The organism is Herbidospora sp. NBRC 101105 (genome assembly GCF_030269205.1).
GTDB lineage: Bacteria > Actinomycetota > Actinomycetes > Streptosporangiales > Streptosporangiaceae > Herbidospora > Herbidospora solisilvae.
In genome coordinates this window covers 770597-825417 of record NZ_BSSX01000002.1, presented here as the reverse complement: position 1 = coordinate 825417, position 54821 = coordinate 770597, and the positions used below count along the sequence as shown (strand labels likewise).

59 protein-coding genes, 1 tRNA gene and 1 pseudogene (1 of these 61 cut by a window edge) are annotated in these 54821 nt (G+C 70.7%); 24 read left to right on the top strand and 37 right to left on the bottom strand.

The window, feature by feature from the left end:
* A protein-coding gene (locus QSK34_RS12625) for a sensor histidine kinase (RefSeq protein ID WP_285583454.1) crosses the window boundary here: on the top strand, positions 1-49 show its 3' end. It extends 1022 nt beyond the left edge of the window; 49 of the gene's 1071 nt are visible here — the last part of the coding sequence; the start codon falls outside the window, past its left edge; it ends in the stop codon at positions 47-49.
* Positions 46-684, top strand: a complete 639-nt coding sequence (locus tag QSK34_RS12620; RefSeq protein ID WP_285583452.1) for a response regulator — start codon at positions 46-48, stop codon at positions 682-684. Before QSK34_RS12625 ends, QSK34_RS12620 begins: the two co-directional genes overlap by 4 nt.
* Here the strand turns inward: QSK34_RS12620 and QSK34_RS12615 are convergent.
* Both QSK34_RS12615 and QSK34_RS12610 read right to left on the bottom strand, forming a co-directional pair.
* On the bottom strand, positions 668-1279 hold the full coding sequence (locus QSK34_RS12615) for a DUF2306 domain-containing protein (RefSeq protein WP_285583450.1): 612 nt from the start codon (positions 1277-1279) through the stop codon (positions 668-670). The genes QSK34_RS12620 and QSK34_RS12615 overlap by 17 nt on opposite strands.
* Positions 1280-1373: 94 nt before the next feature.
* Positions 1374-2267 carry a carbohydrate kinase family protein gene (locus QSK34_RS12610; protein ID WP_285583447.1) on the bottom strand — a complete coding sequence of 298 codons (894 nt, stop codon included), beginning with the start codon at positions 2265-2267 and terminating at the stop codon, positions 1374-1376.
* 151 nt (positions 2268-2418) lie between these two features.
* On the opposite strand from QSK34_RS12610, the gene QSK34_RS12605 reads away from it, so the two are divergent.
* Genes QSK34_RS12605 through QSK34_RS12585 form a run of 5 tightly spaced genes read left to right on the top strand, consistent with a single transcriptional unit; the run spans position 2419 to position 8486 of the window.
* Complete coding sequence (locus QSK34_RS12605; protein WP_285583446.1) at positions 2419-4989, top strand: bifunctional acetate--CoA ligase family protein/GNAT family N-acetyltransferase; 2571 nt, start codon at positions 2419-2421, stop codon at positions 4987-4989.
* A 44-nt stretch (positions 4990-5033) separates the two neighbouring features.
* Positions 5034-5618 carry a DUF5998 family protein gene (locus QSK34_RS12600; RefSeq protein ID WP_030454595.1) on the top strand — a complete coding sequence of 195 codons (585 nt, stop codon included), beginning with the start codon at positions 5034-5036 and terminating at the stop codon, positions 5616-5618.
* On the top strand, positions 5618-6703 hold the full coding sequence (locus tag QSK34_RS12595; RefSeq protein WP_285583997.1) for an alkaline phosphatase family protein: 1086 nt from the start codon (positions 5618-5620) through the stop codon (positions 6701-6703). The genes QSK34_RS12600 and QSK34_RS12595 overlap by 1 nt, the downstream gene beginning before the upstream one ends.
* Positions 6700-7506, top strand: a complete 807-nt coding sequence (locus QSK34_RS12590) for a sulfurtransferase (RefSeq protein ID WP_285583444.1) — start codon at positions 6700-6702, stop codon at positions 7504-7506. The genes QSK34_RS12595 and QSK34_RS12590 overlap by 4 nt, the downstream gene beginning before the upstream one ends.
* Positions 7467-8486, top strand: coding sequence for an endonuclease/exonuclease/phosphatase family protein (locus tag QSK34_RS12585; protein WP_285583442.1), 1020 nt, complete (start codon positions 7467-7469; stop codon positions 8484-8486). The genes QSK34_RS12590 and QSK34_RS12585 overlap by 40 nt, the downstream gene beginning before the upstream one ends.
* Before the next feature lie 45 nt (positions 8487-8531).
* Here QSK34_RS12585 and QSK34_RS12580 read toward each other — a convergent pair whose 3' ends face one another.
* A complete protein-coding gene (locus QSK34_RS12580; protein WP_285583440.1) occupies positions 8532-9599 on the bottom strand; it encodes a CHAT domain-containing protein in 1068 nt (355 codons plus the stop codon).
* Positions 9600-10547: 948 nt separating this feature from the next.
* Here QSK34_RS12580 and QSK34_RS12575 point away from each other — a divergent pair.
* Positions 10548-10973 (top strand): hypothetical protein, encoded by a 426-nt coding sequence (locus QSK34_RS12575; protein WP_285583438.1) that lies wholly within the window; start codon positions 10548-10550, stop codon positions 10971-10973.
* Here the strand turns inward: QSK34_RS12575 and QSK34_RS12570 are convergent.
* Together QSK34_RS12570 and QSK34_RS12565 are read right to left on the bottom strand one after the other, a co-directional pair.
* The gene (locus QSK34_RS12570; protein ID WP_202609738.1) at positions 10945-11406 is read right to left on the bottom strand and encodes a hypothetical protein; all 462 of its coding nucleotides are present in this window, start codon (positions 11404-11406) and stop codon (positions 10945-10947) included. The two genes, QSK34_RS12575 and QSK34_RS12570, sit on opposite strands and share 29 nt — an antisense overlap.
* On the bottom strand, positions 11396-11953 hold the full coding sequence (locus tag QSK34_RS12565; RefSeq protein ID WP_051760487.1) for an RNA polymerase sigma factor: 558 nt from the start codon (positions 11951-11953) through the stop codon (positions 11396-11398). The genes QSK34_RS12570 and QSK34_RS12565 overlap by 11 nt, the downstream gene beginning before the upstream one ends.
* 310 nt (positions 11954-12263) lie before the next feature.
* Here QSK34_RS12565 and QSK34_RS12560 point away from each other — a divergent pair, with 310 nt between their 5' ends.
* Positions 12264-12761 (top strand): DUF3145 domain-containing protein, encoded by a 498-nt coding sequence (locus QSK34_RS12560; protein ID WP_161478879.1) that lies wholly within the window; start codon positions 12264-12266, stop codon positions 12759-12761.
* A 507-nt stretch (positions 12762-13268) separates the two neighbouring features.
* Here QSK34_RS12560 and QSK34_RS12555 read toward each other — a convergent pair.
* Positions 13269-14201, bottom strand: a complete 933-nt coding sequence (locus tag QSK34_RS12555) for an NADP-dependent oxidoreductase (RefSeq protein ID WP_285583434.1) — start codon at positions 14199-14201, stop codon at positions 13269-13271.
* Between the two features lie 113 nt (positions 14202-14314).
* Between QSK34_RS12555 and QSK34_RS12550 the strand changes: the two genes are divergently transcribed.
* Positions 14315-14797, top strand: coding sequence for a MarR family winged helix-turn-helix transcriptional regulator (locus QSK34_RS12550; protein WP_285583433.1), 483 nt, complete (start codon positions 14315-14317; stop codon positions 14795-14797).
* 272 nt (positions 14798-15069) lie between these two features.
* Here the strand turns inward: QSK34_RS12550 and QSK34_RS12545 are convergent, their stop codons facing one another.
* The 6 genes from QSK34_RS12545 to QSK34_RS12520 form a co-directional block, all read right to left on the bottom strand.
* Positions 15070-16494 carry an acyl-CoA carboxylase subunit beta gene (locus QSK34_RS12545; RefSeq protein WP_285583431.1) on the bottom strand — a complete coding sequence of 475 codons (1425 nt, stop codon included), beginning with the start codon at positions 16492-16494 and terminating at the stop codon, positions 15070-15072.
* A gap of 22 nt (positions 16495-16516) precedes the next feature.
* Entirely contained in the window at positions 16517-17749 is a 1233-nt protein-coding gene (gene fabF / locus QSK34_RS12540) for a beta-ketoacyl-ACP synthase II (protein WP_285583429.1), read from the bottom strand.
* Positions 17750-17792: 43 nt separating this feature from the next.
* Positions 17793-18032, bottom strand: a complete 240-nt coding sequence (locus QSK34_RS12535; protein WP_062334723.1) for an acyl carrier protein — start codon at positions 18030-18032, stop codon at positions 17793-17795.
* Between the two features lie 55 nt (positions 18033-18087).
* On the bottom strand, positions 18088-19044 hold the full coding sequence (locus QSK34_RS12530) for a beta-ketoacyl-ACP synthase III (protein ID WP_161478883.1): 957 nt from the start codon (positions 19042-19044) through the stop codon (positions 18088-18090).
* Complete coding sequence (locus QSK34_RS12525; RefSeq protein WP_285583424.1) at positions 19041-19952, bottom strand: ACP S-malonyltransferase; 912 nt, start codon at positions 19950-19952, stop codon at positions 19041-19043. The genes QSK34_RS12530 and QSK34_RS12525 overlap by 4 nt, the downstream gene beginning before the upstream one ends.
* Before the next feature lie 116 nt (positions 19953-20068).
* A complete protein-coding gene (locus tag QSK34_RS12520) occupies positions 20069-21169 on the bottom strand; it encodes a PucR family transcriptional regulator (protein WP_285583993.1) in 1101 nt (366 codons plus the stop codon).
* Positions 21170-21281: 112 nt separating this feature from the next.
* Here QSK34_RS12520 and QSK34_RS12515 point away from each other — a divergent pair, with 112 nt between their 5' ends.
* A complete protein-coding gene (locus tag QSK34_RS12515) occupies positions 21282-21956 on the top strand; it encodes a helix-turn-helix domain-containing protein (RefSeq protein ID WP_285583421.1) in 675 nt (224 codons plus the stop codon).
* On the opposite strand, the gene QSK34_RS12510 is transcribed toward QSK34_RS12515, so the two are convergent.
* From QSK34_RS12510 to QSK34_RS12495, 4 genes are read right to left on the bottom strand one after another with little or no spacing between them, the layout of a single operon-like run.
* The gene (locus tag QSK34_RS12510) at positions 21916-22302 is read right to left on the bottom strand and encodes a VOC family protein (protein WP_285583419.1); all 387 of its coding nucleotides are present in this window, start codon (positions 22300-22302) and stop codon (positions 21916-21918) included. The genes QSK34_RS12515 and QSK34_RS12510 overlap by 41 nt on opposite strands.
* A gap of 55 nt (positions 22303-22357) precedes the next feature.
* Positions 22358-22798, bottom strand: a complete 441-nt coding sequence (locus tag QSK34_RS12505) for a DUF350 domain-containing protein (RefSeq protein ID WP_285583417.1) — start codon at positions 22796-22798, stop codon at positions 22358-22360.
* 24 nt (positions 22799-22822) lie between these two features.
* A complete protein-coding gene (locus QSK34_RS12500) occupies positions 22823-23983 on the bottom strand; it encodes a glutathionylspermidine synthase family protein (protein ID WP_285583415.1) in 1161 nt (386 codons plus the stop codon).
* Positions 23984-23986: 3 nt separating this feature from the next.
* Positions 23987-24373 (bottom strand): hypothetical protein, encoded by a 387-nt coding sequence (locus QSK34_RS12495; RefSeq protein ID WP_285583413.1) that lies wholly within the window; start codon positions 24371-24373, stop codon positions 23987-23989.
* A 135-nt stretch (positions 24374-24508) separates the two neighbouring features.
* On the opposite strand from QSK34_RS12495, the gene QSK34_RS12490 reads away from it, so the two are divergent.
* The 5 genes from QSK34_RS12490 (at position 24509) to QSK34_RS12470 (ending at position 28155) form a co-directional block, all read left to right on the top strand.
* Complete coding sequence (locus tag QSK34_RS12490) at positions 24509-25513, top strand: PHP domain-containing protein (RefSeq protein WP_285583411.1); 1005 nt, start codon at positions 24509-24511, stop codon at positions 25511-25513.
* A gap of 47 nt (positions 25514-25560) precedes the next feature.
* Positions 25561-26019: a helix-turn-helix transcriptional regulator gene (locus QSK34_RS12485; RefSeq protein ID WP_161478891.1), complete on the top strand. Its 459-nt coding sequence runs from the start codon at positions 25561-25563 to the stop codon at positions 26017-26019.
* A 22-nt stretch (positions 26020-26041) separates the two neighbouring features.
* Entirely contained in the window at positions 26042-26779 is a 738-nt protein-coding gene (locus tag QSK34_RS12480; RefSeq protein ID WP_285583407.1) for an alanyl-tRNA editing protein, read from the top strand.
* Positions 26780-26839: 60 nt separating this feature from the next.
* Positions 26840-27376: a PDDEXK family nuclease gene (locus tag QSK34_RS12475; RefSeq protein WP_285583405.1), complete on the top strand. Its 537-nt coding sequence runs from the start codon at positions 26840-26842 to the stop codon at positions 27374-27376.
* Positions 27377-27660: 284 nt separating this feature from the next.
* Positions 27661-28155 (top strand): MarR family winged helix-turn-helix transcriptional regulator, encoded by a 495-nt coding sequence (locus tag QSK34_RS12470; protein ID WP_285583403.1) that lies wholly within the window; start codon positions 27661-27663, stop codon positions 28153-28155.
* Here the strand turns inward: QSK34_RS12470 and QSK34_RS12465 are convergent.
* The 7 genes from QSK34_RS12465 to QSK34_RS12435 form a co-directional block, all read right to left on the bottom strand.
* Complete coding sequence (locus QSK34_RS12465) at positions 28133-28459, bottom strand: hypothetical protein (protein WP_285583401.1); 327 nt, start codon at positions 28457-28459, stop codon at positions 28133-28135. The two genes, QSK34_RS12470 and QSK34_RS12465, sit on opposite strands and share 23 nt — an antisense overlap.
* A gap of 86 nt (positions 28460-28545) precedes the next feature.
* The gene (locus QSK34_RS12460; RefSeq protein WP_285583399.1) at positions 28546-29184 is read right to left on the bottom strand and encodes a PASTA domain-containing protein; all 639 of its coding nucleotides are present in this window, start codon (positions 29182-29184) and stop codon (positions 28546-28548) included.
* A 191-nt stretch (positions 29185-29375) separates the two neighbouring features.
* On the bottom strand, positions 29376-30488 hold the full coding sequence (locus QSK34_RS12455; RefSeq protein ID WP_285583397.1) for an alpha/beta hydrolase family protein: 1113 nt from the start codon (positions 30486-30488) through the stop codon (positions 29376-29378).
* Positions 30485-31786, bottom strand: a complete 1302-nt coding sequence (locus QSK34_RS12450) for a S41 family peptidase (protein ID WP_285583395.1) — start codon at positions 31784-31786, stop codon at positions 30485-30487. The genes QSK34_RS12455 and QSK34_RS12450 overlap by 4 nt, the downstream gene beginning before the upstream one ends.
* Complete coding sequence (locus QSK34_RS12445; protein WP_285583393.1) at positions 31783-32832, bottom strand: ABC-2 membrane transporter-related protein; 1050 nt, start codon at positions 32830-32832, stop codon at positions 31783-31785. Before QSK34_RS12445 ends, QSK34_RS12450 begins: the two co-directional genes overlap by 4 nt.
* Positions 32829-33710 (bottom strand): ABC transporter ATP-binding protein, encoded by an 882-nt coding sequence (locus QSK34_RS12440; protein ID WP_285583391.1) that lies wholly within the window; start codon positions 33708-33710, stop codon positions 32829-32831. Before QSK34_RS12440 ends, QSK34_RS12445 begins: the two co-directional genes overlap by 4 nt.
* Positions 33707-34114 carry a GntR family transcriptional regulator gene (locus QSK34_RS12435; RefSeq protein WP_285583388.1) on the bottom strand — a complete coding sequence of 136 codons (408 nt, stop codon included), beginning with the start codon at positions 34112-34114 and terminating at the stop codon, positions 33707-33709. The genes QSK34_RS12440 and QSK34_RS12435 overlap by 4 nt, the downstream gene beginning before the upstream one ends.
* Positions 34115-34242: 128 nt before the next feature.
* Here QSK34_RS12435 and QSK34_RS12430 point away from each other — a divergent pair.
* Together QSK34_RS12430 and QSK34_RS12425 are read left to right on the top strand one after the other, a co-directional pair.
* A pseudogene (locus QSK34_RS12430) lies at positions 34243-34380 on the top strand (DUF6247 family protein); the annotation flags it as partial.
* A gap of 78 nt (positions 34381-34458) precedes the next feature.
* The gene (locus QSK34_RS12425) at positions 34459-35043 is read left to right on the top strand and encodes a hypothetical protein (protein WP_285584014.1); all 585 of its coding nucleotides are present in this window, start codon (positions 34459-34461) and stop codon (positions 35041-35043) included.
* Here QSK34_RS12425 and QSK34_RS12420 read toward each other — a convergent pair.
* Complete coding sequence (locus QSK34_RS12420) at positions 35031-36527, bottom strand: alkaline phosphatase PhoX (RefSeq protein WP_285583386.1); 1497 nt, start codon at positions 36525-36527, stop codon at positions 35031-35033. The two genes, QSK34_RS12425 and QSK34_RS12420, sit on opposite strands and share 13 nt — an antisense overlap.
* A 335-nt stretch (positions 36528-36862) precedes the next feature.
* On the opposite strand from QSK34_RS12420, the gene QSK34_RS12415 reads away from it, so the two are divergent.
* From QSK34_RS12415 to QSK34_RS12405, 3 genes are all read left to right on the top strand, one after another.
* Positions 36863-37024, top strand: a complete 162-nt coding sequence (locus tag QSK34_RS12415) for a hypothetical protein (protein WP_285583384.1) — start codon at positions 36863-36865, stop codon at positions 37022-37024.
* Between the two features lie 209 nt (positions 37025-37233).
* A complete protein-coding gene (locus QSK34_RS12410; protein ID WP_285583382.1) occupies positions 37234-39321 on the top strand; it encodes a cellulose binding domain-containing protein in 2088 nt (695 codons plus the stop codon).
* Between the two features lie 42 nt (positions 39322-39363).
* Entirely contained in the window at positions 39364-40986 is a 1623-nt protein-coding gene (locus QSK34_RS12405) for an alpha/beta fold hydrolase (RefSeq protein WP_285583380.1), read from the top strand.
* Here QSK34_RS12405 and QSK34_RS12400 read toward each other — a convergent pair whose 3' ends face one another.
* On the bottom strand, positions 40987-41358 hold the full coding sequence (locus QSK34_RS12400) for a DUF5997 family protein (RefSeq protein ID WP_285583378.1): 372 nt from the start codon (positions 41356-41358) through the stop codon (positions 40987-40989).
* A 55-nt stretch (positions 41359-41413) separates the two neighbouring features.
* Here QSK34_RS12400 and QSK34_RS12395 point away from each other — a divergent pair, with 55 nt between their 5' ends.
* Entirely contained in the window at positions 41414-42142 is a 729-nt protein-coding gene (locus QSK34_RS12395) for a LysR family substrate-binding domain-containing protein (protein ID WP_285583376.1), read from the top strand.
* A gap of 714 nt (positions 42143-42856) precedes the next feature.
* Here QSK34_RS12395 and QSK34_RS12390 read toward each other — a convergent pair.
* Complete coding sequence (locus tag QSK34_RS12390) at positions 42857-43579, bottom strand: DUF305 domain-containing protein (protein WP_285583374.1); 723 nt, start codon at positions 43577-43579, stop codon at positions 42857-42859.
* 226 nt (positions 43580-43805) lie between these two features.
* Between QSK34_RS12390 and QSK34_RS12385 the strand changes: the two genes are divergently transcribed.
* Positions 43806-45197 carry an LVIVD repeat-containing protein gene (locus QSK34_RS12385; protein WP_285583372.1) on the top strand — a complete coding sequence of 464 codons (1392 nt, stop codon included), beginning with the start codon at positions 43806-43808 and terminating at the stop codon, positions 45195-45197.
* Positions 45198-46000: 803 nt separating this feature from the next.
* Here the strand turns inward: QSK34_RS12385 and QSK34_RS12380 are convergent.
* From QSK34_RS12380 to QSK34_RS12370, 3 genes are all read right to left on the bottom strand, one after another.
* Positions 46001-46153: a hypothetical protein gene (locus QSK34_RS12380; RefSeq protein ID WP_285583370.1), complete on the bottom strand. Its 153-nt coding sequence runs from the start codon at positions 46151-46153 to the stop codon at positions 46001-46003.
* Between the two features lie 408 nt (positions 46154-46561).
* Positions 46562-47665 (bottom strand): lipase family protein, encoded by a 1104-nt coding sequence (locus QSK34_RS12375; RefSeq protein ID WP_285583368.1) that lies wholly within the window; start codon positions 47663-47665, stop codon positions 46562-46564.
* A gap of 478 nt (positions 47666-48143) precedes the next feature.
* A complete protein-coding gene (locus QSK34_RS12370; RefSeq protein ID WP_285583366.1) occupies positions 48144-48632 on the bottom strand; it encodes a hypothetical protein in 489 nt (162 codons plus the stop codon).
* Positions 48633-49070: 438 nt separating this feature from the next.
* Between QSK34_RS12370 and QSK34_RS12365 the strand changes: the two genes are divergently transcribed.
* On the top strand, positions 49071-49349 hold the full coding sequence (locus QSK34_RS12365; protein WP_285583364.1) for a hypothetical protein: 279 nt from the start codon (positions 49071-49073) through the stop codon (positions 49347-49349).
* Positions 49350-49362: 13 nt separating this feature from the next.
* On the opposite strand, the gene QSK34_RS12360 is transcribed toward QSK34_RS12365, so the two are convergent.
* The 8 genes from QSK34_RS12360 to QSK34_RS12325 all read right to left on the bottom strand — a co-directional run bounded on the left by QSK34_RS12360 (position 49363) and on the right by QSK34_RS12325 (position 54816).
* Positions 49363-49767, bottom strand: coding sequence for an ABC transporter permease (locus QSK34_RS12360; protein ID WP_285583362.1), 405 nt, complete (start codon positions 49765-49767; stop codon positions 49363-49365).
* 825 nt (positions 49768-50592) lie between these two features.
* The gene (locus QSK34_RS12355) at positions 50593-51192 is read right to left on the bottom strand and encodes a DUF4352 domain-containing protein (protein WP_285583358.1); all 600 of its coding nucleotides are present in this window, start codon (positions 51190-51192) and stop codon (positions 50593-50595) included.
* Between the two features lie 327 nt (positions 51193-51519).
* Positions 51520-51837 carry a site-specific integrase gene (locus QSK34_RS12350; RefSeq protein WP_353051388.1) on the bottom strand — a complete coding sequence of 106 codons (318 nt, stop codon included), beginning with the start codon at positions 51835-51837 and terminating at the stop codon, positions 51520-51522.
* Positions 51834-52403 carry a tyrosine-type recombinase/integrase gene (locus QSK34_RS12345; RefSeq protein ID WP_285583354.1) on the bottom strand — a complete coding sequence of 190 codons (570 nt, stop codon included), beginning with the start codon at positions 52401-52403 and terminating at the stop codon, positions 51834-51836. The genes QSK34_RS12350 and QSK34_RS12345 overlap by 4 nt, the downstream gene beginning before the upstream one ends.
* Positions 52404-52562: 159 nt before the next feature.
* Positions 52563-52634: transfer RNA gene (locus QSK34_RS12340), tRNA-Val, on the bottom strand.
* A 33-nt stretch (positions 52635-52667) separates the two neighbouring features.
* Entirely contained in the window at positions 52668-53498 is an 831-nt protein-coding gene (locus QSK34_RS12335) for a quinone oxidoreductase family protein (RefSeq protein WP_285583351.1), read from the bottom strand.
* A 95-nt stretch (positions 53499-53593) separates the two neighbouring features.
* On the bottom strand, positions 53594-53956 hold the full coding sequence (locus tag QSK34_RS12330) for a hypothetical protein (protein ID WP_161478921.1): 363 nt from the start codon (positions 53954-53956) through the stop codon (positions 53594-53596).
* A complete protein-coding gene (locus QSK34_RS12325; RefSeq protein ID WP_062353650.1) occupies positions 53953-54816 on the bottom strand; it encodes a DODA-type extradiol aromatic ring-opening family dioxygenase in 864 nt (287 codons plus the stop codon). Before QSK34_RS12325 ends, QSK34_RS12330 begins: the two co-directional genes overlap by 4 nt.
* Between the last annotated feature and the right edge of the window lie 5 nt (positions 54817-54821).

Below are 54821 nucleotides of genomic sequence, written 5' to 3'. Positions count from 1 at the left end.
CCCCGGCCGTGGCTGGACCGTCACCGCCGTGCTCCCGAGGACCGCATGACCATTCGCGTGATCGTGGCCGACGACCAGGAGATCGTCCGGACCGGCCTGGTGATGATCCTGGAGGCCCACGACGACATCGAGGTCGTCGGCCAGGCCGCCGACGGCCGCCGCGCGGTCGAGCTGGCCCGCCGGCTCAGGCCCGACGTGTGCCTGCTCGACATCCGGATGCCCGGCATGAACGGCATCGAGGCCACCCGCGAGCTGTCCCAGGAGGTCGCCGTGGTCGTCATCACCACCTTCGACCTCGACGAGTACGTCTACGCCGCGCTGCGCGCCGGGGCCCGGGGCTTCCTGCTGAAGGACGCCGGGTCGGCGCTGCTCGCGCAGGCCATCAGGGCCGCCGCCGACGGCGACGCCCTGATCGCGCCCAGCGTCACCGCCCGCCTGCTGCGCGCCTTCGCCGGCACGGCCGACCCGGTCCAGCCGTTCGAGCCGCTGACCGACCGGGAGGAGCAGATCATCACGACCGTGGCCCGGGGCCGCACCAACCACGAGATCGCCGACGAACTGCACATCTCGGTCAGCACGGTGAAGACCCACGTCGCCAGCCTCATGGCCAAGCTCGGCGCCCGCAACCGGGTCGAGATCGCGATGTGGGCCTACGAGACCGGCCGGATCAGGAACGCCGGATGACCCACTCGGCGACCGCGACGTTGATCGCCCATCCGGCGGCCATCGCGACGAACCGCCCGGTGTCGCCGGGGGTGATCCCGGCGACGGCGAACGGCACATGGGTGAACGCCTGGGTGCCGGCGCCCATCGCCAGCGCGTAGGCGCGGATCATCCAGGCCCGGTGGGTGGTGAAATCCCGCCGGCGGACCGCCAGGACGGCGTACCCGACGGCGAAGGCCATCACCCCGCCGACGGCCACCCGCATGATCGTCATCGGCAGTCCGTCGTCGGTCTCCGGCAGGTCGTACCAGAGGGCCATCCAGATCCCGCTGAGGGCCACCGTGAGCCCAGCCACCGCCAGCACCCGCCCGGCCCGCCGGTGCCAGGGGCCTCGCCGTAGCGACGGGACGAACTGGAACGCCCCCAGCGGGGCGTAGATCACCGCGCCGACGATGTGGGCCACGACGGGCAGCGGCATGTCGAAGAAGCGGACGTTGTCCGGCGTGACGGGCCCGCCGCCGGACAGTTCGGCCAGGCGGAGCCCACCGGCCAGTGAGGGGACGAGGGCGAGCAGCACGAGCCCGGTGGGCATCATCCACAGACGTCTGACGGTCATGCCGCAGATCATCGCGATCAGGGGCACCCGTTCACATCGCGCCAACGGCTCCGGCCTGATCGTTCCAACGGCCGGCGGTCGGGCGTACTTTCGGCTAGAGGCGGGGGCGGGCGCCCAGGTTGGCCAGGCACTTGGCGGCCAGCGTGTTGCCCGCCGCCAGGGCGTCGGACGGCTGCTTGCCGTCGAGCCAGCTCGGCAGGAACCCGGCGGCGAACGCGTCGCCCGCGCCGGTGCCGTCGACGACCCGCTCGACCTGCTCGGCCGGGACCTTGACGGCCTCGGACCGGTTGTTGCTGTACCAGAGCGCGCCGTCGGCGTTGCACTTGATCACGACCTGAGGGAACCAGGCGGTCAGCACCTTGGCCGCCGCCTCGGGCTCGTCGCGGCCGGTCAGCACCTTGGCCTGGTCGACGTTGGCGAACAGCAGCTTCGCGCCGTGGGTCCACTCAAGGAACGGCTCGGCGCCGGTGCGCTCGACCGGCGCGGAGGAGGCGCAGTCGACCGAGATCGACATGCCCGCCCGGCGGGCCAGGTCGAGGGCGGCCAGACCGGCGTCGCGGGAGCCCTCGCAGATCAGCGTGTAACCCGACATGTGCAGGTGGCTGCCCTGCGTGAACAGGTCGCGGGGCAGGTCTTCGGGCGACAGCGCGGCGTTGGCGCCGGGGTCGGAGAGCATCGTGCGCTCACCCTTGTGGGTGACCAGGACGACGCAGGTGCCGGTGGGGCGCTCGGGATCCATGACGAGCCGGGCGTCGACGCCGTAGCCCATCAGCTCCATGTCGCGGTTTCGGCCGGTGATGTCGGCGCCGCGGCGGCCGATGAAGGCGACCTCGGAACCCTCGACGGCGAGCCACGACGCGATGTTGGCTCCGGAGCCGCCACCGTGCATGGTCACCACGGCCGGAGTGTCGCTTGCCCGGGCGAGCGGATACCTGGCGCGGGCGACCGCGTCGGTCATGAGATCGCCCACCACGACGACCCGCGTCATGATGTCACCACCTTGCTTACTGCAATTCGACGCTGACCCCGGAAACTTAACAGCTTCCGCAAGCTTCGTGGGGGGTGAGGCGGACACTCGTACACAGTCGATGCACATCCGTTGCCCAACCACCGCGTTTGTGCACAGATACCCTCGAAAGGTGGAACTCGCGTATCCGCCGCACTGGGAGGCCGACGTCGTCCTTTCCGACGGCGGCACCGCTCACCTGCGGCCCATCCGCCCCGATGACGCCGAACTGTTGCGTTCCTTCTACTCCCGCCTCTCCGCCCAGTCGATCTACTTCCGTTTCTTCGGCCCCCGTCCGCGCCTCTCGGACCGCGAGGTGACCCGCTTCACGACGGTCGACTACAACGACCGGCTCGCCCTCATCGCCACCATCGGAACGGAGATGGTGGCGGTCGTCCGTTACGACCGGGTCAAGCCCGCCGACCACGCGGAGGTGGCCTTCCTCGTCGAAGACGCCCACCAGGGGCGCGGGCTCGCCGCGGTGCTGCTCGAACACCTGCGCGCCGCCGCCCGCGAGCGCGGCATCCGGACGTTCATCGCCGACGTGCTGCCCGCCAACCACCGGATGACCCAGATGTTCCGGCAGGCCGGATACACCGCGCAGAGCACGTTCGAGGACGGCGTCGTCCGGATGACCCTCGACCTCGCGAGCACCCCCGACTCCGTCGAGGTGGTGACCGGGCGGGAGCACCGGGCCGAGGCGCGGTCGATCGCCCGGCTGCTCAAGCCCGAGTCGGTCGCCGTCATCGGGGCCAGCCGGGAGCCGGGCGGGATCGGGCAGACCGTGCTGCGCAACCTGCTCCGGGCCGAGTTCACCGGGCCGGTCTACCCGGTGCACAGGGAGGTGCGGGCGGTCGCGGGGGTGCGGGCGTACAAGAACATGGCCGCGATCGACGGGGAGGTCGACCTCGCGGTCGTGGCCGTCCCGGCCGAGAGTGTGCTGGACGTGGTCGAGGAGTGCGCCCAGAAAGGGGTGAAGGGCCTGGTCGTGGTCTCCAGCGGCTTCGCCGAGACGGGCGAGGAGGGGCTGGCGCGCGAGCAGGAGCTGGTGCGCATCTCCCGCGCCTACGGCATGCGGGTCGTCGGGCCCAACTGCCTCGGCATCGCCAACACCGACCGGTCGATCAGGCTCAACGCCACCCTGGCCGAACGGCTGCCCGCACGCGGGCGCATCGGCTTCTTCAGCCAGTCGGGCGCCCTCGGCACCGCCCTGCTGCACCGCGTCGACCAGCGCGGCCTCGGCATCTCCATCTTCGTCTCCGCCGGCAACCGGGCCGACGTGTCCGGCAACGACCTGCTCCAGTACTGGGAGGAGGACCCCGCGACCGAGGTCGTCCTCCTCTATCTGGAGTCGATGGGCAACCCGCGCAAGTTCACCCGGCTGGCCCGGCGAATCTCCCGCACCAAGCCGATCGTGGCGGTGAAGTCGCAGGCCGCCGAGTTCGGGCTGCCCGACGGCGCGGTGTCGACGCTGTTCGAGCAGGCCGGGGTGATCCGGGTCGACGACCTCACCCAGCTCTTCGACGTCGCCCAGCTGCTCGCCTGCCAGCCCCTCCCCGAGGGGCCGCGCGTCGGGATCGTCAGCAACTCCGACGCCCTGGCCCGGCTGGCCGCCCACGCCTGCGTCAGCGCGGGCCTGGCCCCCTCGACCGCCGACCTCGGCGCCCGCGCCGGGGCCGCGGAGTTCGGCGCGGCCCTGTCCTCGGTCCTCCCGGACGTCGACGCCGCCGTGGTCGTCTACATGCCGCCCGGCCCCGGCCCCGACGCCGAGGTCGCCGCCGAGCTGGTCCGGGTCGCGGGGGAGGGCGGCAAGCCGGTGCTGGCCACCTTCCGGGGCGAGGCCGGGGTCCCGGCCGCGCTGCGCGCGCCGGGAGAGGGTCCCGCACGGGGTTCGATCCCGTCCTATCCGGCGCCCGAGGAGGCGGTGCGGGCCCTGGCCCTGGCGGTACGCCATGCGCAGTGGCGCCGCGGCGTCGAGGGCGCCGTCCCCGAACTCGGCGGGATCGACGTGGCCGCCGCCCGGGAGATCGTCTGCCGGGCCGCCGAGGAACCGGTCGAGATCGACGCAGCCGATCTCCTGCGGGCCTACGGCGTCGAGGTCTGGCCGTCGGAGACGGTGACCTCGCCCGAGGAGGCCGTCGCGGCGGCCGGGCGGCTCGGCTATCCCGTGGTGGTCAAGTGGGACGGCACCGGCCGCGCCGGGACGGTCCGCCTGGCCCTGCCCGACGGGGGCGCGGTGGCGCGGGCGTACACGGACCTGGAAGAGGTGTTCGGGCCCCGGCTGGCGGTCCAGCGCATGGCGCCGCAACCGGCCGTGCCGACGGTGATCACCTCGGTGCAGGACCGCGACTTCGGGGCCGTCGTGTCGTTCGGGCTGGGCGAGATCGCCGCCCGGCTGCTCGGCGACGACGCCCACCGGCTCGCTCCGCTGACAGCTGAAGACGCCGCCGCGCTGGTCCGGGCGCCCAAGGCCGCCCCGCTGCTGTTCGGCGCGCACGGTTATCCGCCCGTGGCGGTGGCCGATCTGGAGGAGCTGCTGTGCCGGATCGGACGGCTGGCCGACGCGCATCCGCAGGTCGCGGCGCTGCGCCTGGACCCGGTCTTGGTGGGTGAGAACGGTGTCCACGTATTGGGCGCACGGGCGGTGCTGAAGGCCGTCACCGGGCCCCGGCCGGACGTGGGTCCGCGACGATTGCCATCCTGACAGCCCCGGTGAAATCAGGGTGCTTGACAGGGCAGGATGGTCCCATGAGGGATACCCGAGTCTCGGCTGCAGGTCTGCGCGAGGCCATCGACCGAAGTGGCTACTACCCCGACCTGGTCGCCGACGCCGTCGATTCCGCCCTGGGCAAGGAGAGCGTCAGCGCCTACGTCGTCCACCACGAGGCCACGTTCGACCCGGCCATGGAAGTGCGCCGGCATGTCACGGTCCTGGTGCTGTCGCCCACCCGGTTGCTCGTCTGCCACACCGACGAACACCCGCCCGCCGAGGGAAACCCCGCCTCCCACGCGTCGACGACCACCGAGGCGGTCCGGCTGAGCCGGGTCCAGTCCGTCGCGCTCACCCGGCTCGTCCCCGACCCCGCGTCCTACTCGCCCGGCGTCGCCCCCAGCGAGGTCACGCTGACCATCGGCTGGGGCGCCATCTCCCACGTCGACCTCGAACCCGCCACCTGCGGCGACGAGAACTGCGAGGCCGACCACGGCTACACCGGCTCGATCACCGCCGACGACCTCCAGCTCCGCGTCAGCGAGGCCGCCGACGGTCCCGAGGCCGTGCGCCACGTCCTGGCCTTCGCCCGCGCCCTGTCGGAGGCGACGGCGCGCACGTGATGGCCACCCTCGCCGACATCGCCGGTTCCGTCCACGCCACCTTCGACGGAGCCGGCGGCGGCACTCTGGGGCTCGACCCGGCCGAGAAGGTGTGCCTGCTCATCGTCGACGGCATGGGCGCCGACCTGCTCGCCGCCCACCCGTCCCGGGCGCCGTTCCTGTCTGCGGCGCTCTCCCGGGTGCTCACGGCCGGCCTGCCGTCGTCGACCCCGACCAGCCTGGCGACCATCGGGACCGGCGTCCTGTCGGGCAACCACGGCATGCTCGGCATCACCGTCGCGGTGCCCGGCGAGAACCGGCTGCTCAACTGCCTGCGCTGGAAGACCGACGGCCCGCCCGTCGACCCGCTGACCTGGCAGCCCGTCGACACCGTGTTCCAGCGGCTGGCCCGCCTCGACGTCGCCTCCTCCTACGTCGCCCCGGCCGCCTTCGACGGCGCCGGCCTCACCGAGGCGGTCTACCGGGGCGTTCGCTACGTCCCGGCCGACACCCTCGACGAGCGGGTCGCGGGCGTGCACGCCGCCCTGCGCGCGACCCCCAGGGCCTACGTGACCTGCTATTACGGCGAGCTCGACGCGATGGGCCACATGACCGGCTGGGGCTCGCCCGAATGGCTCGACCAGCTCACGATCGTCGACGGCCTGGCCGAACGCCTGGCCGCGGCGCTGCCGCCCGGCGGGGTCCTCTACGTCACCGCCGACCACGGCATGATCAACGCCACCGACAAGGTCGACCTCGACCACCACCCCGAGCTCACCGAGGGCGTCGCCCTGGTCGGCGGCGAGGCCCGGCTGCGCCACCTCTACACGGTCCCCGGCGCCGCCGGCGCGGTCCTCCAGACGTGGCGTTCGGTGCTCGGCGACCGCGCCAGGGTCGCCACCCGCGAAGAGGCGGTCGACGCCGGCTGGTTCGGCCCGGTCGACCCCGCCCTGCTCGGCCGGGTCGGCGACGTCGTCGCCGTGGCCGACGGGGAGTGTGTGATCGCGTCGTCCGGAAAAGAACCGCTGGAGTGGTCGATGACCGGTTATCACGGGTCGCTCACTCCCGCCGAACAGAACGTGCCCTTCCTGGAGATCCGCCGATGAGCCCACTGATCACCGCCGCCGACCTCGCCGACGCGCTGGGCGGGGTCACCGTCCTCGACGTGCGCTGGCGCCTCGGCGGCCCGCCCGGCCCGGCCGATTACGCCCTCGGCCACATCCCCGGCGCGGTCTACTGCGACCTCGACACCGTCCTGGCCGCCCCCGCCGGCAAGGGCGGGCGTCACCCGCTGCCCTCCGCCGCCGCGTTCGAGGCGTCCATGCGGTCGCTCGGCGTCTCCGACGGCCGCCCGGTCGTCGTGTACGACGACTGGAACGCCCTGGCCGCCGCCCGCGCGTGGTGGTGCCTGCGCTACTTCGGGCACCGCGACGTCCGGGTGCTCGACGGCGGCCTGAAGGCGTGGACCGGAGAGTTGTCCAAGGACGCCCCCGACGTGGTCCCCGGCGACTTCACCGCCCGCCCCGGCGGCATGCCCCTGATCACCGCCGACCAGGCCGCGATCCTCGCCGACGACGGCGTCCTCCTCGACGCCCGCGCGCCCGAGCGCTACCGGGGCGAGGTCGAGCCCGTCGACCCCGTGGCCGGGCACATCCCCGGCGCGGTGAACGCCCCCACGACCGAGAACCTGGAACCCGGTGGCCGCTTCCACCGTCCCGAGTTCCTGCGCGAGCGCTTCAACACCCTCGGCGTCGTCGAGGGCGTGCCGGTGGGCGCCTACTGCGGGAGCGGCGTGACGGCCGCTCACGAGGTGCTGGCCCTGGAGTCGGCCGGCATCACGGCCTCCCTGTACGCCGGATCGTGGTCCGAGTGGATCACCGACCCGGGCCGTCCGGTGGAAAGGCCCTGAGCGGCGTCCCCGACCCTGCTCGACGGCGCGGCTGGCTGACGGCGGCGATCTGGCTGATCGTCGCCGTGTTCGCCGTCTGGGCGGGGTTATGGCTATTTCCCGGTGACGTGGCGTTCGGGTGGGTGCAACTGGTGGCGTTCACGCCTTACGTGGCGTTGTCGTCGCCGGTGGCGCTCGTGCTGGCGTTGCTGGCCCGCCGGTGGGTGGCGGGCGGGGCGGCGCTGGTCGTGTGCCTGGTCTTCGCGGTGATCGTGGTGCCGCGGATGGTGGGGGAGAGCCCTTCCGGTGGGGGAGGGCCGCGCCTGCGGGTGCTGGCGGTGAACCTGCTGGCGGGCGGGGCGCCCGCCGAGGAGGTCGGGCGGCTGGTGCGGGAGCTCCGGGTCGACGTGGTGGCCTTCCAGGAACTCACGCCTTCGGCCGTGGAGGAGATGAGGCGCGCGGGCATCGACACCCTGCTGCCGCACCGGGTGACGGAGGCCCGGCCGGGGACACGCGGGTCGGGGATCTACTCCCGCTTTCCCGCTACGCGGGTGGGGCTGCTCGACTTCGGCGGATTCGGGCAGCTCATGGGGCTTCTTGACGTCGACGGCGTGAAGGTCGAGCTGGTGTCGGTGCATCCGTGCGCGCCCTACACGGGACGGCTGCACCGGTGCTGGGGCGAAGGCCTCGACGCGCTTCCACGGCCCGGCGGGGCGGCCAAGATCCTGATCGGCGATTTCAACGCGACGGTCGACCATGCCAGAGTTCGCGACCTGCTCGACTCGGGCTACCGTGACGCGGCCGAAGCGACCGGCGAGGGCCTTCTCACGACGTGGCCGGTGCTGCCTCGTGACTTCCACGGGCTGCCCATCCCGCCGGTGACCATCGACCACGTCATAGCCGATGACCGGACGGCTTTCCACGCCTTCTCGGTCCACCTTCTCTCCGACACCGACCACAAGGCCGTCTTCGCAGACCTGGAGCTTCCCGGCCCGCAGTAGGGGGCGATTCCCCTTGATTCGTGGGGCGGTTCGTCGCCTTGGTGATCAACCGGTGCCGAAGCAGGCGAATCCCGGCACGTCGGTGGTCGTGGCCGCCGCCGCGAGGGCCTGAGCCGGGGGCTCTCCTTGGGCGAGCAGCCGGTGGAACTCCACCATCAGGCGGGCCGCCTCGTCGTCACGGACCGGGACGATGCCCGCGATCACCGTGCTCGCCCCTCGGTCGAGGAAGGCTCCCGCCAGCCCGAACGCCGCTCCGTCGGCGGGGGCCGAGGCCATGCCGGCGTCACACGAGGACAGCACCACGAGGGGCGGCACCCGCGTCAGGCGGAAGAACTCGTGCACCAGCAGCGGGCCGTCGTCCAGGAGGATGCTCGACATCATCGGCCGCCGCCCGGAGAAGATGCCGTGGGCGGCGATGTGCACGATGCCCGCCCGCCCGAGAGCCTCCAGCAGCGCGCCCCGCGTGGCGGGCACCCGCTCGCCTTTCTCGTGTACGCCCACCACCGCCGTCACCTCCTCTTCTGCATGGGCCAGATCGGGCCCCGCGAGCGCAACCACCGGGCCGCCGGCCTCTTGGCGCGCGACGGCCAGCGCGGCCGACGGCGCGACCGACACGGCCCGGCCGCGCAACGAGGGCAGCAGTGACCAGGGCAGGGAGTGCAACGCGACGGTGGGGACCACGCTGACCGCTCCCGGCGGCAGCCCGAGCGGCCGGATCAGGGCTTCGTCGAGGGCGGACAGCTCCCGCAGGAGCCCGGATGACAGCCCTTCCTCGCCTTCCGGACGGGTGTCGCGGAGGTTCCTCCTGCGCAGGTTGTAGCGGATCCGCACCATCGCCTCGGTGACCGCCGACAACGACCCCAGGCCATGCAACGAGATCCGGTCGTGGTGGGCGACGACGGCGTGGAGGGCGTCCTGGTCGCGTACCAGCTCGACCAGGACCTCTGGTCGCTCGGCCACCGGCTCGGCGCCGCTGACGAGAGCCCGCCACCGCTCCGACCAGAGCAGCACCTTGTCGGCGCTCTGCTGCCTGATGGCCAGCTCCAGCCCGAGCGTCGCGATGTCCTCGGCCACCCGGGAGGCGCGCCAGCGTTCATCGGCGAGCCGTTTCACGTGAGGGACGGCACCGAGCGTCGATGTCCCGAAATTTCGGGACATGCGGATGGCTTGGCCCGGCTCCGGGATCGGTGGCGGCGTCGTGCGGCGGAACCCCGCAGGATCCGTCCCCGTGCCATATCGCTTGGAAATCTCGTCTGATGTCCGGATGAAGTCGCCGCAAGCGGGAGTGGCTTCTCCATCGGGATCTCCAGCCCTCGGGTCACGATGCCGGCTCATCGGCAGAGGCGTCGAACCCGGCGTCTCAGTGACATTTTCGGCAGCCGTGTCCGAAGCCAGCCGTGCCATCTCCCGGAGCGATTCGGTGAACCCTCGTTGGGCCAGTTCGAGCGCCTCGCCGAGAGCGCCGCCTGCCCATCGCCGCAACGCTTCGGCGTGGAACCGCATGGCCGCACAACCCGACCCGTCCCAAACCTGGTCCAGCATCCGCTGCGCCACCACCAGCCCGCCGAGCCCACGACCGCATCGGCGCACGAACGCCGACACCGCGAACAGCCGCAGCTCGTCGGCCTCCGACCGCCATCCCGCAGCCTCCAACTCGTCGGCCCCGGCCGCGCACTCGCCGAGGAGCCCGTCATCGGGCCCGGTTTCGCCCGCCCGAGCACCCAACCCGGGCGACAGCCCGTCGTGGAACCCTGCCGCGGCCTGTCGCAACACGTCATCGAGCCTGGTCCCGTCCTCCTGGGCTGGTCGCTCCGGCGGCCGTCCATCGTGGAGCGGCGTGTCGGGTGGCAGCTCCCATCCAGGTACGTCACTGAATCCGGTCTCGCCCGTCTGTGCTTGCCAACCCGACGGCCGCCCATGGTGAAGCCCTGTCTCGGCTGACTGATCCAGCCTCAACACGTCTTCGGGCCTGGTCCCGTGAGTCGGCAGCCCAGCCGACACCGCTCCTCCGAGCCCGCTCCCGCCCGCCTGAGCCGGCCGCCTCTGCGGAAGCCCGTCTTCATGCCCGCTCTCCGCCCGCTGCGCGAGCCGTGCCCGCAGCAGCACGTCCCGTGCTCGCGGTTCCCACGTCGCCCGGCCCAGCCGCCGGAACTCCGTCAGCGCCGTCGAGGCCGTGTCCTCGGCTCGCCGGACGTCGCCCGTCAGCAACTCCACCGTCGCCAGCAGCAGCCGGGCATGGGCGGTCGCCGGGCGGGTCGAGGTCAGGTCGGGCAGGGCGAGTTCCAGGAGCATCCGGGCCTCGCCGGGCAGGCGTGCTCCGACGAGGGCCGCGGCGAACTCGGCGCGGGTGAGGGCCAGGCGCTCCGGGGACTCGTACAGGCGATCCTCGGCGGTGAGATGGACGTCGAACGCCGCCAGGATGTCGGCGCGCCGGGCCGCCGCGAACGGGCCGTAGGACTCAGGCGCGGACACGCAGCCAGCGGGTGACCACCGGGGCGTCGCTCGGGCGGTGGTAGGCCACGCTCACCCAGCCGGGCGGGAGGCCGGCCACGGCGAACTGGCCGTCGGCCGAGGGCACCCGGACCTTCGTCAGGTGGGGGGTGCGGACCTCCACGTAGGCGCTGGGCGCGGGCGGCGGGCTCACCTGGCCGGCGATCTCCAGGCGGCCCTCGGTGATGGTCGTCTCGACGTCGAGGGTCGTGTCGCCGGCCGCGAACCGGTGCATCTGGGGCTTGCCGCCCGCCCGCGCGCCGGAGGCGGCCGTCAGGTCGGCCGGGGTGGCGACGACGCAGCCGGGCAGGCGCATCGCGAGCGCGGCCATGGCGTCGGCGGCCAGGCGCCCGGGTGCGGGGTCGGCCTGGGCCGCCAGGCGCATCGCCGCCAGCATGTACGTCTCCAGCGCGGCCTCGTCAGCACTCAAGGGGATCCTCCGCGAGTAATGTCCGGAGTTTGGCCGAACACCGCGCCCGGGTCGGCCCCACGCTCCCGACCGGGAGGTGCATTCGGGCTGCGACCTGCGCATACCGTACATCTGGATTGAGGGCGAAGAGCCGGAGCATGGTCCGGCACGGCTCGCTGAGCCGGGACACGCGTGACCAGAGGGTGCGCCCGTAGTCGGCCTCGACGATCTCCGTCGTCGGGTCGGGCGCCGCCAGGGTGGGATGTTCGTAGAGGTCCGGCGGGTCGGCCGGGAACTCCTGCCCGGCCTTGCGGCCGAGCCGCAGCGCCTCGCGCCGCGTCGTCGTCATCAGCCACGCGCCGACCGCCCGCGGGTCGCGGATGCGGTCGACGCTCTCGACCAGCCGGAGCCACGCTCCCTGTACGGCGTCGGCCGCGTCGGCCGCCCCCAGGCCCGCCGCCCGCGCCACGGCCCACATCTGACCGTTGAAGCTGGCGACCAGCTCGGACCATGCGTGGTCGTCGAGCAGATCGAGAGGGATCGATTCGTCGTGGACCTCGAAAAGCACGCGTCACTGACCCTTTCCGCACCAGCCTCACCGACTGTGCTGACAGAGGAGCGTTGCGTGAGCAACTCTAACCATGGTGTCCGGCGCGGCCCGGTGAGATCGCGGAATTCCGGAAGGATGGCCAACTTCCACGATCGCGCCGATTTACGCCTTCAGGAGAGACCGATTCGCCGGGCGGCCAAGCGGGAATCGGTATGACCCTCCTCTGGTGCCTCGCCGCGACGGACGGTAGTCTCTCCTAGAGTCACTTGTGATCATCCCAGTATGAGGCCGTTGGGGAAGGCGCACCTCGTACGAATCGGGAGGTCCGGTGGCTGCTGCTCGTGGCGTCCTGTACGTCCACTCGGCTCAGCCTGCGCTGTGCCCACACATCGAGTGGGCCGTCGCAGGCATTCTTGGCGTTCCCGTCGACCTGACGTGGACGCCCCAGCCCGCTGCGCCCGGCGCCCTGCGCGCCCAGGCCGAATGGGAGGGGCCCGCCGGCGTCGCCGCCAAGATCACCTCTTCGCTCATGGGGTGGCAGCGCATCCGCTTCGAAATCACCGAAGACCCGTCGCCGGGCTGCGACGGCTCCCGCCATGCGTACACGCCGGCCCTGGGAGCCTTCACGGCGACCATCGGCGTCAACGGCGACATCCTGATCCCGGAGGACCGCCTCCGGAACGTCATGCTGATGGCCAGCCAGGGACGCGTGGTCCTGGAGGACGAACTCGACAAACTGCTCGGCAAGCAGTGGGACGAGGAACTGGAGTCCTTCCGGTACGCCGGCGAGGGCGCTCCGGTCCGCTGGCTCCACGCGGCCGTGTAGCGGGCGGAAAGGGCGCGACGGACATCTGACCGCGCGCCCTGCCGTCCTTGATCACGCCCACGGGCCGGGGCCGCCTTACCTGGCCGTCACCTCTCGCCGTGATTGCCGTCGGGCGTTGAGGCGTCTGCGTGTGTACCTGGCCGTGACCTCCTGCGACGTGCGCGTCAACGTAAGGACACACGGACCTGCGCCCTCCCGCTGATCGCTACTGCGGTCTCATGTAGCAGGCATTCGTGGGTCCTCGCCGCTCGTATTGAGGTTCTTGGGGGCAGGTGGCGGTATTGCCCGTGACAGTTTCAGGCGTCTCCGCATCCGGTCTGTTTCGGACTTCTCCTCGCTTAGTGGAATCGTTTCGGTTCAGGTGTCCGCCTGATTGCGGATGCTGGCTGGGGATGAGGGTGACGGGAGGCTAACCCTTTCGCCACCTTCGCGGGCAGAGGCGCGTAGCCCTCAAATGGTGCAGGTCGGGCATCCGACCCCTGTCCCGCGCGGTTGGGCGTCGTGGCGTCAGGCCGGGTACAGGATCGTCTTGCCGGGAAGCCGACCGGTGACCGCCTCGTCGTGTACGGCCGCCAGATCGGTCAGCGGGCGGCGCGCGGCGACGTGAATGCGCAAGGTCCCGGCGTCGACCCGGGCCGCGAGGTCGGTGAGCTGGGCGGTGTCGCTGCGGACGAACATGCGCACCGCCCGGACGCCGCGTCCCACACCCTCCGGGACGGGCCCGGTCGTGCTGACGAGCACACCCCCGTCGGCCACCAGCTCAGCCAGGGCCGCCGTCTCCTCGGAACCGGTGGGCGCCAGGTTGAGGATCACGTCGAAGCGGCGGCCCGCCACCGCCTCGGCGAGCGGCGTGCGGGTGTAGTCGATCACCTCGGCGGCGCCGTGGTCGCGGACGCGGGCGGCCGACCCCGGCCCGGCCGTCGCGGTCACGGTGGCGCCGTGTCCCGCGGCGAGCTGGACGGCGTATCCCCCCACGGCCCCGCCCCCGCCGTTGATGAGAACGGTGTCGCCGGCCGTGAGGGCCGCGTGCTCGAACAGCGCCTGGTACGCGGTCAGCCCCACCGCAGGGAGCGCCGCGGCGTCGGCCAGGTCGACCGAGTGGGGCGCTCTGGCCAGGAGGTCGGCGGGGACGGCCACGTACTCGGCCGCGGCGCCGCCCGACATCGGCAGGAGCGCCACGACCGGGTCGCCCACGGCCCAGCCGGTCACGTCGGCGCCGAGTTCGGCGACGGTGCCGGACACGTCGATGCCCGGGATGCCGGGGAACACGACGGGGAACACCTCGCGCAGGTATCCGGCGCGGATCGTGGCGTCGACCGGGTTGAACGAGGTTCCGGCGACCTTGACGACGACCTGGCCGGGCCCGGCCGCCGGACGGTCGGTCTCCTCATGGGCGAGGACGTCGCTGGGGCCGTGCTGGTGGAAGCGGATGGCCTTCATGGTTCCTCCGTAGCTAGTTGCTTCGAATTCGAATAACTTGCTTCGAGTTCAAAGCAATCCCGCTGGAAGTGTGACCTCAGTCACATCGCGAAGAGGCCGGTACCGTTGGACGGGTGACGCTCGACGCCCGGCAGCTGGGCACCTACTTCGCCCTCATGGAGGCCGTCAGCCTCCTCCAGCACCACGTCGAGCAGCAGCTCCGCGAGGAGGGCGGCCTCAGCTCCGTCCAGTTCCAGCTGCTCGCCCGGCTCGCCCACGGCCCCGGCGCACTGACCATGACGGAACTCGCCGACGGCGTCGTCTACAGCCGCAGCGGCCTGACCTACCAGGCCGGACTTTTGGAGAAGGCGGGCCTGATCGAGCGCGGCCCGTCGCCCGGCGACGAACGCGCGATCCAGGTCGCCATCACCCAGAAGGGCCGTGACCTGGTCGAACATGTCCTGCCCGGCCATGCGGAGGTCGTCCGGAGCATGCTCTTCGATCCGCTGGCCGAGGCCGACGTGGAGGCCCTGGGCACAATGATGAACCGGGTTCGCGACCACATGCGCGCCCTGCCGCCACGCTCGGCCGCCCCCCGCAGGAAGCGCTCCGAGTAGCGCTCCCTCAGCCCGATATGCCGAAATTTCGGGCGGCGGCAGCCGCCCGACTCAAGACACCGTCGTAGATTCAGCCGACCGGCGTTTCAGGGACCCCGCCCTGGCCGACGGACGTTGCAGGCGGCGCGCCGGCCGAAACGGGCGTTTCAGAGACCTTGTCCCGGCCCTCTCCCGCACGGCTGGGGAAGCTCTCCTCCCGCCGGGCCTGCCTAGAACGCCGGAACGCCGCCCCCGCCAACCGGCAGGAGCGGCGCTCACGACGTACAGGGAGACTAGAGCGGGATGTTCCCGTGGGCTCCCCGCGCCGGCGTCGCGCGGGCGATCACCTTGGCGATGGCCCCCCGCGTCTCCTCCGGCTTGATGACCTCGTCGACCACGCCCAGGTCCACCGCGCGGTCGAGGCCGCCGGCGATCTTCTCGTGCTCCTCGGCCAGGCGGTTCTCCAGGTCGGCCCGCTCCTCGTCGGGGACGGCGGCCAGTTCGCGCCGCTTCAGGATGCGGACCGCCGCGACCGCGCCCATGACCGCGATCTGGGCCGTCGGCCAGGCGAACACGCGGGTCGCGCCCAGGGCGCGGGAGTTCATCGCGATGTAGGCCCCGCCGTAGGACTTGCGGGTCACCAGCGTCACCCTCGGCACCGAGGCCTCGGCGAACGCGTGGAGGAGCTTGGCGCCGCGGCGCACGACGCCGTCGTGCTCCTGGCCGACGCCCGGCAGGTAACCGGGCACGTCGACCAGCACGACCAGGGGCACCCCGAACGCGTCGCACATGCGCACGAACCGGGCCGCCTTCTCGGCGGAGGTCGAGTCGAGGCAGCCGCCCAGGCGCATCGGGTTGTTGGCGATGACGCCGACGGTCCGGCCGCCGAGGCGGCCCAGGGTCGTCACGATGTTGGGCGCCCACTTGGGGTGGAGCTCCACGCCCGGCTCGTCGAGCAGGCCGTTGACCAGCGGCTTCACGTCGTAGGCGCGGCGCACGTTGTCGGGCAGCAGGGTCGAGAAGTCGACCTCGCCGACCTCGCCGAGCCGGACCCGGCCCTGGTGGCCGAGCAGCGTCGCGACCTGGCGGGCCTTCAGCAGGGCCTCGGGCTCCGACTGGGTCACGATGTGGACGACGCCGCTGCGCTTGCTGTGGGGCTCGGGGCCGCCCAGCGAGGCCATGTCGATCGTCTCGCCGGTCACCGAACGGACGACGTCGGGGCCGGTCACGAAGATGCGGCCCTCGTCGGCGAGGATCACGATGTCGGTCAGCGCCGGGCCGTAGGCCGCGCCGCCGGCCGCCGCGCCGACCACGACGGAGATCTGCGGCACGATGCCCGACGCCTTCGTCATGGCCGCGAAGACGCGGCCCACGGCGTGGAGGGACTCCACGCCCTCGGCGAGGCGGGCGCCGCCCGAGTGCCAGACGCCGATGATCGGCACGCGCTCGCGGACCGCCACGTCGTAGGCGTGGACGATGTGCTCGCAGCCCTCCGCGCCCATCGCGCCGCCCTGGACGCGGGCGTCGCTGCAGAACGCCACGACGGGGACGCCCTCGACGCGGCCGGTGACCGCCAGGGCCCCGCTCTTGTCCTGCGGCGAGATCAGCCGCATGGAACCCTCGTCGAGCAGGTGGCCCAGCCGGACGACGGGATCGCGGGGGTCGGCCGCCTCCTGGTCGGAGGCGGCGGTCACCACCCTGTTGTCAACGACAGTCATTGCGTCCCTCTCAGAGCGCTGATCAAGCAGTGGTGAAGGCGACGGCGACGTTGTGGCCGCCGAAGCCGAAGGAGTTGTTGATCGCGGCGAGCTGCCCGTCGGGGAGCTTGCGCGGCTCGCCGCGCACGATGTCCACGTCGAGGCCGTCGGCCGGGTCGTCGAGGTTCGCGGTGGCGGGCACGATGCGCTCGCTCAGCGCCAGGATCGTGAAGACGGACTCGATGCCGCCCGCGCCGCCCAGCAGGTGACCGGTCATCGACTTGGTCGAGGTGACGAGCGGGGAGCCGGGGAGCGCCTCGCGGATCGCCCGCGCCTCGATCTCGTCGCCGACCGGCGTCGAGGTGGCGTGGGCGTTGACGTGGCGGACGTCGGCGGCGCTGATGCCCGCGTCGGCGATGGCCGTCAGCATCGCGGTCTTGCCGCCGATGCCGGTCGGCTCCGGCGCGGAGATGTGGTGGCCGTCGGAGGTGATGCCGACGCCGGCCGCGACCGCGTAGATTTTGGCGCCGCGCGCCTTCGCGTGGGCCTCCGACTCCAGGACGACGATGCCGGCGCCCTCGCCGAGCACGAACCCGTCGCGGCCCTTGTCGAAGGGGCGCGAGGCGCGGTGGGGCTCGTCGTTGCGGGTCGACATGGCGCGCATGGCCGCGAACGAGGCCATGTTCAGCGGGTGGATGGCCGCCTCGCTGCCCCCGGCGACGACGACGTCGGCGCGGCCGGAGCGGATCATCTCGATGGCCTGGCCGATCGACTCGGCGCCGGTCGCGCAGGCGCTGACCGCCGCGTGGGTGCCCGCCTGGGCGCCCAGGTCGATGGAGATCCAGCCCGCGGCGCCGTTGGGCATGAGCATCGGGACGGTGTACGGCGAGAGCCGGTTCCACCCCTTGTCACGGTAGGTGTCGTAGGCCTGGAGGATCGTGTTGATGCCGCCGATGCCGGAGCCGACGACCACGCCGAGCCGGGTCGGCTCGACCTCGGGGGCGCCGGCGTCCTGCCAGGCCTGGCGGGCGGCGATCAGGGCGAACTGCTCGTAGCGGTCGAGACGCCTGGCCTCGGGCCGGGGCAGCACCTCACCGGGGTCGACCGCCGCGACGCCGGCGAACTTCGCCGGGACGGTGTCGACCCAGTCTTCGGTGAGGGTGCGGATGCCCGACCGCCCGTCGAGGAGCGCCGCCCAGGTCGAGGCGACGTCTCCACCAAGGGGCGTCGTCGTGCCGAGTCCGGTGACGACGACTCGCACCCGGTTGGTACTCACTTTGGCTGCACTCCTCTACGGTCGAACGGTTGCGCTGGGGAACTCAGTTCTGGATGAAGTTGATGACGTCCTTGACGGTCTTCAGGTGCTTGAGCTGGTCGTCGGGGATCTCCGCGCCGAACTCGTCCTGGGCCGCCACGGCGATCTCGACCATCGACAGCGAGTCGATGTCCAGGTCGTCGACGAAGCTCTTCTCCGGCGTCACCTCGGACGCGGGAATCCCGGTGATCTCGTTCACGATCTTGCCGAGGCCTGCCAGGATCTCCTGCTCGGTGGCTGCCATTTCTCTCCTTTGAGTGGTGTTTCTGGGTTTTCGTACGGCGAAGACCGTACAGGCATTAAGGGATCTCGATGACCTGGGAGGCGTAGGTCAGGCCCGCCCCGAAGCCCAGGAGGAGCGCGAGGCCGCCCGAGGGCACCTCGCCCTGCTCGATCATGCGCGACAGCGCGAGCGGGATCGACGCGGCCGAGGTGTTGCCGGCCAGCACGATGTCGCGGGCGACGACGGCCTTCTCGGCGCCGAGCTTGCGCGCGATGGCCTCGATGATGCGCAGGTTCGCCTGGTGGGGCACGAACGCCGCCAGGTCGGCGGGAGCCACGCCCGCACGCTCGCAAGCCTCTTTGGCCACCGGGTGAAGGGCCGTGGTGGCCCAGCGGAACACCGTCTGACCTTCCTGGTGGAGGGACGACGACCGGTCCTGGATCATGATGGCGTCGGCCTTGTCGCCCGCGCTGCCCCAGACGACCGGGCCGATGGCCGGGGTCTCGGACGGGACGACGACCGCCGCGCCGGCCCCGTCGGCGAAGATCACCGAGGTGGCGCGGTCGTTGATGTCGACCCACTGCGTGAGCTTCTCGGTGCCGATGACCAGCACGTTCTTCGCCGAACCCGCGCGGATCGAGTCGCTGGCCGAGGCGAGGGCGTAGCAGAAGCCCGCGCAGGCCGCGTTGAGGTCGTAGGCGCCCGGCGCCTCGATGCCGAGCCGGTGGGCGACCCGCCCGGCCAGGTTAGGGATCGGGGCCTCGGGGGTGCAGGTCGCGACGATCACCAGGTCGATGTCGGCGGCGGCCAGGCCGCTGGCGGCCAGCGCCTTGCCGCCGGCCTGCACGGCCAGGTCGATCTCGGACTCCTCGGGACCGGCGAACCGGCGCTCCTTGATGCCGACCCGGCTCTGGATCCACTCGTCGTTCGTCTCGATGATCTTGGCGAGATCGTCGTTGGTGACCACGTTCGCCGGCTGGTAGTGGCCGAAGGCCAGCACCTTGGCGCCCGGCGCCCCCGCGGGCAGCTTCACTTGATCGCCTCCTTGGCGGCGTCGAGGGCCGGGGTCAGGTCGGCGGGGGTCTTGAGCGCGACGGTCACCGAACCGGGCAGGCCACGCTTGGCCAGGCCGGTCAGGGTGCCGCCGGGCAGTAGTTCGATCATGGTGACGGGGGTCTCGCCGGCTTCGCGTGCCATGGTCTCCATGCACAGGTCCCAGCGGACCGGGTTGCTCACCTGGTTGACCATGCGGTCGAGCGCGTCGCGGCCCGACATGACGACCGCGCCGTCGGCGTTGGACAGCAGCCGGATCGCCGGGTCGGCCGGGGCGACGCCGGCCGCGGCGGCGCGCAGCCGCTCGACGGCCGGAGCCATGTGGTGGGTGTGGAAGGCCCCGGCGACCGCGAGGGGGCGCAGGCGGGCCCGCTGCGGCGGGTCGGCCTGGAGGGCCTCCAGCTGCTCCAGGGTGCCGCCCGCGACGATCTGGCCGGCGCCGTTGTTGTTGGCGGGGGTCAGGCCGTGCTTGGCGAGGGCGTCGAGGACGTCGACGCCGCCCAGGAGGGCGGTCATGCCGGTCGCGGTGACGGCGGCGGCCTCGGCCATCGCCCGGCCGCGCTCGGCGACCAGCGAGACGGCCTGGTCGGCGGTGATCACACCGGCCAGGGCGGCTGCGGCGAACTCGCCCACACTGTGGCCGGCGACCAGGTCGGCGGTGACGCCGAGCTCCTCGAAGGCGGCCAGCGCGGCGGCCACCAGAAGGGGCTGCGCGACGGCCGTGTCGCGGATCTCCTCGGCCTCGGCGGTGGTGCCGTAGGCGACGAGATCGAGCTTCGCGATCTCGGACCATGCTGACAGACGGTCACGGAATCCGGGGAGCTCCAGCCACGGACTCAGGAAGCCTGGAGTTTGGGCGCCTTGTCCCGGCGCGACGATGACGAGCACGGTACCACCCTGCCCTGTAGCCCTTCGACACAGAGCTGGGGATCCGAACGAACTTCTGCCCGCCTCTGTTGTGGAATCCCTACAGTTCCGGTTTCTCCGCAATTAATAGACGGCGGTCAGATTACGGTCAGTCGACCGAGTATCAACCCAACCTGAAGGGTGAATGCGGACCGCCCCTCCGTCGGGGTGTAGCCGGTCAGCTCGGCGATCTTCCTGAGCCGGTAACGCACCGTGTTCGGATGGACGAACAGCAGCCGCGCCGTCGCCTCCAGCGAGGTGCCCTGTTCGAGGTAGGTCGCCAGGGTGTCGAGGAGCGGGGTGCCGGCCAGCGGTTTGAACACGTTCTCGACCAGCGCCGCGCGGGCGTCCTCGTCGCCGTCGATGGCCCGTTCGGCGAGCAGGTCGTCGGCCAGCACGGGCCGGGGCGCGTCGGGCCACCCGGCGGCGGCCCGCAACCCGGCGATGGCGGCCCGCGCCGACCGGGCGGCGGCGTGCAGGTCGGGCACCTCGGGGCCGATCACGATCGGGCCGGCGGCGAACCTCGGCACGACCAGGCGGGCGGCCTCCTTCATGCTGTCGGCCCCGCCGACGATCACGATCAGCCGGTCGCCCTGGACCCCGGCGAGCAGGTCGTGGCCCGCCCGCCGGCCCCGGTCGCGCAGGCCGTCGATGACGCTCTGGGGGTCGTCGGCCGGGGCGTGCCCGGCGAAGACCACCACGGGGGCGGAGGTCCAGCCGAGGGCGGCGGCCCAGGAGTGGAGGCCGTCGTCGACCTCGCCCCGGACCAGCGCGTCGACGATCAGGGCCTCCAGCCGGGCGTCCCACGACCCCCGGGCCTCGGCCTCGCGGGCGTAGACCTGGGCGGCGGCGAAGGCGACGTCGCGGGTGTAGCGCAACATCGCGTTGCGCAGCACCTCCTCGCCGCCGGGCGCGGCCAGCTCCTCGACCTCGGCCTCGACCACCTCGACCACGATGCGGACCAGGTCGACGGTCTGCTGGAGGGAGACGCTGCGCTTGAGCTCGCGGGGCGCGGTGCCGAAGAACTCGATGCTCGGGGTCGGGCGGCCCTGCCCGGCGTGGCCGAACCACTCGACGAAGGCGGCGATCCCGGCCTGGGCGACCAGGCCGACCCAGGAACGGTCCTCGGCCGACAGGGCGCGGTACCAGGCGAGCTGCTCCTCCATGCGGGCCATCGCGGCGGTGCCCAGACTCCCCATCGCGCGGTCGAGCCGCCGCGCCGTGTCTTCACGCACCCTGTCGTTCACGGTTATAGCGTGCCAGGTCGCCTGCGCGGATTCGCCAACGGTGGGGCCGTGGCAAGCTGGGACGGTGTACCGGGAACGGCCGTCGGTGATCCCCGGCGCGGTCGTCTGGCAGACGCCCCCCGCGTCAGCCGAGGGGGAGCGCCGCATCCTCCCCGACGGCTGCATGGATCTGCTCTGGACGTCGGGCCGGCTCGTGGTGGCCGGGCCCGATGCGGTGGCCTTCGTCACCTCCGTCGTCCCCGGGGCCGGTTACACCGGCCTGCGGTTCGCGCCGGGCGACCTGCCGGAGCTGCTCGGCGTGGCGGCCCACGAGCTGCGCGACCGCCGGGTTCCGCTCGACGAGATCTGGCCGGCCCGCCGGGTGCGCGCACTGGAGAACCGGCTGAACGGGGGCGGGGGGATCGAGGCGGTGGCGGCCGACCTGCGGCCCGATCCGGTGGTGCGCGCCGCCGTGGGGCTGATCGGCGGCGGGCTGGGCGTGGCCGCCGTGGCCGGCCGCCTCGATCTGGGCGAACGCCGCTTCCACCGGCTCTGCCTGCGCGCCTTCGGCTACGGGCCGAAGACGCTGGGCCGCATCCTGCGGATGAACCGGGCGCTGGAGAGGGCGCGGGCGGGGGGAGCGTTCGCCCAGGTCGCCCACGACGAGGGCTACGCCGACCAGGCCCACCTCGCGCGGGAGGTGCGGGCGCTGACCGGGGTCACGCTGACGGATCTAGCGGGGCGTACAGGTCGACGCTGATGCCGTCGGGGTCGGTCAGGACCGCGTAGCGCTGGCCCCAGAAGGCGTCCCACGGCGGGAGGTGGCCGAACTCGGCCATCTCGGCGTAGGTCGTGTCGACCTCGGCCGCGTTGTCACACTGGAACGCGAGGCCCGTCCGGCCGGGGCCCGGCGTCCATTCGGGGTCGAACGACTTGATGGTCTCCTCGGTGTCCCAGCAGAGGCGGAAGCCGCCGGGCAGGGTCACCTCGACATGGGGCTCGCCGTCGGCCTCGGCCGGGAGGTCCAGGCCGAGGCGGCGGTAGAAGGCGAGCGACCGGCCCATGTCGCTGACGACCAGGCCGATGACGTTGAACTGGATTGCCATGGTCCGACGGTACGAGACCGCGTACGGGACCGTCTTGAAGGAATCGGACGCCGGGTCAGATGACCGCGACGGCGGTGATCAGGCCGATGGCGACGTGGGTGACCGAGAGCAGGATCGCGGCGGGCTGGAGGGTCGGCTCGGCGACCAGGGCGCGGATGGAGATGCCGGCCACCTTGTCGAAGGCGAACATGCCGAGCGTCTGGACGGCGATGCCGAGCACGCCGAACACGGCGGTGGCGATCAGGCCCTCCTGGAGCCGGCCGCCGGAGGAGAAGATCGAGGCCGCCACGATCAGCCCGACGGCCGCCAGGCCCGCCGAGGTGAGGGCGGTCGCGTTGGGATTGCGGTCTTCCCGGATGAGCTTGCTGAGCTTGCCCGGCGTGGCCATGTCGATGACGTAGAAACCGACGATCAGCAGCAGCACGCCGAGGACGGCGTAGGCGGCGATCGCCAGGGCGCCGTTGCCGAGGACCTCGCCGAACGAAGTGGTGTCCATTGACCCTGCTCCTATTGGGGGGTGTTAACCGTTGATTCGATGGGGGACGAACGACGAGGTGTCGTCGGTGATCAGGCCGGCCGTCTCCCGGATGCCGAGCCCGGCCGACTCGTCCTCCACCACCCAGGCGCCCAGGACCGGCCGCTGGCCGTCGAAGTCGGGCAGGGCCTGGAACTCCTGGAAGACGAACCCTTCGGCGCCGTAGTCGCCTCCGGTCTCCAGGGAGTGGTCGGGCGACAGGATCGTCATCGAGGCGCCCTCGCGCCCCAAGAGCGGCTTGCGGATGAATCCTGCCAGGTCACGGGGGCCGTCGAGGTAGGCCGGCAGCAGGTTGGGATGGCCGGGGAACAGCTCCCAGAGCACCGCCAGCAGCGCCTTGTTCGACAGCAGCATCTTCCACGCCGGTTCGATCCAGGTCATCGACGGCATCAGCCGCAGCGCGTGGGCGCCGAACGGCTCGTGGACGATCCACTCCCACGGATAGAGCTTGCAGAGCGAGCGGATGACCCGTTCCTCGACGTCGACGAACCGGCGGTTGAGCGCGTCCCAGCCGATGTCCTCCATGGCGATGGAGACGGTGGCCAGCCCGGCCTGGGTGGCCGTCTCCTGGAGGTAGCCGAGGGTCATCGCCTCCTCGCCGGAGGTGTCGAGGCTCGTCCAGGCGAAGTGGGAGGGGCCCGTCGGGAGGGTCGCGGCGATGGCCTTCCAGCGGTCGACGAGGCGTTCGTGGATGGAGTTCCACTGGTCGTCGTCGGGGAAGACGTCCTGCAGCCAGTACCACTGGACGACGGAGCTCTCGAGCAGGCTGGTGGGGGTGTCGGCGTTGTATTCGAGCAGCTTCGCCGGGCCGGAGCCGTCGTAGCGGAGGTCGAAGCGGCCGAACAGGTGGGGTTCGCGGCGGTACCAGGAGTCCTTGATCGCCTGCGTCCACTCGGGCGGCACGGCGAAGTCGTGGAAACGGCCGGTGACCACGACGTGGTCGACCGCCTCCAGGCACATGCGGTGGAGCTCCTCGACCTGGGCCTCCAGCGTGAGCACCTCGTCCATCGAGAAGACGTAGTGGACGCTCTCGTCCCAGTAGGGCCGGTCGACGCCGCTCGGGTGGGCGGAGCGGTGGTAGGCCAGCCCGTGGCTCTCGACCGTGGTCTCCCAGCCGTGCCGGGGTGCGGACCGTTCCCTGCGCACGGGTCAGCTGCCGCCGCTGCTGCGCGAGCCGAAGCCGCCCCGCTGGATGACCTTGCCGGAACGGGTGGAGATCTGCGCGTTCGACGGGCGCAGCGTGGTGCCGCCGCGGATGTGCGCGCCGCTGCGGACGCCGCCGTAGTACCACCCGTAGGCGCCGTGGGAGCCGTGGTAGACCCGGCCGTCGTCGTCACACAGGTCGTCGTCGACGATCGGGTAGGACCCGTCGGGCAGCGGGTTGTTCATGTCGACGCAGTCGGCGTCGACCTCCTCGTAGTCGTCGTCGACGGCCGCGCAGAAGCCCACGACCAGAACCGACAACACACCGATCGCGCCCAGCTTGACGGCGGTGGAGGCCTTCTTGTTCTTCTTCGGCGGCGGACCGCCGGCCATGGGGAACGTCGGAGGTCCCGGTGGTGGGGGTGAGGCGGCCATAAGGCTCCATGATTCCTTGAGGTCGGGCAAGCCTATCGGTGTCTGTTTGAACGGTACAAACATCAATTCTGGCCGGTTGATAACGTCTTCGACATGGAGCCTGTTGACGCCCTGCGCCAAATCGCGTTCCTGCTCGAACGGGCCGGTGAACCCACCTACCGGGTCCGCGCCTTCCGGGGCGCCGCCAAGGTCGTCGAGGATCTGCCGCGCGAGGAGCTGGAGGAGCGCGCCCTCGCCGAGACGCTGACCGAGCTGCCCGGGGTCGGCAAGGTGACCGCGCTGGCGATCACCGAGGCGCTGGCCGGCCAGACCCCCACCTACCTGCGCCGTCTGGAGGCGACGTCCGGCACCGACCTCTCCGAGGCCGCCGCCCGGCTCCGCGAGGCGCTGAAGGGCGACCTGCACAGCCACACGACGTGGAGCGACGGCGGGTCGCCGATCGAGGAGATGGCCGAGGCGGCGCGGGCCATCGGGCACTCCTACCTGACGATCACCGACCACTCGCCGCGGCTGACGGTCGCGCGCGGACTGTCGGCCGAGCGGCTGGCCGAGCAGATCGAGGTGATCGAGGGGCTGCGGGAGCGGTTCGCGCCCTTCGAGATCCGTACCGGCATCGAGGTCGACATCCTCGCCGACGGGTCGCTCGACCAGGACCCCGCCCTGCTGGCCCGGCTCGACTGCGTGGTCGCCTCGGTGCACTCCGCGCTGAAGATGGACGCCGAGGAGATGACCCGCCGGATGGTCGCCGCCGTCGCCAACCCCCACGTCGACGTGCTCGGGCACTGCACCGGCCGGATCGTGCAGGCCGGTGGCAGGCGCGGCGGGCTTCGCGCGGAGTCGCGCTTCGACGCCGAGATCGTCTTCGAGGCCTGCCGGCGGTTCGGGGTCGCGGTCGAGATCAACTCGCGGCCCGACCGGCTCGACCCGCCCAAACGGCTGCTGCGGCTCGCCTACGAGATGGGCTGCGTGTTCGCGATCGACAGCGACGCCCACGCTCCGGGGCAGCTCGACTGGCTCGTGTACGGATGTGAGCGCGCCGCCCTGTGTGGTGTGGAACCGGAACGGGTGGTCAATACGGGTATATGGCCGCTGAGTTAGGTGGGAAATATCAGGATTCGTCGTTCACGGCACGTAACGTCGGCGTCATGGACCGTCGACGTGCGCTGGTGGAGGAGTTACGGAGCAACGGGCAGCTGTCGGCCAAGGACCTCGCCGACCGGCTCGGGGTGAGCAAACGGACGGTGATCCGCGACATCGCCCGGCTCCAGGGCGAGGGCGTGCCGATCCGGCTCGACCCGGGCGGCTACACCATCGACGGGGCCGAAGAGGTCAAACGGGCCATCGACCGCGCGCTGACCGACCGCCGGGTGCTGCGCATCGACTACCTCAACAGCAAGAGCGAGGTCAGCACCCGCGACCTGGAGCCCAGCATCATGCTCGGCGGGCGCGGCGGCTTCTGGTACCTGGTGGCGTGGTGCCGGTTACGCGAGGACGTCCGGGTGTTCCGGGTCGACCGCATCACCCGGGCCGAGGTGCTCGACGAGCGCTACCCCGAGCCCGACCAGCAGCGGCTCTCGGAGATGACGTCGGCCCTGCCGCTCTGATCCACCCATTAGGCTGCCGCGCATGCGGACGGAACGGCTCGAACTCACCGACCAGGACCTGCGCGACTGGGAGGCCACGGTGCTCGACGCCACTCCCGACGGCATCGTTTTGAACCGCTCGGCCTTCTATCCCGGCGGCGGCGGGCAGCCCGCCGACCAGGGCACCCTCCTGTGGCAGGGCGTCGAGACCCGCATCGCCGGGGTGCGCAAGGGCGACGACCTCGTGCTCATCCCCGCCGAGGGCGATCCGCTGCCGGCGGCCGGGACGGTCGTACGGGCGGCCCTGGCCGACGAGCGGCGCAGCGCCCTGATGCGCACCCACTCCGGCCTGCACGTGCTCTGCGGCGTGGTGTTCCGCGACTACGGGTCGCTGGTGACCGGCGGCAACATGGACGTCGCCACCACGCCCGGCGTGGTAGGCACCGCGCGCATGGACTTCAACCTGCCGGAGGTGCCGCCCGGCTTCAAGGAGGCCGTCGAGGCCGCCTGCAACGCCGAGATCGAGGCCGACCGGCGCATCGACGTCCGGGTGCTGCCGAGGGCCGAGGCGTTCGCCATCCCGGACATCATCCGGACGGCGACCAACCTGGTGCCCGACGACGTGGAAGAGGTGCGGATCGTCGACATCGTCGGGCTCGACTGCCAGGCCGACGGCGGCACCCACGTCGCCTCCACCCGGCAGATCGGCCGGGTGCGGGTCGCCAAGATCGAGAGCAAGGGCAGGGGGTTCCGGCGCGTCCGGCTGGAGGTCTCCGACTAGTTGTCCACAGGAGGCCCCGGCACCGGTAGCGGCCGGTCGGGGTGGTGACAGGGTGCCGGGATGGACATCAGCGCGGTGCCGCTCGTCTACAACGGCGTCATGTTCCGCTCGACCCTGGAGGCCGACTGGGCGGCCACCCTCGACGCCCTGGGCGTCTACTGGCAGTACGAACCGCTCGCCCTCCGGTTGCCGAGCGGGGCGGTCTACGTGCCCGACTTCTACCTGCCGGCGCTGAACGCCTGGGCCGAGGTGAAGGGCCCCCACTGGGAGCGGCTGGCCAAGCCCGTGGAGCTGCGGGCCACCCTGGCCATCGCCGGCGGCGCCGGGTGGTGGGAGCAGGTCCACGTGATCGTGCTGGAGGCGCCGGGTCCGGGCGACGCCGCGAGCTGGCACGTGCCGGTGGGGTCGTGCTGGCTGGTCGAGTGCGGCGAGCGGCAGAACCGGTTCGCCTGGTACGACGGACGGTGCTGGGCCTGCCAGCAGGAGGAACTCGGCGGGTCCCACTTCTTCTACCGGCCGGCCCGAGCCTCGGTCGCCGGGCCGACGTGGCGGATGACGCGGGCCGCGCGGCCCGAACCGTTGCGGCGGGCGGCCTGAAGTTCCGGCGACGGCCGGTTCGGTAACCGGTCGCATGGCCCAAGACGACCTGCCGCCGATCTGCCGCACATGCAGAGGTGAGGGCGGCGAATGGATCAGCAAGGACGGCGAAGAGGTGTGGGTGAGCTGCACTCCCTGCGGCGGCGTGGGCCGGCGGCCTCCTCAGTGAGACCCGGCGGGCCGGCCTGGCGTCGTCGCGCAACGTCGTCACGGCCGCGGGGCCGCGCTGGAGACACCGATGCCGAACCACATGGGCTGCTTCTTTCCGTACTAGTTTGGCCCGCATGGGTGGCCAGGAAGAGAATCTCGGGGTGGTCGCGGCACTGGTGCGGGCGTCGTTCCTGATCTCCGCCGTCTACGCCGAATCGGCGCGCGACCACGGCCTGACCCCGCAACAGGGCCAGTTGTTGTGCGTCCTGATGGGCCGCCCCTACCGCATGAACGACCTGGGCGCGACCCTGCGCCTGGCCAAGTCGAGCCTGACCGAGCTCGTCGACCGGACGTCGCAGCGCGGGCTCGTCAGGCGCGAGCCCGACCCGTCCGACGGCCGGGCGGTGCTGGTGGCCCTCACCGACCAGGGGGCCGCCACGGCGGAGACCTTCTACGCCGAGACGTGCGACCGCGTCGCGCGGGTGCCGGGGGTGCTCGAGGCGGGGGAGCAGGGGATGCTGGCCGAGCTGCTGGGGCGGGTCGTCAGGGACAACACGGTGGGCACGGTGTTCCTCGATTGGGACGACGACGTTCACCCCCCGAACGTCAATCCCGCCGCCAGGCGGTGACGTCCTTTCTGGCCCAGAGGCGGCCGGAGGCCAGGTCGTACAGAGCGGGCGGGAAGCCGGGACGCGCGGCCAGTTCGCCGAACTCGCCGGGAGGCACGCCGAGGATCTCAGCCGCGCCCGCGGGCCCCACCAGGTCGGCGAGGCGTTCCAGGGCCAGCAGCAGGAGCTCGCTGTTCTCCCAGTCGAGCCGGCCTTCGGCGGCCAGCTCGACGGCGAGGAGGTTCGCGTCGGCGGGATCGTGGCCGAGCGCGCGGGCGACGGCCTTGGCGGCGGCGAGAACCTGGTAGTTGCGGCTGCGCGTCATCCATCCGTAGTACCAGAGGGCGGCCCTGGCGCGGTGCCGTGGAATGTCGGCCGGTCTCGGGCTTCGTGCCCGCCCTTTCGTGGTTCCTATTCGCCGATCTTCTTCGCCCACAGTGTGACGAATGTCGCCGGGTCGATTTTGCGGCCTGCGGCGGGGACCTGGCGTACGACCACCCAGTTGCGGTCGTTGACCTGGAAACGCCCCTGGCCGGTGGCGTCGCGGTCGCGGAGCAGGAAGAAGCCTGCGGCCTGCATGGTGTCCTGGGCCAGTTGGAGGTTCATGCCGACCACGCTGGGGAGCGGGAGCTTCTCCACAGCCGCGGCCTTCCGGGTCTTGGCGGCCTTGGTGGGCGCCGCCTGGTCGGCCGAGAGACTTTCGGCCGGCTCCGCGTTCTCCTCTTCGGTGATCGGGGCCGGCCGAGGGGCGGACGCACCCGGGGAACGTTCCACACGATCGCCGTCGGTGAGGGCGTTACAGGCGACAAGGACGACGAAGAGCCCGGCGGCGATGAAGGCGAGCGGGCCCTTCCGCTTCCGCGGAGGGGGTGGCGGAGGCGGGTACATGGGCTGGCCGTAGTAGGGCGCCTGTCCAGGGGGCACAGGAGGAGACGCCGCCCAGCCGTGCGGCTGCTGCGGCACCGGAGCGCCGTAACCGTGCGGGCCGGCCTGCGCCGGCCCGAAACCAGGATGGGGATTGTGCGGGGGAGGTCCGAACTGGTTGGCCATAGCCTCACTCCGTTTCCTGGGATGCGCCAAGTTGACGTCGGGACGGATGAGACGGTTGCCGTGCGTTATGCAATCGAGTTAGGGCCCGTTTTCCGGGCGGCCCAAACGGTCCCTGCCGGTTGGATCGACAGACGTCTCAGGCCGTGCCCCTGACCGCTCAAAGGCCTCCCCTGTCTCCATGGGAGGTGACCTTATGATCCGAATTCCACCTCGGGATAGCGGGCCGACGGGCCTTTCCAGAGGGGTTGCGGGCGTGACTTCAGGTGTTCGTCCAGGAAGGCCACCACGTATGCGCGGGTGATCTCGGCCAGGCGGGCCGCGCTCGGGGCTCCGGGTGGTGATTTCAGGCCGAGGGCGCCCTGGAGCTGGGGGAGGTCGGTGAACGACTGATGGTCGGCGCCGGTCACCACGAGCCAGCGTTTCCAGCCGGTCAGCAGTGCCCAGTCGCGGTCCCACGAGGGGTCGCGGCCGCCGGGGGCGTGCTCGGGGGTGCCGACGAACAGGACGGGGCGGGCGAGGCCGCGGGGAAGGCGGGCGTAGGTCGTGCCGTCGAGGTTGACGCCGGCGTCGACGCGTTTGTCGGCGGCCATGGCGGCCAGGGCGCTCGCGCCGCCGATCGAGTGGCCGGCCATGGCGATCCGGGTGGGGTCGATCAGATCCGGCTTCCCGGCGAGGAGTTCGTCCAGGACGAAGGAGACGTCCGCGGCCCGGTTGGCGACGACGCCCGTTCCGAAGCCCGGGTCGGTGTCGCTGTCGCAGGCGAGGCACTCGGCCACCTCGCCGTCGGCGAGGGTCGTGGCGTGGCTCTCGTAGGTGTGGTCGACGCCGGCCACGACGTAGCCCCGGCTGGCCAGGTCCTCGGCCAGCGACGTCAGGGTGCTGACCGGTTTGGTGAAGCCGGGCGACAGGACCACCAGGGGGAAGCGGCCTTTCGCGGGGGCGTCGGTGGTGGCGTGCACGACCGTTCTGCTCAGGATGTCGGGCGGCACGCTCGCGGCGCGGGAGCCCGCCAGCGTGAGTTCCGACTCCCGGGGGCTCATGTACGCCGCCCGCCGGCCCTCCCCCCGCCCGCCCGGATACCACAGGGTGACCCGGAGTTCCCTGGCCTTCGCGTCGGGGTTCCACGGATCGGGCCGGGAGGCGTCGGTCAGGTGCAGGACCGTCGTGCCGACCGGATGCTCCCCTGTGGGCGCGGCCAGCGTGGCGGGTTCGGGCGGCCGAGGCGACGGGGCGGCCGAGCGGGGTGCGGCGGGGGTGGAGCAGGCGGTCAGGAGGAGCAGCACCGCGAGGGTTCGTCTCATCATCCGTCCAGCAGGGTCAGGGCCTTGGCGAGCGCGGCGTCGTGCCCGGCCGCCGCGTCTTCGGGGGTCGGCGGGACGAAATGGTCGGGCGCCACCCCGATCCGGTCGACGATCTCCCGGTCCGGGCCGAGATGCCGCCGGGTGGGGAAGCTCAGGACGGTGTTGTCGCGGAGCAGGAACGGCTGCGCGGGGCCGGAGATCAGGCCGGCCGTCCGGGTGCCGACCAGCGTCCCGGCCCGGTGGTCCTTGACCGCCGAGCTGAAGTGCTCGCACGCCGAGGCGCACCCCCAATCGACGAGCACCACGAGAGGCAGGCCGACCAGCGGGACCGTGTCGTCGGTCTGACCCGGCTCGCATCTGTCGTCGGCCCTGCACAGGTGGGAGGTGACCTTCCCGTGGACGAACGCGCTCACCAGCCGGGTCGCCTCCAGCGGGCTGCCGCCGCCGTTCCCGCGCAGGTCGAGCACGATCCCGGTGACGCTCCGGCCGGCCCGCAACCGGTCGATCGACCGGAACACCCGGTTCGCCGCGTCGGGGGAGAAGGCGCGTACCCGCACGTAGACCGCGTCGTCGACCAGCCGCGCCTGGACCGTCCGCAGCGTGGCCCAGTCACGCGGATAGAGGCCGGGCGTGAGGGTGACGCTCCAGCGGCGGTCACCGCGCCGCAGGCGCAGCTCGACCGGCCGGGCGTCGGGATACCTCGGCCGCAGCAGTTCCGGGTCGTCGGCGTTCTCGACGACGTCGCCCGGCCGCAGCCCGGCCGCGCGCGCCGCGCCGCCCTCCACGACCGAGACGAACACCGGGTCGTCGCCGCTCACCTGGAGGCCCAGCCCGTAGCCGTCGCCGTCGTAGTAGCCGGGCGGCCGCTCCGGGTCGTGCGCCCAGCGGGCGTGGTTGTCGTCGAGCGCCGCCACCATCGCCTCCAGGGTGACCACGGCCAGGTCCTCCCGGTTGGTGGTCTTCCGGTACGCCGCCTCGAACGCCGCCCAGTCGGCCCGCCGGTCGCCGGTCAGCGCCGGCAGCGACAGGGGCGCCTCGGGCATCGCCCGGGTCAGCGCGGCGAACCCGGCGACGAGCAGGTCACGGTGGTCCATGGCGGGCGCCCGGTAGTACCCGCCGAGGATGCAGAAGTAGGCCTGCTCGACGACGTCGATCGTGGTGGGGAGCCTTTCGCCGGGCGGGCCCTGGGGCGGCGCGCAGGCGGTGTTCTCGGGGGCGCCCGCCTCGGCGCGGGGCGGTTCGGGGGTCGTACAGGCGACCGCCAGCAGGAGCAGCAGCCCCGCCGCCACGGCCCTGGTCATGACAGCCGTCGCCGGATCAGCCAGAAGGAGAGCCAGGTCAGACCCAGGGTGAGCACGGCGTAGATGCCGGTCTCGATCCACTGGAACGGCCAGAACCGCGCGATCGGATGGTAGACCGCCTGCTGCCGGTAGCCGAGCCTGTTGAGCTCGGTCCAGCAGGGGTCGAGACCCGCCCGGCTGCCCTGCGGCGAACAGGGTCCCGACGTGCCCGACACCGCGACCGGCGCGTCCTGCCCGTCGGCCGCCACCGTTCTCCCGGAGGGATCGAGCAGGGTGCTCGACAACACCCACGCGCCGCCCTCGCCGGGCACGGCCGCCTGCACCGCGATCCGGACCTCGCCGCCGCCCTGCCGGACGTGCAGCCCGCCGACGTTGACGATGCCGAGCTCGTGCGCCGCGGTGACCGGCGCCGTGAAGTGAGGCCGGACCAGCGTCGGCATCGCGACCTGCACGGCCGCGAAGACGACCAGGGTGAGCACCATGGCGGGCAGCGTGCGCCGCACCAGCATGCCGACGGTCACCCCGAGCACGAACGCGAACGCGGCGTACCCCATCGGCACCACGCCCCGCGCGCCGAACACGACCGGGGTCATCTGCGCGAGCTCCGGCACGGCCGAGCCGTCGAGCGGCCGCGACCACCACGTGACGACCAGCCCCGCCGCACAGGCCGTGACCACCGCGACCAGCCCGATGAGCCCCAGCTTGACGGCCAGCCAGCGCACCCGGCTGACGCCCTGGCTCCACACCAGCAGATGGGTGCCCGTCTCCAGTTCACGGGTGATCAGCGGCGCCCCCCAGAAGAGCCCGAGGAACGCCGGCAGCGCCAGCAGCGCGAAGCCGACCAAAACGAACAGCAGTTGGTACTCGTCGAAGAAGCGGTCGAAGAAGCGGTCGCACGTGCCGTCGGTCACGCACGCCGCGACGCCCCGCGCGTAGCGGTCGGCCAGGCCGGGCCCGGTCAGCGCCAGCACCGCGGCGCCCACGGCGACCAGCGCCGCCGTCAGCACGGCCGAACCGCGGAACTGCCGCCAGGTCAGCCAGATCATCGCAGCACCTCCAGCCCGGCCCTGCGGCCGGCGACGGGACGCCGTTCCATGTAGGCGAGGACGAGGTCCTCCAGCGTGAGCGGGGTGACGACCCAGGCCGGGTCGAGAATCGGTTCGCCGGTACGGATGACGTAGGTGCTCTGCCGGTCGGTGTGCCGGGCCGAGACGACGTACTGATCGGAGGGCAGCCGGTCCTGGTCGCGGCGCGGCCCGGTCAGGCGGTGATGCGTGGCGAGCAGTTCGTCGACCTCACCGGCCACCAGCACGCGGGAGTCGACCAGCACGACGACGAAGTCGCAGACGCGTTCCAGGTCGGCGATCAGATGGGACGACAGGACCACGCCGAACTCGTCGGACGCCGTCGCCTCCATCAGCGCCTGGAGGAACTCGCGGCGGGCCAGCGGGTCGAGCGAGGCCACCGGTTCGTCGAGGATCAGCAGCTCCGGCCGTTTGGCCAGGCCGAGCGTGAGGGCCAGCTGGGCCCGCTCTCCACCCGACAACCTGCGGGCCTTCTGGTTCGGGTTCAGGCCGAGCTCGGCGACGCGGTCTTCGGCGAGCCGGGCGTCCCAGGTCGTGTTGAGCTTGGCTCCCAAGGTCAGATGGTCCTGGACGGTGAGACCGGCGTAGACGGGGGTGTCCTGGGCGACGAAACCGACCTTGGGAAGGGTGGTCCCCGGCCGCTCGCCCAGCACCCGCAGGTCGCCCTCGGACGGGGTGAGCTGCCCGGCGGCCAGCTTCAGGAGCGTCGTCTTGCCCGCCCCGTTGGGGCCGACCAGGCCGGTGACGTGGCCTCTCGGGATCTCCAGCGTGCAGTCGCGGAGGGCCCAGCGCCTGCCGTACCTCTTCCCCAGCTGCCGGGCCGCTAAGACGGGGGTCACGCGATGTCCTCCTGGGCCGCGGAACGGAACGTGGTCATGAAGAGGGCCTCGATGGACTCGTCGTCGAGCCCGGCCTTGCGCGCCTTGGCGAGCCAGCGCCGCAGATCCTGCCGGAGGGGCGCCTGGGCGGCCCGGCTGGAGGCGTCGGTGAGCGTTCTGGTGATGAACGTGCCGACCCCCGGGCGGGCCGCGGCGAGGCCCTCGTGTTCGAGCTCGCGGTAGGCCTTCAGGACGGTGTTGGGATTGATGGCGAGCTGGGCGACGACCTCTTTGACGGTGGGGAGCTGGTCGCCCTCGCGGAGGAGTCCGAGGCGCATGGCCTGCCGGACCTGGTGGACGAGCTGCAGGTAGGACGAGACGCCGGACCTGCCGTCCAGGTGGAACTCGATCACTAAGCGCTCCATTTATCTAGTCTCCTAGTACTTTAGGAGTGTAGATGTGAAGCGCGCATAAAGAGACGGATCGGCAAAGGCGCCGGCGCGCCGACCGCGGGTACATAGACTCAAGCCATGAGCGCGCGACCACACGAGTCGTGCTCACCGAAGTACGGGCGAGCCTGGATCTCGGGCGGCTGAACGAGTTCGTCCACACGTGGTGGCTGATCGCCTGCGATTCCGTCAGAGACCCGGTGGGCCGCCGGGACATGTACGAGCGAGCCGCCCGAGCCCAGGAGCTGACGGACGCGGGACAGGCCCCGCGTTGCTCGCCGAACGAAGGGCCGGACAGTAGGGCCTGTATAACCGCTTATGTGATCAGTGACGCCGAACTCCTCGCCACCGCCGACGCCCTGCAGACTGAGGGCCGGAAGGTGCTGGAGGCGCTCCGGCTCGACGTCGCGTTCGCCGGGTTCGGCCCGGCGGAGCCGGTCGGGAGCGTCGTCTCCGGGCTGATGGTCTGGCGGGACCTGGACGTCGTCTTCACCGCCCCGCACGCCACCACCGCCGGCGTTCTCACCGCCCTGGCCGGGCTGCCTGACCTGGTCGCCGTCGACTACCGCGACGAGCGCGGCGACCGCCGGCCCACGCCGAACCCCGTGGACGAACGCCACTACGCCGTCTGCCGCCACCAGGCGCCCGGCGGGGTCTGGAAGGTCGACCTGACCGTCTGGCTGCACGCCGTCGACCGGCCCACCCGGGCCGAGGCCGAGCGGCTCGCCCGGGAGGTCACCCCGGAGCAGCGCCTGGCGATCCTCCGGCTGAAGCACCTCTGGCACACCAGGCCGGAGTATCCCTACGTCGTCGGCGGCACGGACGTCTACGACGCCGTCATGGCGCACGGCGTCCGCGCCCCCGACGAGTTCGACCGTTATCTGGCCGCGCGTCAGCGCAGGTAGTCCTGCCAGGGGCCGGTGATGGCGAGGGTGATGCCCGGGGTCTGGATGTTCACGAACAGGACCTTGCCGTCAGGGGAGAAGGTCGGGCCGGTGAACTCCGAGTAGGTCGGGTTGCCGTTGCTGGTGCCGATCTGGAGCTGGTTGCGGGCGATCGCGTAGGTGGGGCCGCCCGGGACCGAGCTGAGCACGTGGGAGGCGCGGGCGCCGTCCTCGGCCAGGACCAGCGTGCCCCACGGCGTGACGGTCACGTTGTCGGGGCCGTCGAAGGTCATGTCGGCGTACTTCGGGTTCACGCCCTCGCCCTCGGAGAAGGGGTTGTGCGGGAAGTACGTGACGAGGGTGATGGTCTCGTCCTTGTAGTCGTAGAACCAGACCATGCCGTCGTGCTTGGCGGCGTCCGGGGGCAGGTCGGCGGTGGCGAAGGCGTAGCTGTTGACGATGTAGCAGCCGTCGCCGTTGCTCCACACACCCTCGAACTTCTTGCCGCGGGTGACGGTGCCGTCGGCGAACTGGAGGCGGGTGGGCGTGGTCTTCGCGTCGCGGTCGGGGACCGGCACCCACGTCACGTTGAACGGGCGGCCGAGCTGGGCCGAGGTGATGTAGGCGACGTCGGGGACGATGCTGCCGTCGTCCAGGCGGATCTGCATCGCCTCAAGGGTGCCCTCGGTGTCGCCGAGCTGGTCGGCGATGCCCTTCTCCAGGCGGCCCTGGCTGGCCGTCCACCGGTAGAAGAGGCCGTTGGGGCCGCTGGCGTCCTCCGACAGGTACACGCGGCGCTGCTTCGGCTCGACCGCGAGGGCCTCGTGGTCGAAGCGGCCGAACGCCTTGATCGGCTTGGGCAGCTGCGCGCCGGAGGGGTCCGGGAAGACCTCGAAGACGTAGCCGTGGTCCTTCTGGTAGGTGCCGGTCTGGCCGCCGGCCGACCAGGTGCTGCCCGCGCGGTTCGACGACTCCTCGCAGGTCAGCCAGGTGCCCCACGGCGTGACGCCGCCGGCGCAGTTGCGGATCGTGCCGGAGATGCCGACCCACTGGCCGGTGAGGTTGCCCTCGGGGTCGGTGGTGACGACGGTGCAGCCGCCCGCGTTCGGCGCGCCCGGGTCGTAGACGGTGCCGGGGACGTGCGGGACGCCGTGCGTGACGGCGTGCGGCGCCGACTCGTGGTTCAGGATGAACGTCAGGCCGGAGTGCTTCATGCCCACGACACCGGTGCCGTCGTGCATGCCGGGCGTCTTGCCCTGGCCGAACGACATGTCGGTCAGGCCCTCACGGGTGACGATCTTGTAGGAGAAACCCTCGGGCAGCGCGAGGATGCCGTTGGGGTCGTCCTTCAGCGGCGGGAACGGACGCAGCGGCCGCCCGGCGGTCCCGGTGCTGGAGGCGGCCGACGCCGGGGTCGCGCCAAGGGTCGGCAGCACGCCCCCGACGGCGAGGCCGACGGCGGTGGCGGCGCTTCCGGTGAAGATCTGGCGACGAGAAATGCTCATTGGTAACTCCTGCGGTACGGCCAGGCGGTGTGTCCCCGACCGGTAGAGCTTTGGAGCCTCACCTGAACCCCAGGCCAACACGGCGTTGCCGCAGAATGCACCTCTCATGGTCGTCTCCGTACGACCTTCGCCCAGGCCGAGCCGCGTGACGTTCAGCCCCCGCAGGGCGTGACCGTGATCACGGCGGCGACCCTGCACGAGCTGATCCCCGCCTTTCCTCGCGCGGACACCGGCCGTCCTAAGCTTGCCCAGGTCAAGCGCCTGAAGGGGCAAGGTGTCGCTTTCGGACGAGGAACTGGTGCGGGCCGCCGTCGCGGGAGACGTGACCGGCCGGCATGCACGCGGTCGCGCTCAGTGTCCTGGGCCACGGCCCCGACGCCGAGGACGCCGTGCAGGACGCCATGCTCGTTCGCGTCTCAGTGGAGGGAGAGCCGTGCGGCGAAGGCGGCGCGCCGGGCACGTTTCGCCTCCGCGACCTGCTCGACGTGCCGCCATGACCGCGTCGCTCGGAGACGGCCCGGCGGTCCGGCACGCCGGGGCGCCATGAAAGCACCGTGAAAACGATCATGGGCGGCGATCCGCCTGACCAGGCCTGACGTGATCGGACCGGCGTCGGCGGCTTGACACGGCCCGGCCGCCAGGTGATCGTCAGGGCCCGGCATCCCCGGGTGTCGCTCGCGAACCGTCCTTCACGGCAGGGAGACCCATGCCCGTTCGGAAGGCCCTTCTCGTTCTCCCGGCGGCGCTCGCCGTCGCCGTGGCGTCGGTCTGGTCCGCGGGGACCGGAACCGCCGCGGTCCGGCAGGCGCCGCCCGCCGCCCCGGACACCGTCACCGTGACGGTCGACACCCGCGCCGGGCTCGGCACCGTCCACCGGGCCGCCGTCGGCGCCAACGCCGCGATCTGGGACGCGCACATGAACGACCCCGAGGTGGTGAGGCTGTACCGCAGGGCCGGCATCGGCGCCGTGCGGTACCCGGGCGGCTCCTACGGCGACCTGTACCACTGGGAGACCCACACCGCTCCCGGCGGATACGTGGCCCCGAACACGGAGTTCGACCGGTTCATGGGCACGGTCAAGGCCACGGGGGCGCAGGCGGTGCTCATCGCCAACTACGGCACCGGCACCCCGCAGGAGGCCGCCGCCTGGGTGCGGTACGCCAACGTGACCAAGAAGTACGGGGTGAAGTACTGGGAGATCGGCAACGAGTTGTACGGCAACGGCCACTACGGGGCCCAGTGGGAGGCCGACGACCACGCCGACAAGAGCCCCGCCGGCTACGCCCGCACCACCCTGGAGTTCGTGCGGGCGATGAAGGCCGCCGATCCGCACATCAAGATCGGCGCGGTGCTCACGCTCCCCGGCAGCTGGCCGGACGGCGTGGTCGCCGAGGGCGACGCGGCGAACTGGAACCACACCGTCATCCCGATCGTCGCCCCCGAGATCGACTTCTTCACTGTGCACTGGTATCCCGGCACGAGCGTCGTCACCCCCGGCGACGACGTCCCCGGCATGCTGGCCGCGCCGCCGATGCTCGCCGAGATGCTCGCCCAGGTACGCGCCGACGTCGTCGCCCTGGCCGGACGGGACGTGCCGCTCGCGCTCACCGAGACGGCCTCCAACATCGGCCGCAACGTCCACGCCGCGGCGCTGTTCGCCACCGACACCTACCTGACCGCGCTGGAGAACGGCGTGTTCACCGTGGACTGGTGGAACACCCACAACGCCGTCGAGAAGGTGGGGACGGTCGACGGCGAGCCCGACTTCCAGGACTTCGGCCTCCTCTCCAGCGGCCAGTGCGCGCCGCCCCCCGAGGGCGGTCCGGACGCGCAGGAGGTGTGCCAGCCGCCGGTCAACACGCCCTTCCCCGCCTACCACGGCATCGAGATCCTCGGTACGGCCGTCCGTCCCGGAGACGGGCTGGTGAAGGCGGCCGGCGACCGGCCCGAGGTGGCCGCGCACGCCGTGTGGCAGGCCGACGGCGACCTGGCCGTGGTGCTGGTCAACCGGGACCCCGGCACCGCTTACCCCGTGCGGATCCGCTACGAGGGTTTCGTCCCCGACGGCCGCACCCCGGTCACCCACACGTTCACGCGGGGCGCGGGCGCGATCGTCCGGTCCGAGCAGGGCCGCCCGGACGCCCAGACGCTGCCGCCGTATTCGATCATGACGGTGACCCTGAAACCCGCGAAGGGCCCCCAGGCCGGACCGCCCGCACCGGGACCGCCGACCGCGGCCGGGACCACCGTCAGCTGGCCTTCCTCCGGGCCGCGGGCGGACAGATACGAGGTGTACCGGCAGGTGGGCGCGAAGGCCCGTCTGCTCGGCGTCACCCGCCGCACCTCACTGCCCCTGACCGGCCTCGCGCCCGGCGAGACGGTCACCGTCAACGTGCTGGCCCGCGACCACGCCGGCCGGGCCTCCCGCCCCTCCGCGCCGGTCACCTTCACCGTGCCCACCCCGGCCGACAGCGCCTGCGCCGTCCGCTACCGGGTGACGCAGGGGTGGGGGCGCGGGTTCCGCGCCGAGGTCACTATCACCAACCGTGCGGCCGCCGACCTCACCGGCTGGCGGCTGGCGTTCCGCTTCCCCGTGTCCGGAGAGCGGGTCGGCAGCGGGTGGGGCGGCACCTGGACGACCGGCTCCCAGGACGTGGAGTTCACGCCGGCCGCGGAGAACGCGACCATTCCGGCGGGCGGCTCGGTCACGGTGGGCTTCGTCGGCGCCAACGAGGGCGCCTACCCCTCGCCCACGGTCTTCCGGATCAACGGCACGGTCTGCACCACCCGATAGCACCGCGCGGACGTGCACGCACGAAGGACGGAGAGTGACGGCATGACGGACGACTCCACGGACGGCGCCCGCCCGCCCCGGGTGACCCAGCCCCTCGCCTCCCGGGACGCCGGTTCGGTGACACACCGCCGCACCGTGCCGGGCGAGGCGCGGGCACGCGGGCGGGGGCGGTTCGCGCGCCTCGTCCGCGCCGTGACGGCCGCCGCGCTCGCACCGGCCGCCGCCGCGACCCTGGCCGCCCCCGCGGTCGCCGCACCCGGCACCGCCACCGGCGGCAAGGGGCTGCGGTGGGAGGCGTGCGCCGGAGTGAGCACGCCGGAGTTGCGCTGCGCACGGGTCACCGTCCCCCTCGACCACAGCCGCCCGCGCGGCCGCACCATCTCCGTCGTCATCTCCCGGCTGCCCGCCACCGACCCGGCGCGGCGCCGGGGCGTGCTGCTCACCACCGGCGGCGGACCCGGCGGTCCGGGTGTCCCGCTGCCCGCGAGTCTCGCCCCGGCGCTGTCCGCCGAGGTCCGCGCCCGGTATGACCTGGTCGGGTTCGACATGAGATTCGTCGAGCGCAGCACGCCCATCGGCTGCGGGCAGCCCGAGGAGGAGCCCGGCGGGTTCTGGGTACGCCCCGCGACCCCCGGACGCTTCCCCGCCGAAGCCGCCGAAGCAAGGCGGTACGCCGAAGACTGCGTGCGGGCTTCCGGCTGGGCCCTGCCGCACGCCACCACCGCGAACGCCGCCCGCGACATGGACCTCATCCGCGCGGCCCTCGGGGAGGAGAAGATCTCCTACCTGGGAGGCTCGTACGCGGGCCTGCTCGGCACCGTCTACGGCACACTGTTCCCGCACCGCGTGGACCGGTTCGTCCTGGACAGCCCGGTGAACGCCGACACCATCTGGCGGCCCTACGAGATGGCCCGCACTCCCGCGTTCGAGCGCGGAACCGTGGCCCTCGCCGCCTGGGCCGCCGCCCGGCACGCCGAATACGGCCTGGGGGAGACCACAGCCGAGGTGCACGCCACGCTCACCGGGATCCTCGATCGGGCCGCCCGAGCGCCCGTCGTCATCGGCGCGCACGCCTGGACCGTCGGCGAGCTGGGCGCCCTGCTGGTGGCCGGGATCTACGACGAGCGCGCCTTCGGCGTCGTCGCCGCGGCCTTCGCCGCCGTCGCGGCCGGACGGGAGCCCTTCCTGCCGTTCCCCATCCGCCCTCCGCAGCCGGAGGGCGTGCCCGGCGTGCCCGCCGACCACCACACCGCCACCAACATCGCCTACCGCTGCGCCGACGCCCCCTGGCCGCGCGATCCGCGCGTCTACCTGCGCGACATCGCCGCCGAGCGGGACCACCACCCGCTGTTCGGCCCGGGCAACGCCAACATCAACCCCTGCGCGTTCTGGCCGCCCGCCAAGGACGAAACGGTGCGGCTCGACGGCAACCGCGCCCCGGCCGCCCTGGTCGTCGCGGCCCTGCGGGACGTGGCGGTGCCGCTGTCCGTGAGCAGGGCCGTGGCCGCGCGCATTCGCGGGTCACGCCTGGTCACGATCGACGCCCACACCCACGCCCCGTTCCCGCACTACGGGAACGCCTGCCTCAACGAAACTGTCACCCGCTACCTCACCACGGGTGAACTGCCGGCCACCGACACCGCCTGCTCGACCGGAAACGGGTGACTAGCGCTGCTTGAGGCGGAGTGCCTCCTTGCGGGCCTCCCTCTGGACGGCCCGCTCGTGCTCCAGCCACGCCGGGTTCTCCGCCTTCAGCGCATCGATCTCGGCGGTGGTGAGCGGCTCGGTGATCCCGCTTCTGATCAGACCGGAGATGGACACCCCGAGCTTCGCGGCGACGACCTGCTTGGGATGCGGCCCGTTGCGCCGAAGGTCGACCAGCCAGGCCGGGGGCGAGGACTGCAGCGCGTTCAGCTCGTCCCTGGAGACGACGCCCTCCTGGAACTCGGCGGGAGTGGCCGACAACAGGACGTCCAGTTTCTTGGCCGCGGTCTCGGGCTTCATCGTCTGGACGGTCTTCGGCTTGGACGAGGTCATGGCGTCGAGAATAGTCAGTCGGAACGGGTCTCCCGGACATCGATACCCTGAGGCGGTGACTGATGGGGAGACCGGCAAGCTGTTCCGGCTGGCGTACGCACCCGGGGTGACCCCCGCGAAATGGGTCAACGTCTGGACCGAGAGGCTGCCGGACGTACCGATCACCCTGCTCGCCGCCCCCGCGGCCGAGGTGGTGCGACTCCTGCGCGACGGCGGCGCCGACGCGGGATTCGTCCGGCTCCCGGTCGACCGCGACGGCCTCAGCGTGATCCCCCTGTACGTGGAGACCACGGTGGTCGTCGTCCCCAAGGACCACGCGGTGGCCGCAGCCGACGAGGTGTCCGTCGCCGACCTGACCGACGAGGACGTCTTCCATCCTCTGGACGACACCATCGAGTGGACCGACCGCCCCGGCCTGCCCGCCTTCACCCGCCCCGCCACGACGGCGGAGGCGATCGAACTGGTGGCGGCCGGCAGCGGCCTTCTCCTGGTCCCGCAGTCGCTCGCCCGCCTCCACCACCGCAGGGATCTCACCTACCGGCCGGTGACGGACGTGCCGCAGTCCCAGGTCGCCCTGGCCTGGCCGACGGACGCGACCACCGACCTCGTCGAAGACTTCATCGGCGTCGTACGTGGCCGGACGGTGAACAGCTCCCGGGGGCGTGCCGCCGCTGCTCCGACGGAGAAACCGGCACCACGGCAGGCGCGGAAACCCGCCCAGAAGGGCTCCGGCCGCAAGGCTGTGCCGGCCAGCCGCAAAGGAAAGGGCAAACGGCCCCGGTGACAGGGCCCTGTCGTGTCCCGCCTCGAGAGATGCGGCGAAATCCGGAGTGGATCACGACGCCCGCGACTTCGGGGAGCCTCCTCAGCGGCGCTGCTGATCCGGTGGGGGTGTGGACACGAGGACGGGAGACTGGGCGGGCTCGACGGACGGTGTCGTAGAGCGGAAGACGACCCCGAAACCGGCGACCACCAAGGCCACGAGAGCCACGAGACCGATCAGGGCTATGGCGAGGAACATGATCTCAAGCCAGCGATTGGACACATGGGGGAGACGCGGTGGACGTGCTTCCCGTTGACCGGTGTCACGTCACCGATGCGAAGTGACAGTGGATTCCCGAACTTCGTCCGTCACTGCGAGCGCCCGTCGCCCGGAGCGGAAGCGACGTCAGGACGCGTAGCGGCCGGGGGGAGCGCGAGAGGGCGGGAAGCAGCGCGAACGCCTCGACATGGCGCGGCCGGACCACCCTGAAGTGCCTTTGGCCGACGGCGGCGACGTCCCCGAGGCGTTCGGCGATCGTGATGACGACCGCATCACCGGGCCGAGAGCGCCTGGATCGTCGTACGGGGCAACCGGCGAACAACGCCTGGCTCCACCCCCGCGCCGCCGCGCTTCTCGCACGAGCGGGACCTGGACATCGGTCTCCGCACCCGTCCGAGGAACCGAGGTCAGCACAGGTGCAGGGCACCACACGCCGACAAGATCTTCAGCGGCCTTCTAGCCGAGCAGGCGTTGGAGGCGGGTGATCTCGGCGCTCTGTTCGGCGACGACGTCCTGGGCCCAGGTGAGGACGCGGTCGTGGGAGCCGTTGATCAACTGGGTTTCGGCCATGGTGATGGCGCCCTTGTGGTGGGCGATCATCAGGGTGACGAAGAGGGTGTCGAAGGATTCCCCCTTGGCGTTGCGGAGGTCGGTGAGCTGGGCGGGGGTGGCCATGCCGGGCATCGTGGCGTGGTCGGCGTGGTGGTCGGGTTCGCGCAGACCCTCCTCTTCGAGCCAGGTGGTCATGGCCTTGATCTCGGGGCCCTGGGCGTCGTAGATGCGGTCGGCCAGGGACTTCAGGCGGGCGGATTGGGCGCGGTCGGGGGCCAGCGCGGCCATTTCAAGGGCTTGGCGGTGGTGGACGATCATGTCTTGGACGTAGCGGACGTCGGTGGCGTTGATCGTGGGGGAGGGCAGGGGGGCGAAGGTCTGGCCGGGGGTGAGGGTGGCGGCGACCTCGCCCGGCTTGCCGGGGACGATGACCGGGGCGTCGTTGATGACCTTGGCCGAGTCGGTGGGAGACGAGCAGCCGGTCAAGAGCAGGGTGGCCCCCGCGATGCTCAGGAGAGCTTTGACCGCGGTGGTCCCGGCCTGGCGGAGCGGGAGAGCTCTGAGCACATGGGGATCGGCGCTCGGGGCGGGAACGCGGCTCGTGATGGCGGCGGGAGCTCTGCGCATTTCGGTCCTTCCGGCTGTGGTCGCGGAGCGATTGTGCCTGGTCATGATGAGGGGAGATGTGCGTACCCGTCCCCTTTTCGGTCCTCCCGAGGAACCTATGGCCTGGGCTTGTGACAGTAAAGGAGACGGATCGTAGGAAATATGTGACATATTGACGACTTGCTTGCGAGCCTGAGTAAAGAAACCATAAGGGGTGTTTTCCACCTTTTACCCGGAGGTTCCCTCAATGTCCCCCCTCCGCAGAGTTGGGCGTTTACTCGCCGTGCTTGGTGCCGCCGGAGCGCTTACGCTCTCCACGACACCGGCTCAGGCCGCTGACATCCTGCCCCCTGGCGCTATCGACATGAGCGACAACGTTCAGCACGTCGCGAACCTGCCGCGCCCAGACTCCCTGCTCACCACCATCAACACCGACATCGCCTTCCAGGGCGACTACGCCTACGTCGGCAACTACGGCGGCTTCTCCGTCTACGACATCAAGCACCCGAAGAAGCCGAAGCTGGTCAGCTCGGTGCTGTGTCCCGGGTCGCAGATGGACATCTCCGTCTACGGCAACCTGCTGTTCGGTTCCGTCGACTCCTCCCGCAGCGACGACTCCTGCACCAGCGTGAGCCAGTCGGCCGCGAACAAGGCGTCGTGGGAGGGCATCCGGGTCTTCGACATCAGCGACAAGGCCAACCCGCGCTACGTCAAGTCGATCGAGACCAACTGCGGTTCGCACACCCACACGCTCGTCCCCGGCACGGACAAGGCGAGCGTCTACCTGTACATCTCCAGCTACAGCCCGTCGGCGTCGTTCCCGGACTGCCAGCCGCCCCACGACCTGATCTCGATCGTCAAGGTGCCGCTGAACAACCCGACCGCCGCCTCGGTCGTCGCCACGCCGAACCTGTTCCCGGACGGCGGCAACCCGGGCGAGAACCTCCCCTACCCGTACCGCACGTCGGCCACCAGCGGTTGCCACGACATCACCGCGTACCCGGAGAAGGGTCTCGCGGCGGGCGCGTGCATGGGCGAGGGCATCCTCCTGGACATCCGCAACCCGGAGGCCCCCGCCGTTCTCGACGTCGTTCGTGACGACGAGAACTTCGCCTTCTGGCACTCCGCCACGTTCAACAACGAGGGCGACAAGGTCATCTTCACCGACGAGCTGGGCGGCGGCAGCGCCGCCACCTGCAACGAGGCGATCGGACCGAACCGCGGCGCGGACGCCATCTTCGACATCGCGGACGGTCAGATGACCTTCCGCAGCTACTTCAAGATCGCCCGCCACCAGGCCGACACCGAGAACTGCGTGGCCCACAACGGCTCGCTGATCCCGGTCAAGGGCCGCGACATCATGGTTCAGGCCTGGTACCAGGGCGGCGTCTCGATCTGGGACTTCACCGACTCCGCCAACCCGCACGAGATCGGCTACTTCGAGCGCGGTCCCGGTGAGAACCTCGGTGACGGTTACTGGTCGGCCTACTACTACAACGGGTATATCTACGGTTCCGAGTTCACCCGGGGCTTCGATGTGTTCAAGATCAACGACCCCCGTACGAACCAGGCCAACAGCGTGAAGATGGACGACTTCAACGCGCAGACGCAGCCGTCCTACAAGGACAAGAAGCACTAGTCAGCCCTGATTCGCGGCCCTCGCCCCGTTGGGCGAGGGCCGCATTCGCGTCCGGTGGTCGTCTCCGCGAAGTCGCCTTCGGCCGGGTCCGAGCCGAATCCGAGGGTACGAACCATCGCCGGATCCGGCGGGGCACGAGCAGCTCGCCAGGTACGTCCGGCAGAAGGCAGACACCAAGACCGTCACGTCTTGTCGGTCGCTCAAGCTGCCTCAAGGCTCTCCACGAGGAACAGGCCGGCCATCCGGCCGCCTCGGATCTCGTCTTCCGCACGAACACGGGAAACGCCCTCACGGCGCACAACGTGAGGCGCGACCTCCGCAGGGTCATCAGTCTCCCGGAACGCAACTGGTCGCCGCGCGAGAGGGCACAGCCCCGTCTCGCCGCTCTCCGGCTTGGGAGTCCCGATCGAGGACATCTCCCGCCTGGTGGGCCATCGCACGACGGTCGTCACGGAGACCGTCTGTGGAAGTGCCGAGGCCATGGACGACATCTTCGGGAGTTGGTCACCCAGAACCGATTTCCAAGATCAGAAACCGGATCTTTGTGCAGGTGGGCGGTACGGGGTTCGAACCAGTGACCCCTCGCTTGCAAGGCGAATCGACCTGAGCTGGTGCGAGATCGCGGCCGCCCGGCCTCACGTCGAACTCCCCGCGTTTCGCGGGAGCTCCCTGGTCGAGGCAGAGTACAAACGGCGAGCCCCGACCCAAGTGCGAGTTGGGACGGGGCTCGTGTCCGCAGCCAAGCGACTATCGGTTCAAGTGGCGAAACGTGGGTTCGCCCGGATCGCCGGAGGCTCGGCCGTTTAGACGTCCATGCACCACATCGGCTTGCCGTCGATCGTGCAGGGGTACCACTCGCCGCGCTGAGCGTTGGCGGGGGCCGCGAGGACGGCGAAGGTGGTGATGGTGACGGCGGCGGTGGCGGCGAGGGCGGCGACGCGCTTGAGCGTGCGCATGGGGATCTCCTGTTGTCGAGGTGTCGTTGTTGACGGATCTCAGTAGACAGGGGGACCCTTGGGGATCACTTCCACGCGACTTGGCGTGCGCTTGATCCCCAATGCAGACGCAGGTCACAGACGTAGAAGGGCGCCATGTCGTTGACAGGATGCCCTTTTTTCGTGGGCATTTCCGCAGACCAGAGTTGTGCGAACCTCTGACCTGCATGTGATCCCGAACTGCACGCCGAGATGGTCGTGACCGCAGTGCACCACGCCCGCCAGTCTCGTGGGATCCGGTATGTCGGCGGGGGTTCGGTCAGGGTGCCAATGCGGTCGCGCGGATCGGAGGCCTTCGCCTGGCGAGCCCGGCCGTTCCGCGCGTTCGACGGCGGCGGGATGGCCGGCAAACGCGTCACCCGCGACTTCCTATGGGTTCGCGAAGAACACGTCTGACCGTGTCACCACGTCGGCCGCCACCGCTGGGAGCAGGGTGAAGTGGTCGGCGCCGTCCACAGGCGTGTACGTCGCATCCACACCGGCCCCCGCGAGCTGACCTGTCGTGATCTCGCTGAAGACGGCGGGGAGCGTGTCGGCGGTGCCGTGGATGAGCTGGACCGGGCGGGTGTAGCCGGTGAGCGGTGCCTCCTCCTCGGCGAACAGGCGGACGAACTCATCGCCGGCTGCGATCGGATCCTTCAGTATGTCGGCGTTGGTCAGCCCGGCGACGGCCGCGACCATCTCGTCCACGCAGAGCCGCCCGGCCAGACCGATCAGCTCCAGGCCTTTGCGGGTGAACCAGCGGGCGGGCCGGAAATCGTGGGTGATCGGAAGCGCCCGCCCCGAGTAGGGCACGACGAAGCTGGCCGCTCCGGCCGGGTCGCGTACAAGGGGCGAACCGACCTGGAGCTGCCACTGGGTGAAAGGCGCCAGGGCGATCGTGCCTTTGGCCGCCAGTTCGGGCGCGTACGAGGCGGCGAGCGCGCCGGACCAGAGCGCGGCGTGCCCGCCGAGCGAGTAGCCGACCGGCAGCCAGGACCGCGACACCGGCCCCAGCCTCCTGGCCGCACGGACAATGTCGATCATCGCGTACGCCGCCGAGGGGCCGTCCACGCCCGGACTCTCTCCCGGTGTGCCGATGCCCTGGAAATCGGTGACGGCCACCGCGTACCCGGCTCCGATCAAGGCTTCCTGGAGAGTACGTTCCCAGGGGGCGCCGCCGGTGCGGGAGACCGCGCAGGAGTCCGCCACCCCGCCGAAGCCGTGCCCGAAGCTGATCACCGGCCAGCCGTTCGCGGGTGGCCGACCCAGGGGGAGCGAGATCGTGCCGCTGATCACCGTCGGTTGCCGGTTCCAGGCCGAGGACACGTACCAGACCCGCCACGAGGGGCCGGAACCCGCGAGCTTCAGGTTTCCGGTCAGCGCTTCGACCCGGACGAGGGTGCCTTTCCCGAGAGCCGAGGCATGAGCCGGTGAAACGGCGACGACGGCTGTGAACGCGAGCAGGGCCAGCAGTGCGCGAGCCAGACGCATGGCGCCTCCGGGGCATCGGTCCGTTGGCTCAGATCATCACCCCGGCCCACCGGGTCCTGGCAACGCGCGGCGTTGTCCGCGCACGTCGGCTATGAACGCTTCAGCCAGAGAACCTGAGATCAGGGGTTCGTCCCGGAAGGTGTGCATCCAACGGAGGCAGGGCCCTTCTGGCGGAGCCGTCAACCGTCACGGCAACCGCCGGCGGCACGGCCCCCACGAGGGCTGGCACATGGAGCCTGGTCGTACCTCACGCCGAGCCCGAACGTGGGACGGCGAATCTGGCGCCATCTCTGTACGTGGATTCGGTGCGTTTCGTAAATCGTTTTCGGACCATGTAGTCGCCAGCGAGCTTCGTATTGCTGGATATTCGCAGTATGTCGGATGGTTGTTTTCCCTTGTCTCCGTCACACCCCAAGCTCGACTGGGTCCTCGACACCGTGGCCGCCAAGTTCGCCGCGCCGCCGAAGTGACGCTCATGTCAGACGTTCGCTTCCCGAGAATGACCAAACTCCCATAAAAGCGCCTTCTTCGTGCCGTGCAGGAGGACGAGCCGGCCCACCGTGAACGCCGTTCTCAGAAGGGACCACACGAGAACGGGGACGAATTTCATCAGCGGCGGCCTGACGAGCGATGCCCTGATGCCTACCGAGTAATGATGTTGTCGATTGCGCGCCGACCGCATCTCCTGCTCGGATTTGGCGATCACCTGTGGATCGGACGAGTATTTGACCTTCTTGAGGATGACCGCGTCTCCGTAGAAGCGGTGTACGGTGTATCTGTAGTTGGAGCACCCGTGTTGTGCGGTGAACCGCTCCAGCCGGAGGCGAACGATTGCGTTACCGCCGAGTTCCTCCGCGTGCTGCCGAAGGAGATCCCTCGCCTCGTTCGGATCTTGGGCCTCGCCCCAGCACTCTTCCGCCACTACCCGTACGATCTCGAATCCGGGGACGCTGGCCTCGCGCGACATGATGAAGCGGTCGGGATCGACATAGATCTTCTGACGCTTGGCCGATTTCCGCCTGGGTACTCGCGGGTGTGGTTACGAAGAGGTAGGTGGATATCCTCCGATTGCGGACTCCGCCGGATAACTCCATGAACCTCGGGACCGCTGCCTGGGTGCTCGGATACGACAAGAGCAAGGGGCGCGACGAGGATAAGAATACGTTATCGAACCTCTTGGAGGGCCAGCTTCTGGCATCGCTGGAGGATCCCGTCCAGGGAATTTCATGGCTGCGGCATATCTGCGTAAGTTGACGCCCAATACCGGCCCCTGGTCGAATTCGACCGCACTTAATGCGGCATCAGGTTATAATAATGGAGGGAATGGCCCGAACAGCTATGGGCGCCGGGTGATGAAAAATCGAAGCATGCTGGAACAACGGACAGGCAGGCGAAAGGGCTCCTGGTGCGGCTGATCTACTGGTCCCTTGTGATCAGCGGAAGTCTGTCGATAGGGCTGGGCTGGCTCTTCGGGGTCGAACGCTACCCGTCGACCGACTCTCCGGAGATTGATCCGGACGGGGTGGCTTTTGTGCGACTCCTGGTTGGTTTCGGCATGACCCTTATGCTCTGTGCGGTGATATGCAGGTGGAAATTCAAGAAGTCGTGGATGATCCCAGGGTTGTTCCTGGCGCTGGGATTATGGCGACTGATCTGGGTTCAATTACAACCGGGTTTGATGTGACCTCTCAATGCTTTCACGCCACCCTTCCTCGGCTCGCCGGCTGGAGATCAGGTAGTACACCGTCACCACCATGCTCAGCGCCGACAGCAGCAGCACGAGTGACGCCCCGAGTTCCTTGCGGGGTCCCGCCGAGCAAGTAGAACTCGATCTTGTTGGCGATCATCGTGGAGGTCGGCGAGCCCGAGACGAGGGTGTTCGTGTAGTAGTCGCCGAACATCGGCAGCGCTGTGATGGCCGACGCCGTCAGCAGGCCCGGCCGTGACAGCGGCAGCGTCACGTGCCAGAACGCGCTCAGGCTCGAACAGCCCAGGTCCCGCGCTGCTTTCAGGAGTAACGGGTCAATGCGGTCGAGGGTGGAGAACAGTGGCACGATGAAGAACGGGATGTACCCGTAGACCAGCGCCAGCACGACCGTCACCGGGGGGTTGCCCGACAACCAGTGCACGGTCCGTCGACTGTTGGCGTCAGCGGCAGCAGGTCGTGACGTACCCGTGGTCCTGGCGCATTATTAGCCGGTCCAGCATCCCTCACCCGCCACGGCGGCAGGAACAGGCCGAGCAGGGCTCAATTCTGCCCGTCAGCGTCCTCGGTCTGCTTACGCTCGGTGCGACGCTGGGCTGTCGCTGGTCGTCCGTGCAGTGCCAGCGTCATGGGCCTCGTCGCGGTCGTGGCCTCAGCCTGCGTGCGCGACCATGTCAAGCCGCACGCGGGGCCCTCAGATGACGGCGTCGCGTACCGCCTAACCCCAGTCCCCGGTCGAACGAGGCTGGGCCATGTTCATGGCCACGCGCACCGGCGGCGACTACCCACCTCACCTGGCCGAGCAGGTGGCCGCTGTCCGAAAGGCCGAGGGCGACGCTGCCGCCAGCAGGTTCCCCGTGCTGGACATGGTCGACGGCGACACCTGGGAGATCCGCAGCATGCTGGAGATCGCCGTCCCGGGTATCGAGCACGACTACGAGGAACGCGATGGCCTCAGCACGGCCATTCATGGTCCACGAGGACGGGTCGTGGGCTCGAGCCGCATCCATGTCGGGAGCGCCTGGAGTGGTGCACCAGGACAGCCCCAGGCGCCCATGGGAGGAACTCGACCGGGTACGGGTACTGGCTCCAGCACGGCGCACTCCCGCTCAACGGAGCCCTGGTCAAGGTCGCGCCGGACGGGGCGATTCGCCTCAGCCGTGGCCGCTGGTCGGCCACGATCGCCTGAGCGTGCTGGCGCTGAGCCTTGCGGGATCACGCCCTACGAGATCGTCCACTCGCCTGTCTCGCTTGCGAAACCGGTGTTCAGGGCGAACTGGAGCTTGGCGAGTTTGACACCCTCCGGTACCTCGAACAGAACTACGCCTTTGCGTGTATCCCCGGAATTGACCGTGATGGACGAGAAGACTTCACCCTCCTCCACATCCCCGAACGTTTGGGAGTACTGCTGGCCCTCCGCGTCGATCAGCTTGAGTCCGATGCTGGGTGCGTCGGTGTAGACGGCCGTCCCGATGTTCTTCAGCTGCAACTCCACCGCCACCCAGCGGGCACCCGCTTTGGGTTTGATGAAGTCGTTTTCAGACGTGGCGGGGTCGAAGATCTGCGTCACGGTAGCGTCGACCTGCACGTCGGAATCCAGTCCTTGCAAAGTGATCGGGGAGCCGATGGCCGCAGGGCCGTCTGCTGACGTATCGCCGGCTGGCTGCTCCTCTGGTGCGGTGGCAGCGTCGGAGGGCGGGGCGGTTGGCTTGCTAGTGGCCGGGCCGCGGCTTGGCGTTGCCAGCGTTTCCCGCCACGCGGTCTCGTTGCCGATGTTGAGGACGACCGCGAAGCAGCCGCCCACGACGAGAACGAAGACCACTGTGGAGATCATGAGGATGGCCGCCGTGTTACTCCGCTTCGGGGGCGGCGGAGGAGGCGGATACCCATACCCGGGAGGCGGGTAAGGCTGCTGGCCGTACGGCTGCGGCTGCCACTGTTGAGGCTGCTGGTGGGGGTCATAGGGGCCCGGCTGAGTCATCGGTGGGCTCCGAAGATCGGGGAGTGGGAACGTTCCTGTGACGGATGGTGCGCCTTCCCGGGTTACCTCGGCCATCCTGGGAGACCAGATCGTTAGGATCGCTGACCTGCGGACAAGTCGTATTCCTGCATCGTGTCGGGCCTGAACTCTTGTGTCTCTGCGCAACCACTAGAGGAGATCGCCCAACGCGCGCCGCTTCCCCGCTTCGCGGGCCCTTTCATCCGTCGTGCTCGCCGCGTACCTGTCGACCATGGACCTCGAACACCAGCCGGCCAGCCGCATGAGCTCCTCCTCGGACATGTTCTGCTTGGCGAAATGCGCCCAGGTGTGCCGAAGCAGGTAGGGGTAGAGGTTGTCCAGTCCGACGCGGGCCGCGCGGCGCTTGAGCATCAGCTTGACCCCGGCATAGGTGAGGACGCCGCGGCCCTTCTCCGAAAGCCACAGGCCGGGGTCGTCCGCCCCCTTGTGGTGGCGCCGAACGCTCAGGACGCGGGCGCCCTTCCTGCTGATCGTGACGGTCCGCAGCCGTCGCCCCTTCCCGAGGACCCGGTTTCCCGCTGGTCCAGGTCGAGGTCTTCGACCCTGAGGGCGACGAGTTCTCCGCGCCTGATCCCGGAGTCCATGAACACGTACAGGATCGCCTTGTCGCGCCGCTGGATGAAGCATTTGCCCTCGCAGTCCTTGAGCAGGGCGCCGAGGTTCTCGGGCACATGCGGCGGCTTGAGGCCGGCGATCGGGTTCGGCTCCTCGAACTCCTCCGCCCACCAGCGCCAGAACTGCTGGATCGACCGGAACCAGTTGTTGCGGTATCCGTCGGCTTTGCCCTGTTCACCCAGGTAGATGATCCATTCCTGGATGTGTTTCCGGCGGACCTGCCCCCATTCGACGACGTCGTCATCGGACTCGGAGGCGAGCCAGTTGGCGAAGCGTTCGGCCGCGTCGGTGTAGATGCGGGTGGTGTTGTCGCTCTTGTTCTCGGCGCGAAGGTATCGGCGGAAGCTACCGATCTCCTGGCCGAAGTGCTCCGCTGCGGTTGACGTGAGAGTGGCCATGCCGGTGGCCTCCCGTGCGGGCGTTCAGTCAAGGCGATGTCAGGCCTTGCAGAACCCCAAATAGCTCAGGAAAAGGTCGAAGGCGAGGGCTCACTGAGCTGTGTGGGCTGGTGGCAAACGAAAGCCCCTCACCGATTTCCGCAGGTGAGAGGCTATTTGTGGGCGGTACTGGGTTCGAACCAGTGACCCCTCGCTTGTAAGGCGAGTGCTCTACCGCTGAGCTAACCGCCCCGGACCGCTTACACCTTACGGCACTCCCCAGCCCTAAGGCACCTCGGTAACCCGCACGACCGCCCGCCCGTCCTGCGTACCCTCCCAAGCCGCCCCGACGTCATCAAGCCCGACCACATAGTGATCAACCGCCAGCTCCCCGAGGGCCGCATGCCCGAAGACCGCCCCAAGCGCGGCAGCCCTCTGCTCCCGGCTGACGGCATTGTTCGAGTACCCCAGCACCGATACCGCCCGGCTCCGCAACACAGCCGACGACATCGTCGCCGAATCAGACGCCGACCCGCCCAAGTTGACCAGCCGCCCCCCAGGGGCAAGCACCTGCAGAGCCGCCGCGGCAGGCTCCCCGAACACCGGATCGATCACCACGTCAGCCGCCCCGACCACCTCGCGAAGCCGATCGGCCAAGGTCGAAACGGGCTCCAGGGCGATACACCCCGGCCGGGGCGCCCGGGACACCCCCACCACGTCACCCGCCCCCAGCAGCCGGGCCGCCCGCAGCGCCACCTGCCCCACTGCCCCGCCGGCTCCCAGCACCACCACCCGTTCCCCGGGCTCCAGCCGCGTCCGCCACGTCAGCGCCAGCCACGCCGCCACCGCCGACAGGCCCAGGGACGCCGCCACGACGTCGTCGCACCCGTCCGGCACGCGCACAAGATCCGCAGAGGGCACCGCGCAGAGCTCGGCCAGGCTTCCGTCGCCGGGAGCCATCCCGGCCGACGTGGGGAACCACACCCGCTCACCGTCAGGCGTGATCCCGACCCCCTGCACGCCGGGCACATAGGGCAGCGCGGGCTGCCCGAAATACGACAGACCGGTCGCGCACAGCAGGTCCAGGGGAGTGATCGGCGCGCAGGTCACGGTCACGAGGACGTCCCCGGCCCCCGCAAGAGGCCGGGGGACGCTCCCCACCACCGGCGGGCGGCCGCAGGACTCGATCAGGGCCGCCCGCATCGGTGAGCTCATGTGGCGATGTCCGGATAGGGGAGGGAGAAGTGGGACAGCCGGGCGGCGTACTCCTTCTGGAACGCCAGCGGCTCCTCGTAGTCGCGCTCGAACATCGCGATGAACAGCGTCAGCGTCAGGAACGGGTGGGCGCCCAGTTCGAAAAGGCGAACGTAGTCGTGGGAGGTCAGCGCCTCGCGTTCGACCGGGTCGAACGACAACCACGTGCTGGCTTCCCCGCCGTGGCAGTTCAGGATCTCGTTGGCGATCGTCGACTCCCACCATGCCACCGTCTCGTGGGGCGCGGCGCGGTAGCGCTCGACCAGGTCGGGGTCGCGGTCGACGGTGAACAGGAACTTGTTCAGCAGGTACTTGCTCATGCCGGGACCCCGTTCGGATACCAGGTGAAGTAGGCCTCCATCGTGTGGAACAGGTCGAGCGAGTCGGCGTAGTCGGCCTTGGCGCCCTCTCCGGCCACGCCCATCATGAGCATGAAGTCCATGAACCCGTGGGTGGCGTTGCCGGGCGTCCACAGGGAGTCGAGGGTGACCTCGGCCAGGGCCCGTTCGATGTCGCCGGAGGCGATCCACTCGACGGCCTTGCGGTCGAACTCCGGGTCGGGGCCATGGGGGCCGAACTGCCTCGGGCCGCCGAGTTCGAGTGACAGGTGGCCGGTGCCGATGACCGCGACCCGCAGGTCGGAGGGCCAGGTGTCGATCAGGCGCCTGATCGCGTGGCCGAGTTCCACGAAGCGGGCCGGTCTCGGCAGGGGCGGGGCGAAGATGTTGGTGTAGATCGGCACGATCGGCAGGTCGGCCTCGGGGCGCAGCGTGATGATCGGGCACGTGATGCTGTGGTCGATCCGCAGCTCGTTGGAGAAGGCCAGGTCGAAGCCCTCGTCGAGGCCGCCGCGCAGGATGTGGGACGACAGCTCCTCATGGCCGCGCAGCAGCATGCGGGGCAGGCCGAACTCGCGCTCCTCGTTGTACCAGTTGGCGTCGTAGAAGGGCGCCTTGCCCACCAGGAACTGCGGCATGTTGTCGAGCCACAACTGGTGGAAGTGGTCGGAGCCGACCATGACCAGCACGTCCGCGCGGGCCCGGGTCAGGGTCTCGCGGAAGGCGGTGATCTTGGCGACCCACTCGTCGGCGAACGGCGGGCGCTCCTCCGGGGGCGCCGTGCTGGCCTTGTAATAGAACGGGTGGTGCGTGGACGCGATCACGGCGGCCAGTGTTGCCATGGAAC

Coding starts and splice junctions, on each gene's coding strand:
- QSK34_RS12620 (WP_285583452.1), top strand. CDS start 46: ATGACCATTCGCGTGATCGTGGCCGACGACCAGGAGATCGTCCGGACC.
- QSK34_RS12615 (WP_285583450.1), bottom strand. CDS start 1,279: ATGACCGTCAGACGTCTGTGGATGATGCCCACCGGGCTCGTGCTGCTC.
- QSK34_RS12610 (WP_285583447.1), bottom strand. CDS start 2,267: ATGACGCGGGTCGTCGTGGTGGGCGATCTCATGACCGACGCGGTCGCC.
- QSK34_RS12600 (WP_030454595.1), top strand. CDS start 5,034: ATGAGGGATACCCGAGTCTCGGCTGCAGGTCTGCGCGAGGCCATCGAC.
- QSK34_RS12595 (WP_285583997.1), top strand. CDS start 5,618: ATGGCCACCCTCGCCGACATCGCCGGTTCCGTCCACGCCACCTTCGAC.
- QSK34_RS12590 (WP_285583444.1), top strand. CDS start 6,700: ATGAGCCCACTGATCACCGCCGCCGACCTCGCCGACGCGCTGGGCGGG.
- QSK34_RS12575 (WP_285583438.1), top strand. CDS start 10,548: ATGCCCGCTCTCCGCCCGCTGCGCGAGCCGTGCCCGCAGCAGCACGTC.
- QSK34_RS12555 (WP_285583434.1), bottom strand. CDS start 14,201: ATGAAGGCCATCCGCTTCCACCAGCACGGCCCCAGCGACGTCCTCGCC.
- QSK34_RS12545 (WP_285583431.1), bottom strand. CDS start 16,494: ATGACTGTCGTTGACAACAGGGTGGTGACCGCCGCCTCCGACCAGGAG.
- QSK34_RS12535 (WP_062334723.1), bottom strand. CDS start 18,032: ATGGCAGCCACCGAGCAGGAGATCCTGGCAGGCCTCGGCAAGATCGTG.
- QSK34_RS12520 (WP_285583993.1), bottom strand. CDS start 21,169: ATGGGGAGTCTGGGCACCGCCGCGATGGCCCGCATGGAGGAGCAGCTC.
- QSK34_RS12510 (WP_285583419.1), bottom strand. CDS start 22,302: ATGGCAATCCAGTTCAACGTCATCGGCCTGGTCGTCAGCGACATGGGC.
- QSK34_RS12505 (WP_285583417.1), bottom strand. CDS start 22,798: ATGGACACCACTTCGTTCGGCGAGGTCCTCGGCAACGGCGCCCTGGCG.
- QSK34_RS12495 (WP_285583413.1), bottom strand. CDS start 24,373: ATGGCCGGCGGTCCGCCGCCGAAGAAGAACAAGAAGGCCTCCACCGCC.
- QSK34_RS12490 (WP_285583411.1), top strand. CDS start 24,509: ATGGAGCCTGTTGACGCCCTGCGCCAAATCGCGTTCCTGCTCGAACGG.
- QSK34_RS12485 (WP_161478891.1), top strand. CDS start 25,561: ATGGACCGTCGACGTGCGCTGGTGGAGGAGTTACGGAGCAACGGGCAG.
- QSK34_RS12480 (WP_285583407.1), top strand. CDS start 26,042: ATGCGGACGGAACGGCTCGAACTCACCGACCAGGACCTGCGCGACTGG.
- QSK34_RS12475 (WP_285583405.1), top strand. CDS start 26,840: ATGGACATCAGCGCGGTGCCGCTCGTCTACAACGGCGTCATGTTCCGC.
- QSK34_RS12470 (WP_285583403.1), top strand. CDS start 27,661: ATGGGTGGCCAGGAAGAGAATCTCGGGGTGGTCGCGGCACTGGTGCGG.
- QSK34_RS12465 (WP_285583401.1), bottom strand. CDS start 28,459: ATGACGCGCAGCCGCAACTACCAGGTTCTCGCCGCCGCCAAGGCCGTC.
- QSK34_RS12460 (WP_285583399.1), bottom strand. CDS start 29,184: ATGGCCAACCAGTTCGGACCTCCCCCGCACAATCCCCATCCTGGTTTC.
- QSK34_RS12455 (WP_285583397.1), bottom strand. CDS start 30,488: ATGATGAGACGAACCCTCGCGGTGCTGCTCCTCCTGACCGCCTGCTCC.
- QSK34_RS12450 (WP_285583395.1), bottom strand. CDS start 31,786: ATGACCAGGGCCGTGGCGGCGGGGCTGCTGCTCCTGCTGGCGGTCGCC.
- QSK34_RS12445 (WP_285583393.1), bottom strand. CDS start 32,832: ATGATCTGGCTGACCTGGCGGCAGTTCCGCGGTTCGGCCGTGCTGACG.
- QSK34_RS12435 (WP_285583388.1), bottom strand. CDS start 34,114: ATGGAGCGCTTAGTGATCGAGTTCCACCTGGACGGCAGGTCCGGCGTC.
- QSK34_RS12420 (WP_285583386.1), bottom strand. CDS start 36,527: ATGAGCATTTCTCGTCGCCAGATCTTCACCGGAAGCGCCGCCACCGCC.
- QSK34_RS12415 (WP_285583384.1), top strand. CDS start 36,863: ATGCACGCGGTCGCGCTCAGTGTCCTGGGCCACGGCCCCGACGCCGAG.
- QSK34_RS12410 (WP_285583382.1), top strand. CDS start 37,234: ATGCCCGTTCGGAAGGCCCTTCTCGTTCTCCCGGCGGCGCTCGCCGTC.
- QSK34_RS12405 (WP_285583380.1), top strand. CDS start 39,364: ATGACGGACGACTCCACGGACGGCGCCCGCCCGCCCCGGGTGACCCAG.
- QSK34_RS12400 (WP_285583378.1), bottom strand. CDS start 41,358: ATGACCTCGTCCAAGCCGAAGACCGTCCAGACGATGAAGCCCGAGACC.
- QSK34_RS12390 (WP_285583374.1), bottom strand. CDS start 43,579: ATGCGCAGAGCTCCCGCCGCCATCACGAGCCGCGTTCCCGCCCCGAGC.
- QSK34_RS12385 (WP_285583372.1), top strand. CDS start 43,806: ATGTCCCCCCTCCGCAGAGTTGGGCGTTTACTCGCCGTGCTTGGTGCC.
- QSK34_RS12380 (WP_285583370.1), bottom strand. CDS start 46,153: ATGCGCACGCTCAAGCGCGTCGCCGCCCTCGCCGCCACCGCCGCCGTC.
- QSK34_RS12375 (WP_285583368.1), bottom strand. CDS start 47,665: ATGCGTCTGGCTCGCGCACTGCTGGCCCTGCTCGCGTTCACAGCCGTC.
- QSK34_RS12370 (WP_285583366.1), bottom strand. CDS start 48,632: ATGTCGCGCGAGGCCAGCGTCCCCGGATTCGAGATCGTACGGGTAGTG.
- QSK34_RS12345 (WP_285583354.1), bottom strand. CDS start 52,403: ATGGCCACTCTCACGTCAACCGCAGCGGAGCACTTCGGCCAGGAGATC.
- QSK34_RS12330 (WP_161478921.1), bottom strand. CDS start 53,956: ATGAGCAAGTACCTGCTGAACAAGTTCCTGTTCACCGTCGACCGCGAC.
- QSK34_RS12325 (WP_062353650.1), bottom strand. CDS start 54,816: ATGGCAACACTGGCCGCCGTGATCGCGTCCACGCACCACCCGTTCTAT.